The sequence below is a fragment of the Streptomyces sp. NPDC028907 genome (assembly GCF_055564995.1).
Window position 1 is genome coordinate 1 of sequence record NZ_JBVHVE010000015.1, and the last position, 56,848, is coordinate 56,848.

Below are 56,848 nucleotides of genomic sequence, written 5' to 3' on the forward strand. Positions count from 1 at the left end.
CCAGTCGGTGAAGGTGCGGGTGTCGTCGAGGAGGTCGGCCGGGTACTCCCCGCGGAGCATCGGCCCCGTGAAGACGCGGTTGGCCACGGCGTCGATACGACGCGCGGCTTCGGCGTCCTTTGGGGTCTCGGCTTCGATGCGGAGGATGTTCAGCACGACGGAAACCTGAGCATCGGGGTGCTTCACGGTGCGCCGCAGGGCTGCCACCGCGAGCCCGTGCGAGAGGTTGAGATGGTGTGCGGCCTTGAGCGCGTCCGCGTGGCTCTTCACACCGGGCGCGAACGCCCCGCTGCCGTACCCGGCGAACGAGTTGCTCCACGGCTCGTTGTGCGTCGACCACATGGCGACCCGGTCTCCGAGGGCGGCGCCCACGATCTCCGCGTACTTCTCGAAGGCGAAGGCGGTCTCGCGTCCCCGCCAGCCGCCGTAGCGGTCCTCCAGTGCCTGGGGGAGATCCCAGTGGTTGAGCGTCACGATCGGTGTGATGCCGCGGGTGAGCAGGCCGTCGACGAGCCGTGAGTAGAACGCCAGGCCCTCTGGATTGACTTCGCCTTCGCCTGTGGGCATCACACGCGGCCAGGAGATGGAGAACCGGTAGGCGCCCAGGCCGAGGGAGGCCATCAGGTCGAGATCGGTCTCGACCCGGTGGTAGTGGTCCGTGGCGACGTCACCGGTCGCGCCGTGGGCGGTCTTTCCCGGCGTGTGGCTGAAGGTGTCCCAGATGGACGGGCCCCGTCCACCCTCGCTCACGCCGCCCTCGATCTGATAGGCGGCGGTCGCGGCGCCAAGGATGAAGTCGGGCGGGAACGTCAGATGCCCGCGCGCGATCGAGTCGCTGTACATAAATCAGCCTCTCTGGTGACGTGGCCGAAAACCTAACACCTGAACTGTAATCAGCCCAGAGGCTGAACGAACTCTGGCGTCTCGTTTCCGGAGAGCCTTCGCGCCGAGGCCGGCATCCGGCGGCATCGCAGCTGGCCAGGGAAGCGTGAGGTCCCGATCGGAGGACATGGCCGAGCGCCGCGGACCCGTGAACGGCCTCTCCGTGAGGGGTGCTGCCCCACGCATGACCGCGGATGGGCAGGCTGCCCGGCCCCTCGCGGGGCCCCGGCACAGGTTGGCGCCCCCGCCCCCAGCTCTCTACGGCCGCGATCGTCGACCGGCTCGTCGGGGCACTGGAGGCGCAATGCGCGGCTTGCCACCGCCTGCCAGGCGGTGGCGGAGATGACCTGGTCACCCCTACCTGAGCCGACGCGGCTTCTGCCAGCCGCGGGGCGGCTCCCGACGGCGCCTACGCCGCGGGCCTCCGGCATTCAGTCGGAGTCGTCGCCGTCCTGCCGGTCGGAGTCTTCCGGCGTCGGGTGTTGTGACCAGTGCGCCCGGGCAGCTGCCACGAGGCGCCAGAAAGCGTCGACAGCCTCGACGACGTCGAGGTCGTCCCGGTAGCGCCGCTGGAGCTGCAGTCCGTCCTGCACGGCGATCCCCAGGGTGGCGATCACCTCCGCGCTGACCCCCATGGGGGCGCGCTCGGCAGCCTCGGGACCGGGATCGAGTGTCTGCGTCTGAGCCGCGCGGTAATGGTCGACGAAGTAGGTGTGCGCCGGGTGATCGCGATCGATCGCCTCGGCGGAGAGGATGATGAACAGGGACGTCAGCCCCTCGTGCTCCGCGGAATGACGCGCGACCTCCCGTGACTGCGTCGCGACATCGGTGGCGTGGACCTCCGACAGGTGGTCCGCGACTGACGCGTCGCGCAGACCGAGCACTTCTACGAGGAGTTCTTCCTTGTCGGCGAAGTGGTGGAGGACCCCTGTCTGCGTGAGGTTCATGCGCCTGGCGAGCTCGCGCATCGACGAGTGCTCGTATCCGGATTCCGCGAAGAGTTCAGCCGCAGCGGCGATGATCTCCCGGCGGCGCTGAAGCCCCTTGCGATAGGGCCCCCGAGGCCCGGTGCGTTCCGCCATGTCCTCAACATACAGCGAGCCGGTGTCGCGCTTGGCCCGAGTGTGGGCGTGACCATGAGAACCTCGCGAATACTTGTCACGTGAACTGCGTTGAGTGATACTGGCCGCCACCGCGACATCCGAGACGACACCTCAGCTGGGGACGCAGCGGCTTGTGCGACCTTCGGACGACAGGGTTCGCGCATGACGCGGGAGCGGGCAGCGGTCCGAGACGGCCGCCTTGTCGCCGCGGGATCTAGGCACACCGCCTGAGACAAAGGACTACACATGCGATCCACCCGAAGAGCCGTAGCTGTGCTTGCAGCGGCCTCGCTGACCGTCCTCGCCGCTGGCTGCGGATCCAATGACGAGGGCGATGCCGACGGCAAGATCACCCTCAAGGTGTCGACGTTCAGCGAGTGGGGCTACGGCGACCTGCTGAAGGAGTACCAGAAGCTTCACCCCGACATCACGATCAAGCACAACCGCTTCGCCACTAGCGATGCGGCCAAGGAACAGTTCCAGACCGCTCTCGGCGCGGGCTCGGGGCTCGCCGATGTGGTCGGCGTCGACAACAGCTGGCTCCCCCAGGTCCTGCAGCACCCGGACAACTTCAAGGACCTCTCCTCGTCGAAGGTCAAGGGCCGCTGGAAGGATTGGACCGCCAAGCTCGCGACCACCGACGACGGCAAGCTGCTCGGCTACGCGACGGACATCGGCCCGCAGTCCATCGCGTACCGCAGCGACCTGTTCAAGGCGGCCGGCCTGCCGACGGACCGTGAGGAGGTGGCCGAGCTGTTCGGGGGTGACAAGGCGACATGGGACGACTTCTTCGCCGTCGGCGAGAAGTTCAAGGCCGCCAAGACGGGCCCGGCGTTCTACGACGCGTCAGCCTCGGTCGCGACCAGTTGGGGCGACCAGTACGAGGTGCTCTGGGAGGACCCCAAGACGGGCGACATCATCGCAGGCCAGAACAAGGATCTTCGGAACATCTACGACACGGTGATGTCGCACGAGGACCTCTCGGCTCACCTGGCGCGGTGGAGCGAGGACTGGGTGAGCGCGTTCCAGAAGGACAAGTTCGCGGTCATGCTCGCACCGTCGTGGATGCTCGGCGTGATCAAGGGCAACGCGGCCGGAGTCAAGGGATGGGATGTCGCCGACGTCTTCCCCGGCGGCGGCGTCAACAGCGGCGGGTCGTACCTCACCGTGCCGACGCAGTCGAAGCACCCCAAGGAAGCGCAGGCGCTCGCGGAGTGGCTCACCGCCCCTGAGCAGCAGCTGAAGGCGTTCAAGGCGACGGGCAACTTCCCCAGCCAGGTCAAGGCCCAGAGCAGCGACCAGTTGCAGAAGATGACCGATCCTTTCTTCAGCGATGCGCCCGTGGGGAAGATCCTCACCGACCGCGCGTCGGCGATCACCGCGATTCCGTACAAGGGCGACAACTACTTCGCGATCACGGCGGCGTTCAACAACGCGATCAACCGTGTCTCGGTCGACAAGACCGACTCTCCGAAGAAGTCGTGGGACACGTTCGTCGACGAGTTGGACGCGCTGAAGTGATCGGTTCGTCCGCGCACTCGGGGAGGCCCGCCACGGCGGGCGTCCCCGAGTCACCACCGAAGGAAGAGCGCATGGTCCGTTCGGCAGCGAGCGCGTCAACCCGCACCGGCGCCTCCCCTCCACGACCGCCTGCCTCCTGGCGTCAGCGTCTCGGCCGCTGGGACATGAAGGCGTCGCCGTACGCCTACATCTCACCGTTCTTCATCCTGTTCGGGCTCGTCGGCCTGTTCCCGCTCCTGTACACCGCGTACGTCTCGCTCCACGACTGGGACCTCATCGGCGGCCAGGGCGACTTCGTCGGGCTCGACAACTTCGCCTTCGTCCTCGATCAGCCGGTCTTCTGGGACGCGCTGGGCAACACCGTCAGCATCTTCCTGCTGTCGACGGTCCCCCAGATCGCGATCGCGCTCGTACTCGCCAGTCTCCTGCAGGCGAACATCCGCGCGCGGACCTTCTGGCGGATGGGGGTGTTGCTGCCGTACGTCATCGCCCCGGTCGCCGTGTCGCTGATCTTCTCGCGCATGTTCGCCGACCAGTCCGGCCTGGTCAACGCACTGCTTGAGCAACTGGGAGTGGACCCGGTCGGCTGGCACCGGGACAGCACGGCGGCGCACGTCGTCATCGCCAACATGGTCAACTTCCGGTGGACCGGCTTCAACACGCTCGTGCTGCTGGCCGCCATGCAGGCGATCTCCCGGGACCTGTACGAAGCGGCGATCCTCGACGGCGCAGGCCGCATGCGGCAGTTCCTCTCCGTCACCGTGCCGTCCGTACGTCCGACGATCATCTTCGTCGTGATCACGTCCACGATCGGCGGCCTGCAGATCTTCGACGAGCCGCGGCTGTACGACACGCAGGGGCTCGGCGGCAGCTCGGGGCAGTGGAAGACGATCACTCTGTACCTGTACGAGCTCGGCTGGAATCAGCAGCGGCTGGGCCGCGCCGCAGCCGTCGCATGGCTGCTCTTCCTGCTGATCATCGTGTTCGCGCTGGTCAGCAACTGGCTGTCGCGCCGCATCGCCTCCGGCGACGATCCAGTCGCCGTCCCTCGAAAGGCGCGTCGCGCCGCCCGAAGAGAGGCGAGCGGGGCAGCGGCTGTCACGCCCGCCTCCTCCCTGTCGTCCGGTGACACTCCCGGGAGCAGCACGTGACCAGGCCCTCCATCCCGTACATCGAGCAGACATCCGGACGGGGTGCCGCCCGAGCGGCGGCACGCCGCCGTCGCGGGCGGGACCACGGTGCCGCCCGCCGCCCAAGATGGCTGACCTACGCCATCCTCACCGTGGTCGCGCTCATTTCGATCTTCCCGCTCTACTACACGCTCCTGCTCGCGTCGTCGACGTCGGCGGAGGTCGCACAGCACCCGATCCCCTCGCCGATCCCGGGCGGGCAGCTGGGTGACAACCTCGTACGCGTCTTCGAGTCCGACATCGATCTGCCGCGCGCGGTGTGGAATTCCGTCTTCGTCTCGGTGACGACGGCGCTCGCGGTCGTATTCCTGTCCACACTGGCGGGCTTCGCCTTCGCGAAACTCCGGTTCAAGGGGCGGGCCGGTCTGCTGGCGTTCGTCGTGGCCACCATGGCGGTCCCGACACAGCTCGGCGTGGTGCCGCTGTTCATCGTCATGCGCGAGCTGGGACTGACGGGAAGCCTGTGGGCAGTGATCATCCCTGGCGTCGCATCCGCCTTCGGGGTGTTCTGGATGACGCAGTACCTTCAGGCGGCCCTGCCCTATGAGCTCATCGAAGCCGCCCGTATCGACGGCGCATCGACCTTCCGGATCTTCCGATCCATCGTGCTCCCGGCCGCCAGACCCGCGTTGGCGATGCTCGGACTGTTCACCTTCATCGGGGCGTGGACCAACTTCTTCTGGCCGTCGATCGTGCTCGGAACCACCAACCCGACACTGCCCGTCGCGCTGCAGCTGCTGCAGACCGGGTTCTTCAAGGACATCCCCCTGATCATGACCGGCGTCCTCGTGTCGGTGGTGCCACTGCTGACGCTGTTCGTCGTCCTCGGCAGGCAGCTCGTCGCCGGTGTCATGCAGGGAGCCATCAAGGGGTGACGCTGACGGCCGCAGCGCCCGACCGGACCGGAGTGCGCCGCGGTGCAGTGCGCCGCCGCTGAGTCCGAGCCCCCGCCTCGCCGAGGCCGCCCCCAAGGCCCCGGAGACGATTTGAGAGGAACGACCCACCCCCCATGCACGACACGACCGCACCGGACCGCGTCGCATTCCGCGACCTCAACGGCAACGGCCGCATGGACCCCTACGAGGACCCGCGGCTCAGCGCCGAGGAACGCACCGAGGACCTGCTGTCCCGGCTCTCGCTCGAAGAGAAGGTCGGTCTCCTCTTCCACACGGTCATCGAGATCGGCCCGCAGGGTGCTGTCCTCGAAGAGCCCGGCGCGATCAGCAAGTCGCCCACCAGCGAGGTGATCCTCGACAGGGCGATGAACCACTTCAACGTGCACCGCATCGAAGACGCCCGGGCGGCCGCACGATGGAACAACGCGATCCAGCGGCTGGCCGAGAAGACGCCGCACGGCATCCCGGTGACGATATCCACCGACCCGCGCCACGGGTTCCTGGAGAATGTCGGGGCGTCGTTCACGTCGGGCCCGTTCTCGCAGTGGCCCGACGGGCTCGGCCTCGCGGCGCTTCGCGACCCGGATGTCGTGCGCGAGTTCGCGCGACGGGCGCGCGAGGAGTATCGCGCTGTGGGAATCCGCATGGCGCTGCATCCCCAGGTCGACCTTGCCAGCGAGCCCAGGTGGGCACGTCAGCTCCAGACCTTCGGCGCTGACACCGATCTCGTGGTGGCGTACACGAGTGCGTACCTCGAAGGCTTCCAGGGCGCCACTTTGGACTCGACGAGCGTAGCCTGCGTCACCAAGCACTTCCCCGGCGCCGGTCCGCAGCTGGACGGCGAGGACGCGCACTTCCCGTACGGCCGCGAACAGGTCTACCCGAGCGGGGCGTTCGACGAGCACCTGCGTCCGTTCACCGCCGCCGTCGAACACGACACCGCCGCGATCATGCCGTACTACGGGATGCCCGTCGGGCTCTCGATCGACGGCGTACCGATCGAGGAAGTCGGATTCGGGTACAACAAGCAGATCCTCACCGGACTCCTGCGCGAGAAGCTCGGCTACGACGGGCTGATCATCACGGACTGGGAGCTGGTGAACGACAACCCCGTCGGGGACCAGGTCCTGCCCGCCCGCGCGTGGGGTGTCGAGGAGCTCGACGCCCGCGAGCGCCTGGTCAAGATCCTTGACGCCGGCGCGGACCAGTTCGGCGGCGAGCAGTGCACGGACCTGCTGCTCGAGCTCGTGCGGGACGGCGTCGTCGCGGAGAGCAGAATCGACGAGTCGGCGCGCCGCGTCCTGCTCGTCAAGTTCCGGCTCGGCCTCTTCGACGACCCCTTCGTCGACGAGGAGGCAGCCGCGGCCGTCGTGGGCAACGCCGAGACCCGTCAGGCCGGCTTGGAGGCGCAGGCCCGATCGGTCACCGTCCTCAAGAACTCTGTCGTCCACGGTGCACCCCTGCTCCCCCTCTCCGGAAGCCCGAGAGTGTATGCGGAGGGCATCGCCCCGGAGGCCCTCGCACGGGCCGCCACTCCGGCGGCCACGCCACAGGAGGCGGACCTCGCCATCGTGCGCATCGACGCTCCCTTCGAGCCACGGGACGACCTGTTCCTGGAGTCGTACTTCCACCAGGGGTCCCTCGACCTGCCGCCCGGCCTCGTGCACCGACTGCGCATGATCGCCCAGCAGACCCCGCTTGTCGTGGACGTCGCCATGGACCGCCCCGCCATCCTCACGCCACTGATCGACGCGCTCGCCGGTCTCACGGTGACCTTCGGCGTCTCGGACGACGCCTTGCTCACCACCCTCACCGGCCGTATCGCCCCCCGGGGCAGGCTCCCCGTCGAGCTGCCACGATCGATGCGGGCCGTGCGAGAGTCCGCGCCCGACGGGCCGGCGAACACCCACGACCCGCTGTTTCCCCTGGGATCCGGGCTGGAGATCTGATGCCCCGTTCGTACAGAAGGAGCACGCCATGACCGACGCACGATCCCGCGCCGTCGAGTTGCTCGGTCGGATGACCCTGCACGAGAAGGTCGCCCAGCTGACATCCCTCATCCCGACGATGCTCTTCGACGCGAAGGGCATCCGCCCGGAGGTCGCCGCGGCCAAGCTCGCGAACGGCATCGGTTACGTCGAACCGCACATGGGCGGGTTCCCGGCGAATGCGGCCGAACTCGCCCGGCTGAACAACGCGCTGCAACGCCATCTCGTGCAGGAGACCCGTCTGGGCATTCCGGCGATCATGCATATCGAGGCGCTCAACGGCGTGAACGCGCCCACCTTCACCTCGTTTCCCACCGCGATCGCTCTCGCCGCCACCTGGGACACGGCCGGGATCGGAGAGATGGCCGCCCTGACGCGCCGCCAGATGCGGTCCGTGGGCCTGCACCACGCCCTGTCCCCGCTGCTCGACGTCGCCCGCGACGCGCGATGGGGCCGCGTGCACGAGACCTACGGTGAAGATCCGTACCTGGTCAGCGCGCTCGGTGTGTCCTTCGTACGCCAGCTGCAGGGCGAGTCGTTCCAGGACGGCGTCATCGCCACGGGCAAGCACTTCCTCGGGTACGCCATGAGCGAGGCCGGTCTCAACATGGCGACCGTGCCCGTGGGAGCGCGCGAGCTGCGGGAGGTGTACGCGCGGCCCTTCGCCGCCGCGATCCAGCTCGCCGGTCTCGGATCGATGATGAACTCGCTCGCCGACTGGGACGGAGTACCCGCGGCCGCCGACCCTCGCGTCTTCCGCGAGATGCTGCGCGACGAGCTCGGCTTCGACGGCACCGTCGTCTCGGACTGGTCCTCGATCGAGAACCTCGTGACCCATCACCGCGCCGCACGCGACGCACGCGAAGCAGGCGTACTCGGTCTACGGGCCGGCATCGACGTGGAACTGCCCGAGCCGTTCGGCTACGGCGACAGCCTCGTCGAAGCTGTCCGCGCCGGCGAGATCCCCGAAACGACCGTCGACGAGTCGGTGGTGCGCGTGCTGACGCACAAGTTCCAGCTGGGCCTGTTCGACAACCCGTACGTGGAGACCGACCCGGTCGAGATCATGTCCGTGGCGCGGGAAGGGCGCGACCTCTCCCTGCGACTCGCACGCGAGTCGGTCACCCTGCTCAAGAACGCCGACGGAGTGCTTCCGCTGAGCGGCGCTCCCCGTATCGCCCTCATCGGGCCGCACGCCGACCGGACCGGCGCGGCCTTCGCGCCGTACACCTTCCCCTCCTTCATCGCACTCACCCGGGCGATGCTGAAGGGCGCGACGAGCTCGATGGTCGGTGTCGACGACATCGACTCCTTCGGCCCTCACGACGCCTACGTGCACCAGGAGATCGGCGACCTTCTCGCGATGGACGAGGACGAGTTCGCCCGGACGCAATACGGAGCGGTCTCCCTCGCGGACGCGCTGCGCGCCGCGCTGCCCGACGCGGACATCGTCGTTTCCGCAGGATGCGGAATCACCGACGGCGCCGAGGAGATCGAGGCCGCCGTCGAGGCCGCCCGTGATGCCGACATCGTGGTCCTGGCGCTCGGCGGCCTGGCCCGGTGGTTCTTCAGCGAACGGACGGAGGGCGAAGGCGCGGACACCGCCGATGTGCGGCTGCCGGACGTGCAGCGCCGGCTCGTACACGCGATCGGCGCGCTCGGCCGGACGACCGTCGGCGTGATCTTCTCCGGCCGACCCGTCGCCCTCGGTGACGTAGAGCCGCAACTCGACGCGATCCTGCTCGGATACCACGGCTCGCAGTACGGCACACGTGCCGTCGCGGACATCCTGACCGGCGCGGCCGAGCCGCAAGGACGCCTGCCCTACACGATCCCCCGCTCCAGCGGACAGGTTCCCATCCACGCGGGCCAGAGGTTCGGCAGCGGATACCGCCGCCACGAAGGCGACCCGCACGGCGGATACGTGGACGAGACAGCGGCACCGCTCTACCCGTTCGGCCACGGCCTCACATACACACGCTTCGCCTACTCCGACCTCCATCTCAGCAGCACAACGGCCGCGCCCGACGGCACCGTCGACGTCACCGTCACCGTCGAGAACAGGGGCGACCGCCCAGGCGTGGAGCTCGTCCAGCTCTACGTCGAGGACGACGCCCCCGGCATCGCGCGACCGGCACTCCAACTCTCAGGGTTCCATCAGCTCGAACTGCAGCCGGGCGAGGCGGCAACGGTGACGTTCGCACTGGAGCTTCCTCTCCTGGCCTACCTGTCCCTGGACGACAGGTGGGTCGTTGACCCGGGCCCCATGTGGGTTTCCGTCGGCTCGTCGTCGAGCGACATCCCCCTGCGGAGCCGCTTGGACGTCATCGGTGACACCGCCGACGTCACCGGGCGGAGGGTCTACCTGACCCACTCCACCAGGACCGCGCGCTTCACGACCGGGACGTGACGCGCAAGACCGTCGCCCGAAGCACCGCCGCATAGTCGGCGCCTGAAGCAGCCCGTGGGGAGCGGCCCTGACACCGCTCCCCACGGGCCCTTGCGCACAGCGTGCGGAGGGGCTGCGGCAGCCACCACCAAGGACTTCCGGACCGACCGATGCCGGCCGACCACCGAGGCGCACGGTCAGCTTGCGCCGGTCGGCCGGCGCACGGCGGGTCAGGGCGATCCCGTCATCCTCGATGGCGCACTGCTCGAACAGCTCGGTCCAGGGCTGGCTGTTGTCGGGCTCCAGTACCAGCCGCTGCCGCTGCTGCTCGGGCGCTCGCAGCTGTGGGTCGGTGTATCACCGTCGCCCCCCAGACGAAGAGCGCCCGCCGGAGTCGACCAGCAAGGGCTCTTCGTCTCACACCCGTATCACAGCCCCTATGGGCGGGGTCCTGGCTGCACCTATCTGACCAGATGGAAGACCTCCCGGGCCGCGTCGAAGACGCCGAAGCCCACGAGCACATGGTGGAAGCGGAACTCGCCGAACTGCGCACTGGCGCATAGGTGAGGGCGGATACTGCAACCTCTGTGAGCGGGGCATCATCGGTTTTGTGATCCGGCCACCAACCTCTTACGGTTCGGACGCCCACGTTGGAGGGCCGTCCCGACGACGTGTCCCTCGCGGAGCCGGTCCATGCTCAACCTAGCCGTACTGCACGAAGACACCGCACGTGAACTGCCCGGCCGGGCTGCCGTGGTGCTCCGATGGGCTCAGAGGCAGCAGCCCCGCACGGCGCAGGTTGCCAGTTCGACCCAGACCGTCTTGCCACGCCCCATGGGTTGGACGCCCCATCCGCGGGCAAGCGTCTCGAGCAGACGCATACCGCGCCCCCTTTCACTGTCCGGCGACAGCGGACGGATCTGGGGGCCATTGTCACAGTGGTCGCTCACTGCGAAGCGGAGCGTGCCGTGCCGGCGCAGCAGATACAGCCTGATCGGTCCTTCGCCATGGGTCAGGGCGTTGGTGACGAGCTCGCTGACCAGGAGTTCCGCGATGTCGGAATGCTCGGAAAGCCCCAGGCTCGACAACAGCTGCCGCGTCATGCGCCGCGCCTGCCCCGCCGCCGTCGGATGCTGCGGCAAGGACCATGAGGTGACCCATGGGAACGCGACGGCTGGGAGACAGGGCGGGAGGGGCAGGCCGGTTCCTGGTCGCGGCGCGCCCTGGCGCACCTCGGATCGCGGGTACGGGTCTGCGCGGCGTGGCGTGCGGGTGCGGGTGCGGCTCATGACTTATCCCTGGGGGGAGGGGATGTGGCGCGCCGTGGTTACGGTGCTCTGCTCTTCGACTGTCTCGGTGCGCGACCCGTCATGCACGATGACTCACCCACACAAAGCCGATGATCGCCTTGTGGTCGCGTCACAAGACCTGGAGGTAGCGTGAGAGACGGTCGAGCCAGCCGCCCGCTCCTCGGCCCGGCAACACAACGGGAGCATGCTCATGGAAGCGGCGGACACGAACACGGACACGGAGGCGGTCGGACGCATTGTCCAGGCGATCGAGGCGTCTTTCGGCCACGTGGTCGCGACCGCGGTGGACGCCATCTGGGAGCAGGTGCCGGCGTACGCGGCCTGCACGGAGGAAGATCTTCGCCGCGACCTGACCGCCCACGTGGATGTGGTCTTCCGTGCCCTGCTGACCTGCCTGAAGGAGGGCAGGCCCGCGCGGCGGGAGGACTTCCCGATCACCGCAGCCCAGGCTGCACGCCGCGTTCACCAGGGCATTTCGCTGTCCGACTTCCTGCATGCCTTCCGGGTGGGGCAGCTCACCTTGTGGGAGGCCGTGCTCGATGTTGCGCGGGGGGACCCTCGGACCCATGAGGCGGCATTGTCGCTCGCCCGCGAGATCATGCATCTGATCGAGGTCGGAAGCTCCGTCGCCGCAGAGGCGTATCTGCACGCCCAGCAGCATCGGCTCGCCGAGAGTGACCGGGTCCGCCGAGACCTGCTGGAGGATCTGCTGGCCCGCCGCGACGTCGCGCCTGGCCCGAAGCAGGCGATGCTGCGAGGGTCAGGGCTCGAGCCGGGGGTGCGGCTGATCGTGGCCTCGGCCACGCCGGGGCCGCCTCTGGCAGACGAGCGGAGGCTGCGCGAAGCGGTGGCCGTACTGCGCCGGTTCGCGGCACAGGGTTTCACGGTCGCGCGGCAGGACGAGGTTGTCGCCATCGCACCCGTGCCGCCCGCAGGCTGGGCGGCGGCCGTGGAGAACCTCAGGCGTGTGCTCCCCGACCTGGAACGCGAGGGCTCGGGCTTGGCGCTCGGAATCAGCACGGTTCACACCGGGCTCACCGAGGTCCCCGCGGCCTACGCCGAAGCCTGCACCGCCCGGGACGGTCTCGGCGGGGCACCCGGGGTGGTCGCACTCCCGCTGTACTCCAGCCTCGACTACCTGGTCCTGTGCCACAACGAGACCGCGAAGCGGCTGATCCGACCCGAAGTACGCCGGTTCGTCGAGGAGAACACAGCACGCGGAGGCGACTTGATCGCCACCTTCCTCGAGTACACCGCCAGTGACCTCAACGCCAAGATCGCTGCTCATCGGCTGCACATGCACGCCAACACCGCCTACTACCGCCTGGAGCGGATCGCCGAACGCACCGGATGCGACCTGCGCCGCTTCTCCGACGTGATGGAACTATTGATCGCGGTACGGCTCCTGGACACCCACCCGGCGCGCCGAAGCTGAGGTAGAGCCGGCGGTGGACGCCGATGGAGTCATGCAGCACGACGGCTGACCGATCCAGGTCGCGGCGGCCCGCAGTCGCGGTTGCACAGCCTGCCGGACCTCGTCGCAGCGCCCTCAACGCCGTGGTTGTGCGCCCGCAGAGTCGGGTGCTCGCGTGTCGTGGGCGCCCGTGAGCATGCGGAACCTGGAAGCGGAACAAGCGGAATAGCGAGGCCCGTCCCGGCCCAGAACCGAGCCGAGCCAGCCGAGCAGGAAAACCAAGGGGAACGGAGACAATTCTCGGGTACTGCAAGGGGAAGACAGAGAAGTCCGCGTCGGGAAACAGAGCGTTCGGACTTCCGGACACGGCAGGGGACAGTACGGTCGAGGGCCACCGAGGACAGCAGGCAGAGTGTGCCTGCGGCCGCACGGCGCCCTGCTCCGCTACTCGGTCTTGATGGCGGTGAGCAGGTTGAGCCGGGCCGCGCTGCGGGCGGGCCACAGGGCGGCCAGGAGACCGACCAGCGCCGCCAGCAGCAGGAAGAGGAGGAACCGGCCCCACGGCAGCACCAGTGCGTAGCCGGGGATGTCCGCCTTCGTGATCTCGCAGATGGCCCAGCCCAGGAAGGAGCCGAGGCCGATGCCGATCACCGCGCCGTAGAGGGAGATGACCACGGCTTCCAGCTGGATCATTCGTGTCACGCCTTGCCGGTCGAGCCCGACGGCTCGCAGCATGCCGACCTCCCGCTGTCGTTCGAAGACCGACATCGCGAGGGTGTTCACCACTCCCAGCACTGCGATGACCAAGGAGATGGCGAGCAGCCCGTACAGGACGTTCAGCACGGTGCCGAAGGCTCCGCCGAGTTCGCTGCGGATGTCCTGCCGGTCGGCGATCGTGATCCCGGGACGGCCGGGGAGGGCGTCGGCGAGTGCCTTCTCGGTCGTGCTGCCGTCCGTTGTGACGTAGATCTTCGAGAAGGTCGTCGCGGTGGCGTTCGCTTCGATCACGTCTGCGGAGATGACGACCGGCAGGACGACCTCGTTGTACTCGAAGACGGCCCCGACGGTCAGCCTGCGGCTCTTGCCGGAGTCCCCGTACACCGCCGGCAGGCTGTCACCGACCTTCCAGCCGTGCGACCGCGCGAGCTTCTCGTCGACGGCTCCGGGGATGACGCCCGGTAGAAACCACCTGGGAAGTGTCGGCGCCGGGAAGTGAGGCTGCCGCAGCGGCCGCCATCCCCACAGGCATGCTCCTGAACCGCCGGTGCGACCTCACGATCCACGGGGACCCCTGCGCGGGCAAGGCGGTGAGCAGGCAGGCGCAAGGCGACCGTCCCATGTGTCTCCGCGAGGGGCATGCTCCTGATCTGCGGTGGCGGATCAGCGCCAACCCAGCCCACCGCGGTGCTCGACGCCGGCCTGCGCGGCAAGGTCGACGGTCGGTTCGGTGACGGGGACGTCGGTGAGTGCCTCGTCGATCGCGGTCAGCATCTTCACCAGTCGCGGGCCGTTCAACAAGCGCGCGTTGCCGTTCGTGCAGGGCAGATCACCAACACCAACATCAGCCCACACCGCGTCAGCACGCCCTGCGCAGAGCCGAAGGATTGACTGCGGGCAGTGGGAGTTCCCTGGGACTTTTCTGGGACTTCCGGCTGCATCAACGGGTACGAGCGTGAAACATCCGATAGGCCATTCATGCAGTTCAGCGACCTACTACCGCACGACGTCGCAGGTCACCGCCTTCACTGGTCTCTTCCGGGACATCTGACCGGAAGCACTCAGCAGGTCCGCCGTCAGCGCCGCTTGCCCCAGACGTCCGTTCGTCGCTCGCCCGTTCAACAGGATCTGATTTGCCCGAAAGCACACCTGACACCCCATCAGAACGAGCGTCAAATGAGCGTCACGAGCGTCATTTCAGCGTCAAGATATCGCCCGTAACGCCCACACCGCACATAATGCGCACGCGCAAAACCGCAGGTCAGGAGCCCTTTGCGGCCGGTTCGAGGATGGCGACGCACTCCACATGGTGCGTCATCGGGAAGACGTTATCCCCGGTCTCCGGCTAAGCGTTGTCCCGTAAATGAGCATGGCGTGGTGTACGCCGCCTCCCGAGCGGGCGGAGGGAGCAAAGCAGGGCTCCCGGTAACGGTGTGTGCGGGCTCTGATTACGCCCCAGGTGCCTCTACCCCGTCAGCCTGCCTCAGCCGCGAGCCACGCTCTGGGGAGAATCTGGGGAGTACGAGCGTTTCTGGGGAGCGCGTGCGTGGGGAGAACCGCAGATCAGAGCCATCAGGTAGACAACTTCAAGAAGATCTCTCCGCCTCTGCCTGCGCGAATCTCGATCGGCCTGTTAATGCCATCCGCCCGAACGAGTCGCCCTTCGACCAAGATCCGGACCATACGCGGGCCAGAGTTCAGTACTTGCCCTTCCTGGCACGTATGCGCACTGGTCAGAGCCCTATCAACTGTGGACCACCAGCAGACGAAGAATCTGCTGAGGCGACTCTCACTACAGCCCAGCGCCGTCCCAGACGGGCCGAGTCAGACCAGGGCGGCGGCCAGCCCAATCACTGGCCGCCGAACGGCTCTCACCGATCAACCACCAAATGTCCGAGTTCAACGGAGCGTAGTCAGCACCAAACCAGCACGGGAGTCAGCACGGCACCGTCAAATCACCCCAATAAGACATCGCAGACACAGTCCGTTCCTGCGCCATTCCAGTCGCTGAACCACCCCCTGGCGAGTGGGCATGGGGGCCGCACGCATACCTCGTCCGAGAACTATGTTGTCCGGCCACATGTGCGCCTGACCTGCGTGTTTCTACGGTATGTCGACACGTACCCGTCCCCACCGCACACGAGGAAGTGGCGCACATGGCCTCCGCAACCACCGCTCCCCCACCACCCGGGAACCTCAAACGCATCGTCGCCGCCAGCCTCATCGGCACCACCATCGAGTGGTACGACTTCTTCCTCTACGGCTCCGCCGCCGCCCTCGTCTTCAACAAGCTGTTCTTCCCCGATTCCGACCCGCTCGTCGGCACGCTCCTGTCGTTCTTGACGTACGCCGTCGGATTCGCGGCGCGTCCGCTGGGCGCGCTGGTCTTCGGACATTACGGTGACCGGCTGGGTCGCAAGAAGCTGCTGGTGCTGAGCCTGCTGCTGATGGGTGGGGCGACCTTCGCGATCGGGCTGCTGCCGACGCACGCGACCATCGGGTCCGCGGCGCCCGTGCTGCTGACCGTGCTGCGCCTGGTGCAGGGCTTCGCGCTCGGTGGTGAGTGGGGCGGGGCTGTGCTGTTGGTGTCCGAGCATGGGGACGCGCGACGGCGTGGCTTCTGGGCCTCGTGGCCGCAGACCGGCGCACCCGCGGGGCAGTTGCTGGCGACGGGAGTGCTGTCCCTGCTGACGGCCGTGCTGTCGGACAGCGCCTTCGGCACCTGGGGTTGGCGCATTCCCTTCCTGCTCTCCGGCGTGCTCGTGATCGTCGGTTTGTGGATTCGTCTGTCAGTCGATGAATCGCCTGTCTTCAAGCAAGCGTTGGCGCAGGCGGAGGCACGCAAGGTCACGAGGACGGCCGACGCGGAGAAGCTGCCGCTGGTGTCCGTGCTGCGGCACCACTGGCGTGATGTGCTGGTGGCGATGGGCGCGCGGATGGCGGAGAACATCAGCTACTACGTCATCACCGCGTTCATTCTCGTCTACGCGACCACATCGGCCGGAGTCTCCAAGCAGACCGCTCTCAATGCCGTGCTCATCGCCTCCGCCGTGCACTTCGCGGTCATTCCGGCCTGGGGTGCGCTGTCGGACCGGATCGGCCGCCGTCCCGTCTATCTGCTGGGCGCCGCAGGCGTCGGGCTGTGGATGTTCCCGTTCTTCTCACTCATCGACACCGGTGGCTTCGGCAACCTGATCCTCGCCGTGACGGTGGGGCTCGTCCTGCACGGCGCCATGTACGCACCCCAGGCGGCCTTCTTCTCCGAGATGTTCGCGACCCGGATGCGCTACTCCGGTGCGTCGATCGGTGCCCAGTTCGCCTCCGTCGTGGCAGGCGCGCCGGCGCCGCTGATCGCGACCGCGCTGCTGGCCGACTACGACAGCTCCACCCCGATCGCCCTCTACGTCATCGCCGCGGCCGTCCTGACGGTGATCGCGGTCGGCGTGGCCAAGGAGACCCGTCACCGGGACCTGGCCAACATCGACTCCCCGACCGACGCGGAGCCCGCGGCTGCCCGGGCTGCGGACGCACGCATCGGCTGATCCACCCGGCGTTCACCGCCCCAGCAGTGACCCCCGTGCGCCCGTGCGTGCGGGGGTCAGCGCTGTGTCGGTGCCGTCAACCGGTGCAGCCGCAGGGCCAGTTGGATCTCCAGGGCGCGGGCGGGGCTCTGCCAGTCGTCGCCGAGGAGGCGACCGACGCGCTCCAGGCGCTGGGCGACGGTGTTCACATGGACGTGCAGTTCGTCCTTGGTGCGGGCTGGGCTCATCCCGCTGGCGAAGTACGCGTCGACGGTGCGCAGCAGGTCGGTGCCGCGGCGTTCGTCGTATGCGACGACCTGGCCGATCGTGCGGTCGACGAAGCCCGCGATGTCCCGGTCCCCGGCCAGCAGCAGCCCAACGAACCCGAAGTCCTCGGCGGCGGCGCCGTCGCCGGAGCGGCCGAGCAGTCGCAAGGCGTCGAGGCAGCGCCGGCCTTCCTCGTAGGCGGCGGCCACGGCGTCCGGGTGGGCGGCCAGGGCCTCGACCGGGGCGGAGGCGCCGACGGTGACCGCCTCGTGGACGGCCGTGCCGAGGTGCCGGGCGGTGCTGCGGGCCAGAGTGGTGGCGGTGTCTCCCGCGGTGAGGGGCAGGAGCAGGACCGTGCCGCCTTCACGCGCTGCCGCCAGGCCGTGTCTGGTCGCGGCGAGGTGGGACGCGGCGGACCACAGGCGTCTGCGGGCGGCCGCCTCCTGGTCGGCGTCAGCGGATGTGGCGTCGAGGCGCGCGGCGAGGACGACATGGGTGGCGTCGAGGTCGGCGTCCAGCCGCGCCGCGCGCTCGCGCAGCAGACGCGGGTCGCGGTCGCGGGCGTCGAGCAGGTCGTCCAGCAGCTCGCCGCGGACCCGTTGTTCGGCCTCGGCGGCGGAGCGGCGGGCGAGCAGCAGGAGGGAGGTGACCATCGCGGCCCGCTCCAGGGTGCGCTGGTCGACGGGGTCGAGGCCTGGGTGGCCGCGCAGGACCAGCGCGCCCAGCAGTTCACCGCCCGCGGCCACGGCGGCGATCCAGTCGTCGTCGTGCCGTACCGCGTGGCCTTCGACGCGGGAGATCTCCAGGGCGTCGGCCGGTGTGGCGGTGGCCTCCGCGAACTCGACCGTTCCGTCAAGGACTTCGGAGACCGCGGCGGCCACGTCGTGCACCCCTCCGCCGCGCAGCACGAGTTCGGCGAGCCGGTCGTGTACGTCGGAGGCCCGTTCGATGACTGCGCTGCGGTCCTGGATGATCTCGTTGGCCCGCTCCAGGTCGGCGAGGGCCGAGCGGGTCTCGGTGAGCAGGTTCGCGGTGTCGATGGCGGCCGCTGCGAGGGCGGCGAAGGAGCCGAGCAGCGCGATCTGCTCCCGCTCGAAGACCCGGGCCCGTCGGTCGGCGGCGAACAGGACGCCGATGACATGGTGTCCCAGCATCAAGGGCACCCCGAGGATGGCGACCAGCCCTTCGTCGCGCACGCCGGAATCGATGGTGAGGGTGTGCTGGAAGCGGTCGTCCTTGAAGTAGTCGTCGGTGACATAGGGGCGGGCGGTCTGCGCGACGAGACCACCCAGGCCCTCCCCCATGCCGAGCCGCAGCTGCTGGAAGCGGGCGGCGACGGATCCCTCGGTCACCCGCATATAGGTGTCGCCCCTGGCCGGGTCGTTCAGGCTGAGATAGGCGACGTCCGTGCCGAGCAGCGACCGGGCGCGCTGCACGATCGCCTGGAGCACGGCGTCGAGGTCCCGCAGGCCGGCCAGGTCGTGGGCCGTCTCGAAGAGGGCCGACAGTTCGGCCTCGCGCCTGCGCCGTCCCTCCAGATCGGAGCGCACGCGCAGCGCGAGCAGCCTGGCCTGTTCGAGAGCGACGATCCGCTCGGTGGATCTGCCCTCGGCGCGGGCGAGCAGCACCGGCTGCTCATAGGCGTCGGCGGACGCGCCCCGGGCCAGCAGCTCGAGGAACGGCGTCTCCGCGCTGCTCAGGGGCGCTCCGGCAGGGGCTGCGGAGCGCTCGGCGGGGTGCACGTGATCGCGAGACATGCCGACAGGATTGCTCATCGCGCCGCCGCTCCGTCAGCCCTGTGGACAACTCGGGACTCCGCCTTGCCCTCCACCGGCCCCCGGCCGGTCAGTGCGCGGTCCAGCCACCGTCGAGGACCAGGGACGTGCCGGTCACGAAGGACGCCTGCGGGCCGCACAGATAGGCCACGGCCTCGGCGACCTCCTCCGGTTCGATGAGCCGTTTGACCGCGCTGTCCTGGAGCAGCACCTCGGACAGCACCCGCTCCTCGGGAATGCCGTGGGCCCGCGCCTGATCGGTGAGCTGTTTCTCGACCAGTGGTGTGCGCACATAGGCGGGGTTCACACAGTTCGAGGTGACGCCATGGGGTGCGCCCTCCAGGGCAGCGGTCTTGGAGAGTCCTTCCAGACCATGTTTGGCCGCCACATAGGCCGACTTGAAGGCAGAGGCGCGCAGTCCATGTACGGAGGACACATTCACGATTCGGCCCCAGCCCTGCCCGTACATATGGGGCAGGGCCCCCCGGATGAGCCGGAACGGCGCCTCCAGCATCACGGTGAGCACCGTGTGGAAGACGTCGGGCGGGAACTCCTCGAGGGGACGCACCAGTTGCAGCCCGGCGTTGTTCACGAGGACATCGGTGCCGGCGGCGGCGTGTTCGGCGGCGTCCAGGTCGGTGAGGTCGAGGACGTGCGGTTCGACGGCGCCCGCGAGGCCCCCGGCCGCTTCGGCGAGTTCCTCCAGACCTGCGGCGTCCCGGTCGACCGCTCTCACCTTGGCCCCTGCCGCCGCGAGCCGTAGCGCGCAGGCACGGCCGATACCGCCGGCGGCACCGGTGACGAGGGCGGTTCGGCCGCCGAGGTCGAGCGTGACGGGCAAGGACAAGCCTTGGGCCGGGAGGATGCTGGGCGGGGTCATGGCTCGACCCTAGGCAGCACCCTCGCCAGGCCACATATGGTCACAGCCCATACTTCAGTCCGAGCTCATGGGCTCGAACCACGTGGGTTCATCGCACTGGGCCTGCTTGATCCGGAACAGCTGACGCTCGCCCATCGGGGGCAGCGCGTCGACCTCGAACCAGCCCACCTGAAGGGATTCGTCGTCGTTCACGCGGGCCTCACCGCCCACGGCCCGGCAGCGGAAGGTGATGTCCATGAACTGGCACGTGTCGCCGTTGGGATAGGTGACCTCACTGCCCGACCTGACCAGGACGACCCGCTCGGCGACACAGCGGACGCCCGTCTCCTCGTACACCTCCCGCACGGCGGCGACCGCGGGCTGCTCGCCCGGGTCCGGGATGCCGCTGACCACCGTCCACTTGCCGTTGTCCGCGCGCTGCCCCAGCAGGACCCGCCCTTCGTCGTCGAAGACGACGGCGCTGACACCGGGGAGCCACAGCAGTTGTTGACCAGCGGCGGCCCGGATCGTACGAATGAAGTCAGGAGTAGCCATGACCACGACCCTAACGGGCCGATGACGGCGCTTTCGGCGACTTCCGGGGCGTGCGACCGGCGTACGGCTACACGTCACCGACGCGCCGTGCCCGCAGCCCGGCGCCGATCGCCCAGCCGAGACCGCCCGCGGCGACCAGCAGCAGGGCGATCTCCGGCAGGATGCCGAGCCGTGTCGCAGGCGTCTCCGAGGAGCGCAGCGGCACCTTCTGGACGAGTGAGTCGGCGACGAACATGCCCGTCCTCTGCGTGATCGTCCCGTCCGGCATGATGATCGCGCTGACGCCGCTGGTCACCGGAACGGTGACGGTCCGGCTGTGCTCGACGGCGCGGACGCGGGACATCGCGAGCTGCTGGTAGGTCATCTCGCTGCGGTCGAAGGTCGCGTTGTTGCTCGGCACGGAGATCATCTGGGCGCCGTCGGTGACCTCGGAGCGCACGGCCCAGTCGAAGGCCGCCTCGTAGCAGGTGACGAGGCCGACCTTGGCTCCGTCCATGGTGAACACACCCGGTTCGGTGCCCCGGCTGAAGTCCTGGCGGACCATCGAGGTCCAGTTCTCGTTGATCGCCCCGACGATCGAGCGCAACGGCAGGTACTCGCCGAACGGCTGGATCTGTCGCTTGTCGTAGGTGTCGACGGGGCCCTTTGCCGGGTCCCACAGGATCTGCTCGTTGAACAGCTTGCCGTCGCGTTCCACCACGCCGCCGACGGAGATGGGCACGCCGATGGCCTTGGCGGCGGTGTCGATTACCGCTCGCGCGTCGGGGTTGGCGAACGGGTCGATGTCGGAGGAGTTCTCGGGCCACAGCACGAAGTCGGGCTGTTCGACCTTGCCCGCCTTGACCTGGGCGGCGAGGCGCTCGGTCTCCCGCGCGTGGTAGTCCAGCACGGCTCGCCGCTGGGCGTTGAAGTCCAGTCCGGCGCGCGGGACGTTGCCCTGGACGACCGCGACGGTCGCGGTGCCGTTCTCCGCCTTGTCGCTGACCAGCGGCCGTGCCGCCACGGCGCCCGCCACCGGTACGGCCACACTCAGCAGGGCCATCGCGGCCGCGGACCGCTGTACGGTCCGGGTGCGGCGCCGCTCCAGGAGCAGGCGGACGATTTCGTACAGGCCGAAGCCGCACAGGACGACCGCGAAGCCGAGCACGGGTGTGCCGCCCACCGCGGCGAGCGGCAGGAAGACGCCGTCGGCCTGGCCGAAGGCGATCTTGCCCCAGGGGAATCCGTTGAAGGGCGCACGCGCGCGTGCCGCTTCTCCGGCGGTCCACAGCGCCGCCGCCCACAGGGGCGAGCCCGGCAGCTTCGACACCGCGGCGACTCCCGCGCCCACCAGCGCGACGAAGACCGCCTCGATCGCGGCCAGCGCGAGCCAGGGGCCGGGCCCGACCTCCACTCCGGTCCACACCAGCAGGGGCAGCAGGAAGCCGAGGCCGAAGAGATAGCCGAGGCCGAGGCCCGCCTTCCAGCTGCGGCCGCGCAGCACCCAGCCGAAGACGGCGAAGGCGGGCAGGGCCAGCCACCACAGGGTTCGCGGCGGGAAGCTGACGTAGAGAAGGACTCCGGAGAGCGCGGCTGCGAGGGCGGGAACCAGGCGCACGAGCCGTGCCGCGCGCGAGGCGGGCGCTGTCTGCGACGGCAGCTGGTCCGACTCGCCCACGGAAGTTGCGGTGACGGTCACTCCGGGAGTGTACGGCGGCTGACCTCGGCACGGACAGCGCGGTCCGTGGTGGCAGGGGACCGGGGCCCTGCCCCCTGGGCTGCGTGGACTGTCGTTCCTGCACGACACGTCCACAAATCGACCATCAGCCGTTACGGTAGGCCGGAGCCTCAGTCGTACCGGCCGGTCAGGTCCGGGCGACCGGGGCCCGTCACAGGTCGGGGGACCGGGTTCGGGGGGCGGGGTGGATGTCACGGGGATGACGTCTGCGGCAGGTCCGGATGAGGACAGCGACAGACGAAACGTTTCTGATGCGGCCGGCGTAGTGGTGCTGGGGGCTTGCGCCGCTTGGTCGCTGATCTCGTCCGCCGTGCACGACGGACGACCGGAAGGGGTCCTGCTCGCGATCCTCGCGGTGGCCGCCGGCTATGCCGCCGGGCGGATCAGCGGGGCGTTGCTCCCGGTCGCCGCGCCATGCGCCGGGGCCCTATCCGGAGTGGGCCTGACGTTGGGCGTTCCGCACCTGACGCCCGGCCCGCAGATCGTCGCCCCGCTGGGTCACGCGGGAGCCACCGCCGCCGTACTGACCCTTTCGGCGGGCGCCGCGTGCTGTGCCGCCTGGGTCACGCCGGTGCCGGCCCTGCGCCTGGGCCTGCGCTTGCTGGCCGCCGGGACAGCGGTGACCGCGGCGGTGCTGGGCTCGACCACCGGTTTCGTGGCCTGTTCCGCAGTCCTGCTGTGCTCGCTCGCCGCGGGACACCTCCGCCGTCGTGGTGTGGGCATCGCGGGACTGGCCCTGGCCGCTGCCTCGGTCACCGGGCTGACCTGGACGGTCGCCGCGAACGCCGTGCCCGACGGACTCGCCGCCTGGCTGGACGCTCAGTTCACACGCCACCGGGTCGAGCTCTGGCACGACGCCCTGGACCTGGCGGGCCGGGAGCCCGTCCTGGGCGTGGGCCCGGGGCGCTTCGGGGAGCTGAGTGCGACGGCAAGCGCGACGCTGCCGTCCGACGGCAAGCCACACTCGGCGCCCTTGCAGCAGGCCGCCGAACAAGGTGTCGTCGGCGTACTGCTGCTCGCGGCGGCCTTCGGCTGGATGCTGTTCGCGCTGTGGCGCACGGCGCGCCCCACGCCTGTCGCGCTCACCGCGGGCGCGGCCCTGACGGCGTCGGCGGCCATCGCCGCGGTCGGCAACGCGCTCAGCTTCACCATGGTCTCGGTGGGCGCGGGCCTGCTGGCGGGACTTGCCACGGCACGTCCGATCGCCTACGGGTCGGCGCAGCGGGAGATCGACGTACGCGCGCGTGGCGAGACTTCGGCCCCTGACGCGTAGCGCTCAGAGCGCCGTACCGGCGGTCCGGGTGCGCAACCGGTCCCTGATGACCGTCACTGCGGCCTCGGCGTCGTCCACGGTCACCGTGAACGTGTGGCCGTCCCCCAGCTGCAGGACCAAGCCCTCACCGCGTCGAACGACGACCGCGGTGCCCTTCTCGGGCCGCCACCGGTAGCCCCAGCCACCCCAGTGACGCGGAGTGACGTGTGGGACGAAGTCGGCTCCCACGACTTCGGACAGCGGGATTCGGCGGCGCGGCACACCGAGGTGGCCGCAGCGCACCTCGAGGCACTCGTGGTCGACCCGCAAAGCGACATGCACGAACGCCAGGGTGCCGAAGAGGACCAGCAACCCGGCCGCGATGCAGCCGACGACGGCCATCACGAGCGCGGCGTTGCCGCCGGTCCACGGAGAGTCGATGGCCAGCTCGATCCCGAGCGCCATACAGGCGGCGCCGAAGAGCGCCAGCAGCCACTGGACCCGGTTGGTCGCCCGCCCGGTCCAGACATCGGGGTGCGGCTTCCTGCCGTGGGGGTGGTCCCTCATGCCTATGAGGTTACTCAGGTTTCGCTGCGCTGGTACTGCGCTGCACAGGGTGACTGCGCCGACCGGGCCAGCACGGACCAAGGGCGTCCGCTTCGTGCCCGCCGGTCAGCGTGCGGGGCTGATCGCCTGGAGGAGACGGCCCTCTTCGTAGGAGAGGGCGGGCTCGGGAAGCGTGCCCTCGCGGCCGCTCAGGAGCACGGTCAAGGTCCCGGCCGCCGCGGTGGCGGGAGCGGGCCGCTCGCCCAGTCGACGCAGGGCCTGCGCGGCGACCGCTCCGGCGGAGCCGTGCAGGACGAGCGGAGGGAAGCCGGGGCGCTGGACGGCGGCGCGGATGCGTTCGGCCACGAGTTCGTAGTGCGTGCAGCCCAGGACCACGGTCGTCACGTCGTCGGGGGTCAGCGCGGCGGCCGCGGCGACGGCCGCCTCGATCGCCGTCTCGTCCGCGTGTTCCACGGCCTCGGCCAACCCGAAGCACGGGACTTCGGTGACGGTGACACCGTCGGCGAAGTCCTCGATGAGTCCGCGCTGGTAGGGGCTGCCGGTGGTGGCGGGTGTGGCCCAGATGGCGAACGGGCCGCCGCCCGCCGCGGCCGGCTTGATCGCCGGCACCGTGCCGATGACCGGTATGCCGGGTTCGAGGCGGGCCCGCAGGGCGGGCAGCGCGTGCACGGTGGCGGTGTTGCAGCCGATGATCAGTGCGTCGGGCCGGTGCGCGGCGGCGGCGTCGGCGACGGCCACGGCGCGCTGTGTGAGGTCTTCAGGCGTCCTGGGGCCCCAGGGCATGCCGTCGGGGTCGAGTGAGAGCACGAGATCTGCGTCGGGTCGCAGCCGCCTTACGGCGGCGGTGGCCGCGAGCAAGCCGATTCCGGAGTCCATCAGCGCGATCTTCACCCGGCCACGATAGACGATGGGCCCTTGCGAGCCCTCCGCGTGGGGCAGACTGCGCGCGTGAGCGCCATCGCGTGGACCGCCGCCGGATCACTCGCCGCCTGGCTGTGGCTGCTGCTCTGCCAGGGCTTCTTCTGGCGCACGGACGTCAGACTCCCCCGGCGGACGGAACCGGACGACTGGCCGTCGGTCTGCGTCGTGGTCCCGGCACGTGACGAGGCCGCGGTACTCCCGGCGAGCCTGCCGTCGCTGCTCGGGCAGGACTATCCGGGGCGGGCGGAGGTCTTCCTGATCGACGACGGCAGTTCGGACGGCACCGGAGAGCTGGCGCGCGAGCTGGCACGGCGGTACGGCGGGCTGCCGTTGACCGTGGACTCCCCCGGCGAACCACCGGCCGGCTGGACCGGCAAGCTGTGGGCGGTGCGCCATGGCATCGGGTTGGCACGCGCGCGTGGCCCCGAGTACTTGCTGATGACGGACGCCGACATCGCGCACGCGCCCGACAGTCTGCGGCAGTTGGTCGCGGCGGCACGCACCGGCGGCTTCGACGCGGTCTCGCAGATGGCCCGGCTACGGGTGGAGAGCGCGTGGGAACGCCTGGTCGTGCCGGCCTTCGTCTACTTCTTCGCGCAGCTGTACCCCTTCCGCCGGATCGGCAGGAAGGGGGCGCGTACGGCGGCCGCGGCGGGCGGCTGCGTCCTGCTGCGCGCCGAGGCCGCGGAGCGGGCACGGATTCCGGACTCGATCCGGCACGCCGTCATCGACGACGTGGCACTCGCGCGGGCCGTCAAGCGCGGTGGCGGCCACATCTGGCTGGGGCTGGCCGAGCGGGTGGACAGCGTGCGCCCCTACCCCCGGCTGCACGACCTGTGGCGGATGGTGTCGCGCAGCGCGTACGCACAGCTGCGGCACAACCCTCTGCTGCTGGCCGGAACGGTCGCCGGGCTCGCTCTGGTCTATCTGGTGCCGCCCGTGGCCCTGATCGCCGGTCCGGCCGTCGGGGACACGGCGGCGGCGGTCATCGGCGGGCTCGCCTGGCTGGTGATGACGGGGACGTACGTCCCGATGCTCCGCTACTACCGGCAGCAGCTGTGGCTCGCTCCGCTGCTGCCGTTCACCGCGTTCCTCTATCTTCTGATGACGGTCGACTCCGCGGTGCAGCACTACCGGGGGCGCGGCGCGGCCTGGAAGGGCCGCACCTACACCCGTCCGGACGCGGTGCCCGACGAGGGCTGACTACTTGCGGCCGGGCGTCCAGTTCATGCCCCACGCGTACGCGTGGTCCACCGTGCGCTGCGGGCTCACCCCCCGCTCGGGCACCAGGTAGCGAACCTCGCGCTGGACGACCAGATCGCTGCCGGTGTTGGTGATCAGGGCGAGGGCGCAGACCGTCGAAGGGACCGTGCACTCGTCGAGCGAGAAGTCGACCGGTGCGCCGTGCTGCGGTGTGAGCGTGACCGTGGCGTGCAGGTCGGCGAACGAGCGTGCTCCTTCGTAGATGGTCACGAAGATCAGGATGCGCCGGAAGTCCCGCTGGTGGTCGAGGTTGACGGTGAGGTTCTCGCCGCTCGCCACGGCGCCGGTGCGGTCGTCGCCGTCGAGGTGGATGTACGGGGGTTGGTGCAGGGCGCCGTAGGCGTTGCCGAGGGACTGGATGACGCCCTTGCGTCCGTCGGTGAGTTCGTACAGGGCGCACAGGTCGAGGTCCAGATCGTTGTGCATGGCGACCGGGCGGCCCAGCTTGCCGGCCCAGCCCGAGAACTGCTTGCGGACCTGCCAGTTGAGGTTCACGCGCATGACGCCGGAAGTGCCGCCCTGCTTGGTCAGCGAGACCGAGGGCGCCGCCTTGGTGAGCGTCACCTTGCTGAGGCTGACCGGCGCCTGGGGTGCGGAGGGCGGGACCGGGGGCATGGCGGGCGGCCGCACGGGGGCCGGAGGCGCCACGGGCGGGGGTGGGGTCACGGGGTTCGTGACCGGCGGGGCGGGCGTCGCCTGCTGGGGTTCGTCGACCGTGATGCCGTAGTCGGTGGCGAGGCCTTCGAGGCCGCTGCCGTAACCCTGGCCGACGGCGCGGAACTTCCAGGCGCCCTGCCGACGATAGAACTCACCGAGAACGAAAGCGGTTTCCACGGTGGCGCCCGTACTGTCGAAACGAGCGACGACGGTGCCTTGAGCGCCGTCCTTCACCTCGATATAGAGCTCCGGAATCCGGCCGAACGACCCGCCGTCGGACGAGGCGGCGAGGATGACGGTCTCGATCGCGGGCTCCACGCGCGCGAGGTCGACGAGCAGACTGTCGGTCACGCGGCCGCCGGCGTCGCGCTTGCCCTCGTGGCGGACGGCACCGGAGGAGTGTGCGGGCTGGTTGTAGAAGACGAAGTCCCCGTCGGAACGGACCTTTCCGCCGACCAGCAGCAGCGCCGAGGCGTCCGCGTCGGGCACGCCCGGCCCGGAGCGCCAGCCCAATTCGACCCTCAGTGCCGTGGTCGGCACCGGAACGTTCGATCCTTTCGGCATTGACATGTCCGCCCCCATCACGGGTCACCGCGCCAGGGTTGTCCCGGCAGCTCATCGGGTTTCTACAGGGTCAACCTATTCCCCGCACCGGGGAACTCCCATGAGGGGCGTGGGAACCCCGAGGGCCAACCCCCGGTAACCCGCCCGGAACTCGGCATTTACACGATCCGAGCGCGGATTGGCGTCCCTTTTTGCCAAGTTCGCTCGCATTGGGGATCCGGCGTCACTGCGGACACATAAAACAACCCTCTTATCGGTCTCCCCAACCAGCACATCGTGGGCTTAACGTATGCGCCATGACCTCCCCCCGCTCCACCTATGGCGGCGGCTACTACTCCGCCTCCTTCCCGGACACTCCGATCTACGACTCGCTCGTGGCCGAGCGGGGCACCCCGCAGATCGCCCCGATCCGGGTCCCCGCCGCGTACGACATGCCGGGCGGCAATCTGCCCGCGCTGCCGTCGGCACTGCCCGCCCTCCCGGCGGGCCCGTCCCAGCCCTCCTACGGTTATCCGCAGGCGCAGCAGCCCGCTCCGCTGCAACAGGCGCCCGCGGCGTACATCCCTCAGCAGGCGGCCGCGCCGCGCGGCTATCCGGGTCCGCAGGCGCAGCAACCTCGCCCGGTGGCGCCCGGCGGCATGGGCTACGAGGCGATGCGCCCCGCGGCTCCCCGCCCCGCCGCGGCTCCCTACCAGGACCCGTACAACAACCAGCAGTACCGCGGCTACTGACCGTTCCCCCGGACTGTCGGCGCCACCTGGCACGATGGGCCCATGGGGCACGCACAGTTGCAGTCGATACACGTTCATCCGGTCAAGGCGTTCCGGGGCACCGCGCCCCGGGAGGCCGTCGTGGAGCCCTGGGGGCTGGCCGGAGACCGACGCTGGGCGCTGATAGACGACGGGGGAAAGGTCGTTACACAGCGCCAGCAGCCGCGCCTCGCGCTGGCCGCCGCCGAGTTGTTGCCCGGCGGCGGCGTCGAGCTGTCCGCACCCGGCATGGATCCGCTGCCCGTGCCCGTGCCGACCGCGTCCGGCACCGTGCCGATGCAGATCTTCCGGGACAAGGTCGAAGCGGTTCTCGCCGAGGGCGACGCCGCGCACACCTGGTGCACCGCCTTCCTCGGCGTCGACACGCGCCTCGTGCACATGGACGCCCCCGGCACACGCCGCCCCGTCGACCCGGAGTACGCGCTGCCGGGCGAGACGGTCGGCTTCGCCGACGGCTTCCCGCTGCTGGTCACCACCACGGCCTCCCTGGACGCGCTCAACTCCCTCATCGCGCAGGGTGATCACCCGGACGAGGGCCCACTGCCCATGAACCGCTTCCGCCCGAACGTGGTCGTGTCGGGCACCGCCGCCTGGGCTGAGGACGACTGGTCGCGCATCGCCATCGGCGAGGTCACCTTCCGTGTCCCCAAGAAGTGCGGGCGCTGCGTGGTGACCACGACCGACCAGGCCACCGCCGAGCGCGGCCGGGAGCCCCTGCACACCCTGGGCCGACACCGCAGGCAGGAGGGCAAGCTGATCTTCGGCCAGAACATGGTGCCCCTCTCCCGCGGCACGATCCGGGTGGGCGACCCGGTCACGATCCTCGACTGAGAATTCACCCCCGCGGGCGGCAGCGTGCGGGAACCGCGCCCGGGGGCCCGCGCGTTGGGCCATTCGTGAGAAGTTCATGAGAGACCCGGCGGCGGTGATTTCGCTCTCTCTTCACCGGGCTCGCGAGTGAGCTGCTCTGCACGGGGTTATCACGGAGCGGGAAGGGGGTGGCCGGACGATGCGGGCGATCAGCGGACTCTGGCGCTGGCGGGACAATCCGCTGCGCCGTGCGACCGATCTGGCCGAAGCCTGGCTCGCCCTCGCGGCCCTGCTGTTGATCCTCGTCGTCGTGCCCGTGGCCGGCTCGCTGATCGGCGGCCTGGCCCAGGACGCCTTGCAGGAGTCCGTGCGTGAACAGCGGGCGTCCCGGCACCTGGTGACGGCGAGCGTGGTCCGCAAACTGGAGGGCTCCCCGCTGGACGCCGACCCCGAGGCCGCCACCGGGCGGACCATGCGCACCCGCGTCGTGGCCGACTGGACCGCGCCGGACGGCACCGTGCACCAGGGCTCGGTCATGACGAGCCTCGACACCCCGCAGCCCGGCGACCGGTTCAGGATATGGACGGATGCACAGGGCCGCGCCGTGGCCCGCCCGCTGGACTCCGCGACCGCGGCAACGCATGCCGTGCTCGCCGGCTTCGGCGCGGCCCTGCTGGCCGTCGGCCTGATCGAGGGCGGCAGACGGCTGATCGTCTGGCGCATGGTCCGTCGCCGGTACGCCCGTTGGGACCAGGCATGGGACAAGGCGGGTCCGGACTGGGGCCGGACCGGCACCGGTAGCTGACGGCCTTACGGCTCTGGTCAACCCACCGCCCGCGCGCACGCTACGGTGGACCGGCCGAACTCTTCGGCAGCAAAACCCGCGTACTACGAGGTGGGGGCACATCAACGCCATGGCACAGGGCACGGTCCAGGTGACGCACACCGGCACATCGCGGTGGCGGCGCCGCACGGGTGAGTACGCGTCGCTCGCCGCCGCCCTGGAGGCCGCGGCCGACGGTGACGTCCTCACCGTCGCGCCCGGCACCTACCGGGAGAACCTCGTCGTCCAGCGAGCGGTGACCCTGCGCGGCCCGGAGGGCTCTCCGGGCTCGGTGCGGATCGCGCCGCTCGACGGTGTGCCGCTGACAGTGCGTGCCTCGGCCGTGGTGCAGGACCTGCATGTCGAGGGCCAGGACGCGGCGGCACCCGCACTGCTCGTGGAGGAGGGCACCCCGGAGCTCTCGGACGTGCGGATCGTCACGCGGTCCGCGGCCGGGATCGAGGTACGGGGCGGCGCGCGGCCGACGGTGCGGCGCTGCACCGTGGACAATCCCGCGGGCATCGGCATCGCCGTACTCGACGGCGGGGGCGGGGTGTTCGAGGAGTGCGAGGTCGTCGCGGCCGGTCAGGCGGGAATCGCCGTACGCGGGGGCGCGCATCCGCGTCTGGAGCGCTGCCGGGTCCACCACGCGTCGGGTTCGGGGCTGACGGCGACCGGGGAGAACTCCGCGCTGGAAGCAGTGGGTTGCGAGGTCTACGAGGTCCGGGGCTCCGGCGTCCAGATCACCGGCCGGGCCACCGCCCACCTCACGGACTGCGATGTGCACCGCACCACCGCCGACGGGGTCACGCTCGACACGGACGCCGTGCTGACCCTGGCCGACTGCCGTATCCACGACATCCCGGAGAACGCGGTCGACCTGCGTTCCCGCTCGGTGCTGACGCTGACCCGTACGACGGTGCGTCAGTTCGGACGCAACGGCCTTTCGGTGTGGGATCCGGGCACACGCGTGGACGCCAACCAGTGCGAGATCTTCGACAGCACCGGCGACTACCCGGCGGTGTGGGTCAGTGACGGCGCCACGGCGGTGCTGGACTCCTGCCGGGTGCACGACGTGCCGGACGCCCTGTTCGTCCTCGACCGCGGTTCCCGCGCGGACGTCGTCGACAGCGACCTGTCCCAGGTGCGCAACACGGCCGTGTCGGTGAGCGACGGCGCCACGGCCCAGCTCGACGACTGCCGGATCCGGGACGCTGCGACGGGCGCCTGGTTCCGGGACCACGGCAGTGGCGGAACCCTCAACAACTGCACCCTGGACGGCAACCAGACCGGCGTGATCGTCACCAAGGGCGCCGACCCCACCATCGAGCGCTGCACGGTCGACTCGCCCGCGGAGGCCGGGTTCTATGTCTCGGCGGGCGGTCGCGGCACCTTCCTGAACTGCCGGGTGCGGGGCAGCGCCGGATACGGCTTCCATGTGATCGACGGTTGCCGTACGACGCTGAGGAAGTGCCGGACGGAGCGGTGCGCGCGCGGCGGGTACGAGTTCGCGGACGGCGGGCCGGACGCGGCGTCCGGGGTCGGCCCCGACGTGGAGGACTGCACCAGCGACGAGAGCGCGGGCCTCAGGCCGCCGGCCCCGGCGACCGAGCCCGCCGTACAGACCGCGCACCAGTCCCCCGGCCTCCTCGGCGCGATCCCCGGCCAGCGCAGCACCGAGCAGGAGCCGCTGATCGCTGCAGCGGAGCCCGCGCAGCCGACGCGGACCTCCAAGGCGGTCCTCGGTGAACTGGACGCGCTGGTGGGCCTGGAGAGCGTCAAGCGCGAGGTGCGCGCCCTCACTGACATGATCGAGGTGGGGCGGCGCCGCCAGCAGGCGGGGCTGAAGGCGGCGTCGGTCAAGCGCCACCTGGTCTTCACCGGCTCCCCCGGTACCGGCAAGACGACGGTCGCCCGGCTCTACGGCGAGATCCTCGCCTCCCTCGGTGTGCTGGAGAAGGGTCACCTGGTCGAGGTGTCCCGGGTCGACCTGGTCGGCGAGCACATCGGCTCCACCGCGATCCGCACGCAGGAGGCCTTCGACAAGGCGCGCGGCGGTGTGCTGTTCATCGACGAGGCGTACGCGCTGTCGCCGGAGGACTCGGGCCGGGACTTCGGCAAGGAGGCCATCGACACGCTGGTGAAGCTGATGGAGGACCACCGGGACGCGGTCGTGGTGATCGTGGCGGGTTACACGGCCGAGATGGAGCGGTTCCTGTCGGTCAACCCCGGTGTGGCGTCCCGTTTCTCGCGGACCATCACCTTCAGCGACTACGGACCCGACGAGCTGCTGCGGATCGTGGAGCAGCAGGCCGAGGAGCACGAGTACCGGCTCGGTCCGGGCCTGGCCGAGGCTCTTCAGAAGTACTTCACGGCGATTCCCAAGGGCCCGGCGTTCGGCAACGGCCGTACGGCACGTCAGACCTTCGAGGCGATGGTGGAGCGGCACGCGGGCCGGGTCGCCCAGCTCGACGAGCCGAGCACGGACGACCTGACCCTGCTGTACGAGGAGGACCTGCCGGAGCTGCCCTGAGGCGGCCCGGCAGGCCCGGGATCAGCTCTGCACGTCGGACTCGGGCCGCTGTGCCGGCACTTCGGGCCGCAGCCGTCTCAGCAGCCGCTGCCGCTCCCGCGCGAACGCCGGGTCGGCCTGGTAGTCGCCGTGACCCAGGATCGGGGCGGGCAGGGGGTGTGCGGGGGTACGGCCGTAGGCCAGCGGGTCCTTGAGAGCCTCGCGGTCCACCGCGGGGGTGCAGCTGCCGGGCAGCCGGACCGGGCCGCCGATGGGGTCGGTGACGCGGTACAGGTTGCGCCAGCAGTCGACCTCGGCGTGCAGGGAGGCGAGCGCTGCCGGGCCGAAGTGGGCCGGGAACCAGCGGCCGTAGAGGCGTTCCAGGGGTGAGCCGTAGGTGAGGAGCGCGACCCGCTTGCGGTCGGCGGGGGTCAGCTGCCAGGCCGCCGCGGCGGCGAGCACGCTGCCCTGGGAATGCCCCGAGATGACGAGGCGGCGGTCGTCCTCGGCGCGGGTCCAGGTCGCCATGCGCCAGGTCAGGTCGGGTACCGCGCGCTCGGCGTAGCAGGGCGGGGCGAAGGGGTGGGCGGCGCGTGGCCAGAAGGTGCCGACGTCCCAGAGGATGCCGATGGTGCGCCGTGCGGAGGCGTCCTTGTAGGCGCGTCTGCCCCCGGTGACGAAGAGTATGAAGCCGAAGCCGATCAGCCAGGAGCCCAGCGCCTGCGCGGTCTCGGCCGCGCCGTGCACGACGGCGTACGTTCCGTCGGCGGCCTCGCTCGGGGTCTGGTCGGTCAGGGCTCCGACGAGGGCGCCGGCGCCCAGGAGCAGGGTCGCGGTGGAGGTGACGGCGACGAAGAGGGGGGCGCGGTCGGTGAGCGTCGCCATCGCGCGTGTGCTAGCGATACGGCGGGTGCGGGCCGTGTCCCGGGGCTCGCCGGCGTAGTCGAGCTCCACCCTGCCCAGCTCGGTGCGGCGCAGCAGCCAGGCCCGCCATGCCAGCCAGCCGCAGAGCGACAGCAGCAGCACCAGCAGCGGGGGGATCACGGAGGCCTGCCAGGTCAGCAGGACCGGCGGGCCGGCGATGGACGCGCCCGTGCCGTCCAGCCAGTCGGCGACCCGCTGGGCGACCCCGCCGGACATCACCCCGCCGAGGGCGCAGGCCAGCATCACCACGGCCGGTCCGCCCAGGCCCCGCATGGCGGCGCGCGGGTCGGGTCGGGTCCGGTGCAGGAGGTGGGCGACGACGGCGAGGACGATGACGAGCAGGCCCTGGAAGAAGGCGATGGCCCCGAAGGTGGGGTCGCCGGGGAGGCGGCCGGTGGAATGCCAGCCGGGGCGGTCCCACCCGGCGTAGACCAGGGCGAGCGCCAGCAGGACGAGGGCGGCGAGCGGCAGGCGTCGTACGAGGTGCTCGTCGAGTTCCTGGTCGAGGCGGTTCTCGCTGCGGCCCCGGCGGCAGACCACCCACACGACGACGGCGGCGCAGGCGACCAGTGCCGCGTCCAGGAGCCAACCCAGCGTGTCGAGGAGCGCGGGGCCACCGGGCCCGCGGTCGAAGCGCGCCGCCGCCGAGCCGACCGCCGCGGCCACCGTCAGCAGGCCCGCTGCGGTGTGGGCGGCGCGCAGCCGGGCGACCAGGCGGCGGCCGTACCAGAAGCCGGGGCGGCCCAGGGAGGTGCCGCCGGACTCCGCGTCGGGCTCGGCGTCGCGGGACATCGGCTGCTGGGACTCGTAGGCGCTCCAGGTGCGGCGGGACAGGTACCAGAGCAGGCCGGTGAGTGCGGCGGGCACCAGTGCCGCGAGGGCGAGTCTGCGGCCGGGGTGGCTCCACCAGCCGCCGTTCGAGACCGTGGGCGAGAGGAAGCCCAGCCAGCTGTTGCGTTCGGCGCACGCGGGGGTGCCCGCGCACTGCCAGGCCGCGAGGTCCAGGGCGACCTCGCAGGCGGCGGCGACGAGCAGCACGGTCAGGGTCAGACCCGCGAGCCGCACGAGCAGGCCGTAGAGACGTACGGTCCGTGCGCGGTCACGCGTGGTGGGGCGCATCCAGTGGGCGAGGTTGACCACCATGAACGGCAGTAACAGCAGCCACAGGGCGCGGGCGCTGTTTCCCGAGGTGAGGTTGCACCAGACGTAGGCCTCGGGCACCGGTCTGCCCCGGTAGTCGTCCGGTCGGTCCTCGGCGTCGACGTCGTCGGCCCGCCGGAACACGGCGGCCGTGTCGTCGCCGGTGATCCGTACGGTCCGCGGATCGTCGAGCATCTCCTGTGGTGTGGTGCCGCCGACGCCGTGAACCAGGAGTTCCAGGGCGATTCCGGCGTTTTCCTGTCTCTGTGCACGTTCCACTCTTCGCACTTCCCCCGTGACGAGCCGTTGGCTTCTGTCCGTGCGGGCACAAGGATCTCCGCAAAGGGGGTCCCGTACACCTCTCGTCACGCAATCTCCCCGATCCGCGTGAAGAACAGGGGAACAGGCGTTGCGGTCGTGACATGCGCGCGTCGGGACAGCCAGTGGCGCGAGGGGTACCGACCCGTGCGAGTATGGGACCTCCCGCGCGCCGGGAGGGGTGAGAATGTCCTCATCAGAGCAGGTGCGCGGGTGTGGCGGACAGCTTGAGGCGAAAGGACCGGAGCGTACGTGAGTGAGAATCAGAACCTCCTCGCGGAGCAGCGGCGCGCCCTGATCCTTGACGAGGTTCGGCGCCGGGGCGGGGTACGCGTCAACGAGCTGACCCGCAAGCTCGGCGTGTCGGACATGACGGTGCGGCGCGATCTCGACGCGCTCGCCCGGCAGGGCGTCCTGGAGAAGGTGCACGGTGGCGCGGTCCCGGTGGTGGAGGCCAGCACGCACGAACCGGGCTTCGAGGCCAAGTCGGGCCTGGAGCTGACGGCCAAGGAGGACATCGCGCGGGCGGCGGCCGAGCTGGTCGCGCCGGGCAGCGCGATCGCGCTGTCGGGCGGCACGACGACGTACGCGCTGGCGCACCAGCTGGTCGAGGTGCCCGACCTCACGGTGGTCACGAACTCGGTGCGGGTGGCCGACGTCTTTCACGCCGCGCAGCGCACGTCGGGCCCCCGGCAGGGCGCGGCCACGGTCGTGCTGACCGGCGGGGTGCGCACGCCGTCCGACTCGCTGGTGGGTCCGGTGGCCGACCAGGCGATCGCGGCGCTCCACTTCGACGTGCTGTTCCTCGGGGTGCACGGCATATCGGTGGAGGCCGGCCTGTCCACGCCGAACCTCGCGGAGGCCGAGACGAACCGGCGTCTCGTGCAGTCGGCGCGGCGGGTCGTGGTGGTCGCCGACCACACCAAGTGGGGTGTGGTGGGGCTGAGTTCGTTCGCGGCGCTGGAGCAGGTCGACACGCTGGTGACGGACGCCGGTCTCGACAGCGAGGCGCGCTCGGAGATCTCCGAGCAGCTGCGTCGGCTGGTGGTGGCGGGCGAGCCCGATGAGGGTGCAGACATCTGACGGGGCGCCAGCTATGGTGACGCTGCCCGGAGCGGCGTCGGCATAGGGGGTTTCGTCCATGGCTCACCTGCTGCGTGAGGTGCAGCTCGACTTCGTCGGGACCGCGCCCGTACGGCACGTCTTCGCGCGCGAGATCTCCGCTCCCCCGGAGACGGTGCACCGCGCGCTGGCCGAGGACGTGCCGGGCTGGACGGAGTGGTTCTCGGCGGTGACGCTGGCCCGTCCGCTGGACGGCGGAGCCCGGCGGGAGATCCGGCTCAAGGGCGGTACGCGCTTCGAGGAGACGATCCTCGCGGCGAAGAGCCCGGAGGTGTACGCCTACCGGATCGACGTCACCAACGCGCCGGGAGCGCGCGCCATGGTCGAGGAGTGGAGGCTCGCCCCGGCTGGGGCGGGCACCCGGGTGCAGTGGACGTTCGCGGTGGACGGCACGGCGCCCTTCCGGTTCGCCTTCGGCATCGCCCGGCCCGGTCTGGGCCGGGCGTTCCGGGACGCGGTGACCGCGCTGGACCGGCGGCTCGCGGCAGCGGCGCGCTAGGGGAGTTTCGAAAGTCCCGTCGTCAAATTCCCGTCGTCCGCCCGAAGGGCGGGCCCGCCCGGTGCGCGCCCTCGGCCGCTGAGGCATCACGAGCACGAGGGGGATCCTTCCCCGCGTTCGTGCCCGGTCACGTGGTGTAGTCCGCGTTGACGCGGACGTATCCGGCGGACAGGTCGCAGCCGTAGACCGTGGCTTCGGCCGCCCCGAGGCCGAGCGTGATGACGATGTCGACCTCGTCCTGGCGCATGAGGGCGACGAGTCGGTCGAGGGTGTCGGCCTCGGGTTCCGAGGGATACACCTCGATGTCGCCGAAGCTCACGGTGACCTTGCCGGGCACGATGGCGGTGTCGTCGGTGTTCTTGCCGATGGCCATCAGCACTCGGCCCCAGTTGGGGTCGGCGCCGTGGACCGCGGTCTTGACCAGCGGGGAGTTCACCACGCTCTTGGCGACGCGCTTGGCCTGTGCGGGGTCGCCGGCCTGGCCGACCGTGACGCGCAGGAGCTTCGTGGCGCCTTCGCCGTCACTGGCCAGTTGCCGGGTGAGGTCCAGGCACAGGTCGGCGAGGGCTTCGGAGAACCGAGCGGGATCGACCGGCCCCGCGGCGCCGTTGGCGATGACCGCCACGGTGTCGGAGGTGGAGGTGTCGGTGTCGACACTCAGGCAGTTGAAGGTGCGATTCACCGCAGTGCGCAGGGCGCTGTCCAGGTCGGCCGGGGACATCTCCGCGTCCGTGAACACATAGGCCAGCATCGTGGCCATGTTGGGCTCCAGCATGCCGACGCCCTTGGCCACGCCCACGATGCGGGCCTGTCCGACGGTCCGCGTCGCGGTCTTCGGCCGGGTGTCGGTGGTCATCATCGCGCGGGCCACGTCCAGGGGCGCGGCCCGGAACGCCGCGAGGCCGTGCCGGGCAGTCTCGTCGAAGTGCGCTCGGATGGCATCCATCGGCAGGGGGCGTCCGATGACGCCCGTGGAGCCGATCAGCACCTCGTCCTGCGGAACGCCCAGAATCCCGGCGACACGGCGGACGACCTCGGCGGCGTTCTCCTCGCCCTGACGCCCGGTGGCGACGTTCGCGTTGTTCGCCAGCGTCGTCACGGCACGCAGCTTCTGTCCCGCGGCGTGTACCCGGCTGAGGACCACGGCCGGGCCCGCGAAGAGGCTCTGGGTGAACATCGCGGCGCTGATGGCCGGCCGGTCCGACGCGACCACGGAGATGTCGTCGCCGTGCGCACGCAGCCCGCCGTGCCCCGCGTAGGCCCGGAAGCCGGTCGGCCACGCCAAGGGGTCCGAGCCGTGAGTCGATGAATGATCATGCATCATGAGGCATATATTTACATGACGAGTGTGGGCTGTCCACGCACTTTCAAATGCCTCTCACAGGAACGCCGTTCAGGCGGGCTTGGGACGTTGGCAGCCTTCGGGGCATACGGCGCGCAGGCTGCTCCACAAGGGACGATCCGCCACCCCGGCCCCGACACGCCGGTCACTCGGGCCAGACCCCCGTGTCCAGCAGGTGCTCGATGGCCCTCGCGTACGGCGCGATGTCCAGGCCCTGCTCCGCCAACCAGGTGTCCGAGTAGTACTTGTCGAGATACCGGTCCCCCGGGTCGCACAGCAGCGTCACCACGCTGCCCTGACGCCCCTCGGCGACCATCTCGGCGACGATCTTCAGCGCGCTCCACAGACCGGTGCCGGTGGAACCGCCCGCCTTGCGGCCGATGGCCCGCTCCAGGGCCCGTACGGCGGCGACGCTCGCCGCGTCCGGCACCTTCATCATCCGGTCGATGGCACCCGGCACGAAGCTCGGCTCCATGCGCGGTCGGCCAATGCCCTCGATGCGCGAGCCGCAGTCACAGGTGACGTCCGGATCGCCGGTGGTCCAGCCCTCGAAGAAGCACGAGTTCTCCGGATCGGCGACACAGATGCGGGTGTCGTACTGCATGTAGTGGACGTACCGGGCGATGGTCGCCGAGGTGCCGCCCGTGCCGGCCGTGGCGACGATCCACGTGGGCTCCGGGAACCGCTCCAACTCCAGCTGGCGGAAGACGGATTCGGCGATGTTGTTGTTGCCGCGCCAGTCCGTGGCCCGTTCGGCGTAGGTGAACTGGTCCATGTAGTGGCCGCCGGTCTCCACCGCGAGACGGGCCGACTCCTCATACATTTTCCGCGAGTCGTCCACGAAGTGACACTGCCCCCCGTGGAACTCGATCAGACGGATCTTCTCGGCGCTCGTCGTGCGCGGCATGACCGCGATGAAGGGCACGCCGATCAGCTTCGCGAAGTACGCCTCGGAGACGGCCGTGGAACCGCTGGACGCCTCGATCACCGGGCGGGCCGGCCGGATCCAGCCATTGCACAGGCCGTAGAGGAAGAGGGAGCGGGCGAGCCGGTGCTTGAGACTGCCGGTCGGATGGGTCGACTCGTCCTTCAGATACAGGTCGATGCCCCACCGCTCCGGCAACGGGAAACGCAGCAGATGAGTGTCGGCCGAACGGTTGGCGTCCGCCTGGACCTTGCGTACGGCCTCTTTCAGCCAGGCGCGATATGTGGCGTCGCTGTGGTCTACGTCGAGGCTCACGCCGGACGGGGTCTGCTGGACGGTGCTCACGGCGCTGCTCCTCATGCTGTGCGACGACGGCGGCCCACGCGGCCGTCGCTTCGAGCATAAACACCTTTCGCACGCTTCTCACCTGCATAAACACACCTTTGAGAGCCTCAAAGGCACCACTGGGGCGACCGTCTCACCGGTCCTTGGGGGCGCATTCGCGCGAGTGCTCCGAACAGCCCGCCCAGCGGTGACTTGCGCACTGGTGCTCGACGCGGGACGCGGGCAGACTGCACCGGACGGGACGCGATCCCGAACGGGGTGCACACTGGATCACGACCAGAGCCGGCACCCGCACAGGACGAGCCGGCACACCGACGCGCACAAGGGGGCGGGGCATGGCGGAGCCGGAGTTCAGGGCCACTGGCGTGCGGATCGGGAAGCGGCTGCGTTCGCTGACCCGGGCCGGACAGGTGCGCATCAGCGACGGCAGGGTGCAGCTCCTCACCAGCTACGGCAGTGAGATCGACAGCGCGCCGGTGCAGGCCGTCCGGGCGTCCAAGCCCTGGTTCTCGGACGACCGGGCGCTGGCTGACCTCAACGGCAAGCGCTACTCCCTTACCCTCGGCGACCATGACCCCGCACCGGGCGAGCCGGGGCCGCCTGCGGCGCGCCGGTTCATAGAGGCCGTACGGAAGGCCGCGGGGCGTAAGGGCTGAGTCACCGCGAGTTGCGGTACCGCACCCCCTGCGTCACGCTGGTCTCACGTCACTCTGGGTTTACCGGCGATAACGCTGCGAACCAGCCCGCCGGCCACGACAGCAGGCGGCCGTTTTCCTCAAGCACCCTGCTGGATCCGTACTCCGTGTTCTTCCGGACCTCTTCAGTCGGGGAGTCGCAGCCGTGATCAGTTACCCAAGCAGGCACTGCACGGTGGAGCTCCAAGCCCTGCCGTCGCGGATCGGCCAGGTCCGCAGAATCGTCTCTGCGCAGTTGCGCTACTGGCATCTGGATCCCTTGATAGACCGCGCCGCGCTCGGTGTGACCGAGCTGCTGACCAACGTCCACCAGCACGCCCAGCCGGACAAGACGTGCACCGTCGAGATCGAGCTGCTGCTCGACCGGCTCATGGTCTCGGTGCGCGACCACGACCCGAGGTTGCCGGTCGTGGCGGACATCGACGCCGTCGACGCGAAGGACGCCGACACGCTCGCCACCTGCGGGCGCGGGCTGGCGATGGTGGCCGCCGTCAGCGAGAGCTGGGGCGTGCGGCCGGACGGCGAGTCCGGCAAGGTCGTGTGGTTCGCGCTGCCCACACCTGTGCCGGCGCGGGGCGCGCGGACGCGGGCTCCGCAGCGGACGGCGACCGTGGCCGTGGCGGTGGAGGAGCCCGCGCGGCGGTTCGCGGAGGTCGGGGCACGGGTTGACCTGCGCCGGCCCGAGCATGCTCCCGCCCGGTCGGCCGTTGTCGGTTGACCGGGCGGTGAGGGGTTGTCGGTCGTCCTGGCGTGTTCTGACGACCAGGTGGTGAGCGGGCTTGGCCCTTGTGGTGCGGGCGGGTCACTCGGTGGCTATGGCGCGCAGGACGTCCAGGCGTGCGGCGCGACGCGCCGGGCGTAGGCCTGCGAGGGCTCCTGCGGTAACGCCGACCAGGGCTACCACCAGGAGTTGCAGGGGTGGCATCGCGAAGGCGAAGGCGCTGTCGCTCGCGCCGTCGGACGCCTTGACCAGCACCCAGCCGAGGAAGGCGCCGAGGGCGAGGCCGCCGACCGTGCCGAAGGCCGCTACGAGGACCGACTCCCAGCGGACCATCGCGCGCAGTTGGGGGCGGGTCTGGCCCACGGCCCGCAGGAGGCCGAGTTCGCGCGTGCGTTCGTGGACGGCGAGGGTGAGGGTGTTGGCGATGCCGAGGAGGGCGATGAGCACCGCGAGGGCCAGCAGTGCGTAGACGAGGGTGAGCATCATGTCGATGCCGCCGGCCGAGGACTGCGCGTACTCGTCCCGAGTCTGGACCTCTGGGTTGCCGTACTGGGCCGCGACCTCGTCCACCGCCGTCTTGCCCGTGTCCGTGCTCACGCCGTCCTTGAAGGAGACGGCGAGCAGGGTGTCGGCGTCCTGGGTGCGGTGCGGGGCCCAGGCGTCGCGGGTGATGACGTAGTCGCCGGCGAGTTCGGACTGGCCGTAGACCGCGCGGACCGTGAAGGTCTCGGTACGGCCGTCGGTGAAGGTCAGGCGGGCCTTGTCGCCGGTCGTCAGGTGCTGTGCGTCGGCCTCCTTCTGGGTGATGGCGATGCCGTGGGTGCCGAGGTCGTCGAGGGAGCCGCGGACGGCGCCGAGGTCGAAGGTGCGTTCCAGGGCGACCGGGTCCGTGACCGTCAACGCCCTTCCCTTGCCGTCCACTTCGGCGACTCCTCGGCCGAGTCCGACGGCCGTGTCCACCTCGGGCAGCCGCTGGACGGCGTCGGCGAGGTGCGGGCTCAGGCCGCTGCCGCCCGCGCCGAACGACGGGGTGCTGACCGCCACGTCGCCCGCGAAGGACCTGGACACCGTCTGGTCCATCGTCGCCTTCAGCGAGGCTCCGAAGACCGTGAAGAGGGAGACGACGGCTACGCCGATCATCAGGGCGCTCGCGGTCGCGGCCGTGCGCTTGGGGCTGCGCAGGGCGTTGCGCCGGGCGAGGCCGCCGGTGACGCCGCGCAGCCGGTCGAGGGGGCCGCCGAGGATCCGTACGGCCGTGGTGGAGGCGACCGGGCCGAGGACCACGAAGGCGGCCAGAGCGAGGACCGCGCCGGTGCCCGCCAGCCAGAGGGACGGGGTCAGCAGGACTCCGCTGAGCGTCACGCCGATCGCCAGGGCGACCAGACCCACGCCGGTGACGGCTCGGGTCCGGGACGCGCCGGATGTGTCGACGGCCGTCTCGCGCAGGGCGGCCAGGGGTGCGGTGCGGCCGGCCCGGCGGGCGGGGAGCAGGGCGGAACCGAGGCAGACCACGACGCCGACCGCGAGCGGCAGGGTCATGGAGAGGGGCTTCAGCACCAGGTCACCCTCGGGGAAGGGGAATCCGATCGCCGGGAACAGGGCCTGGAGGCCGGCCGCGATGCCGATGCCGCCCGCCAGACCGGCCACCGACGCGGCGACGGCGACGGCGGTCGCCTCGACGAGGGTCGACGCGGTGACCTGGCGACGGGAGGCGCCGAGGGCACGCAGCAGGGCGTTCTCACGGGTGCGTTGGGCCACGACGATCGCGAAGGTGTTGTGGATGGAGAAGGTCGCCACCAGGAGAGCCACACCGGAGAAGACCAGGAGGAAGGTTGTGAACAGGGTCAGGAACTGACTGGAGATCATGTCGGTGTTCTCGGCGGCCGACTCCTGCCCGGTGATGGCCTCGACGCCGCCCGGCAGCACGGTCGTCAGTTCGTCGACGAGTTCCTGCTGGCTGGTGCCGGGGGCGGCCCGCACCTGGATGCTCGCGGCCTCGCCGGGCCGTGCCGTGAGGTACTTCTCGGCGTCGGCCTGGGTCATGCCGGTGAAGGTCACCTGGGCCATGCCGTCCTCGCCGCCGAAGGTCGCGAGGCCGACGATCGTCACCTTGACCGGTTCGGGTGTGCGCAGGGTCGTGGTGTCGCCGATCCTCAGGTCGCCGCGTTCGGCGGTCCCCCTGTTCACGACGACCTCGCCGGACTTCTGCGGGGCGCGGCCCTCGGCGAGACGGTACGGGTTGAGCTTCGGGTCGGTGATCCAGTTGCCGGCGAGGGTGGGCGGGCCCTGGCCGCCGATGGGGTCGCCGTTGCTGCCGACGAGCTGGCCGGCGCCCTGGATGTTGGGCACGGCTGCGGCGACGCCGGGTGCCCGCTCGATCGTGGTGACGAGGTCGGTGCGGACCGGTTCGCGTACGCCCTCGCTCTCGCCGGGCGTGGTGATGGCGTCGGCGCTGCGGACGACGGCGTCGGTGCCGCTGGTGGCGTTGCCGAACATGGTGTCGAAGCCGGCGCGCAGGGTGTCGCCCATGACGAGGGTTCCGGCGAGGAAGGCCACGCCGAGGAAGACGGCGAGGAACGTACCGGCGAAGCGGCGCTTGTGAGCGCGCAGGGAGGACACGCTCAGGCGGACGGAGGCGTTCATGCCGTTCATCGCGTTCCCGGCGTTCATGAGGGCACCTCGAAGGCTTTCATGCGGTCCAGGACCTTGTCGGCGGTCGGGGATTCCATGCGGTCGACCAGGCGTCCGTCGGCGAGGAAGACGACCTCGTCGGCGTGGGCGGCGGCCACCGGGTCGTGGGTGACCATGACGACCGTGCGGGACGTCTGGCGCACCGTGCGGCCGAGCAGGCCCAGGACCTCCTCGCCGGAGCGGGAGTCGAGGTTGCCGGTGGGCTCGTCCGCGAAGACGACGTCCGGCTGTCCGGCGAAGGCCCGGGCCACGGCGACGCGCTGCTGCTGGCCGCCGGACAGCTCGGAGGGGCGGTGGTGGAGCCGGGCGCGCAGCCCGACCACGTCAATCAGCGCGTCGATCCACTCCCGGTCGCCCCTGCCGCCCGCGAGGTCCAGCGGCAGGGTGATGTTCTCCGCGACGGTCAGCGTCGGCACCAGGTTGAAGGCCTGGAAGACGAAGCCGACGCGGTCGCGGCGCAGGAGGGTGAGGCGACGGTCGTCGAGGCTGCTCAGCTCGGTGTCGCCGATGTGGGCGGTGCCCGAGGTGAGCGTGTCGAGGCCGGCCGCGCAGTGCATCAGCGTGGACTTGCCGGAGCCCGAGGGCCCCATGATCGCGGTGAAGCGGCCGACCGGGAAGTCGACGCTCACCCCGTCCAGGGCCCGCACGCTGGTGTCGCCGGTGCCGTACACCTTCACGGCGTCGACGACGCGGGCGGCCGTCGGCACGGTCGTCGTGAGGGTCGTGGTCGTCATGCCGCACCGCCCTTGCCGGTGCGGCCGAACTGCTCGTCCAGGACGGACAGCCGGCGCCAGTACTCGTCCTCGTCGATCTCGCCGGAGGCGAAGCGGTGGCCGAGCACGGTGATGGGTGAGTTGTCGTCGGCGGCCGGCCGCCAGGGGCCGCGGCGTCCGCGCCACACGGTGCGGCGCAGCAGGGTGATGCCGCCGATCACGACGGCCGCCCAGATCAGCGGGAAGAGGAGGATCCAGGGGCCGGGGCCGCCGTCGGCGAAGTGAGCCAGGGTCTGCATCTCGAGTCATCTCCCGAGTCGGTTCGGATGGGTCGTTCGGTGATGCTTCGAGGCTCGCGCCGCAGGGGGGTCCGGGTCGTCGTACGGCCAGCGGCAGTGTGCGTACCCCGCGGGGAGTAGGCGGGGCGGGCTGCTCTGCTTCCGCGGGGCTCGACTTCTGTAACTACTAGTATGTACAGTGAGGGCATGAGCACCTCGGACACCCCGGACCGGCTGATCGAGTCCACTCGCGAACTGCTGTGGGAGCGCGGCTATGTGGGCACCAGCCCCAAGGCGATCCTGGAGCGTTCGGGTGCCGGGCAGGGCAGCATGTACCACCACTTCAAGGGGAAGCCGGATCTCGCGCTGGCCGCGATCCGCCGTACCGCCGAGGAGATGCGGGCTACCGCGGCGGGAGTACTCGACGGGCCGGGGACGCCGTACGAGCGCATCGAGGCGTATCTGCGTCGCGAGCGTGATGTGTTGCGCGGCTGTCCGGTCGGGCGGCTGACGATGGATCCGGACGTGATCGCCAGCGACGAACTGCGGGCCCCGGTCGACGAGACGCTCGACTGGCTGCGCGAACGGCTCGCCGGGATCGTCGAGGAGGGCAAGGAGCGGGGGCAGTTCGGGTCCGGGCTCGACGCCGAGGCGATCGCGGCGACGATCGTCGCGACCGTCCAGGGCGGCTATGTCCTCGCCCGGGCGTCCGGTTCGCCCGCCGCGTTCGACGTGGGTGTCCGGGGCCTGCTGTCCCTCCTCGCACCGCGCCAGGACCAAGACCAGGACCACTAGGAAGGCGGCCGATGCACGCGATGCGGTACGGGCTCACCCTGCCCGCCGACTACGACATGGGAATCATCCGCCGTCGCGTCGCGAGCCGGGGGCATCTGCTCGACGACTGGCCGGGCTTGGGCCTCAAGGCGTACCTGATGCGCGAGCGCGGTGTGCACGGATCGCCGGTCAACCAGTACGCGCCGTTCTATCTGTGGGACACGGTCGCGGGCATGAACACCTTCCTCTGGGGCGGCCCCTTCCAGGGCATCGTCGACGACTTCGGGCGGCCGTCCGTGCGGCAGTGGCCCGGACTGGCGTACGAGGAGGGCGGCGCCGTCGGCTCCCCCGCGCGGGTCGCGGTGCTGCGGCGCCAACAGGTGCCGGACGAACGGCAGTTGAGCGACGTCATGGCGGAGGCGGCGCGGGAGACCGAGCGGATCGCCCGCGAGGGCGGCTCGGTGCTCTCGGCGGCTGCCGTGGACGCGAGCCGTTGGGAACTGATCCACTTCTCCCTCTGGGAGAACGACACGCCCAAGACCGCCGGCGACATGTACGAGGTGCTGCACATCTCCGCGCCCGGGCTGGAACGGCTGCGGGGCTGACAAGGAAGTTCACAGCGAGGAGACCCAGACATGCCCTTCGTTCGCATCGACGCCCTGGGAGCCGGTCCCGAGCGGCTGGACGCGCTCGGCCGTGCCGTGCACGACGCCCTGGTGGAGGCCGTCGGGATCCCGTCCGACGACCGGTTCCAGGTACTGGTCGGCCACGACGGCACCCGCAGCACGCTCCGCTACGACCCCGACTACCTGGGCATCCACCGGGACGACGGCCTCGTGTACGTCACGATCACCCTGCGCTCCGGGCGAACCCCGGCGCAGAAGCAGGCCCTGTACCGAAGGATCGCCGAACTCGCCCACGGCTACGCCGGTACCGAGCCACGAAACGTGTTCGTCAACCTGATCGAGAACGAGCCGATCAACTGGTCGTTCGGCGACGGGGTGGCGCAGTACGCCGACTCCCCCGCCCCAGTCGACTCTCCCGCCCCCGTCGACGTCACGGCTCCCTGAGGTCCAGGCGTCCGATCCGGGCCACGTTCTCCCGGTCCTCCGCGTCACCGCTCGCCGCGCCGGCGAACCAGGCGTCGAGGATCTCCTTGAGCAGGGGCTCGGACGTCAGGCGCAGGCTGAGGGCGAGCACATTGGCGTCGTTCCATCGGCGGGCGCCGTCCGCCGTGTAGGCGTCCGTGCACAGGGCCGCCCGTACGCCCGGCACCTTGTTCGCGGCGATCGACGCACCCGTGCCGGTCCAGCAGCACACGACCGCCTGGTCCGCGGTCCCGTCGGCGACCTCTCGGGCGGCGGCCTCGGAGCAGGCGGCCCACTGGGGGTCGTCGCCGGGGCTGAGGGCGCCGTGGGTCACCACGTCGTGGCCGCGGTCGCGCAGCTCGGTGACGAGGAGGCGGGCGAGAGGTTCGTCCATGTCCGAGGAGACCGAGATCCGCATGTGCCGAGCCTACCGCTGGGCGTGCGCCCGCCCGACGCGCGGCCGAGCATGGGAGGTGAGCGGTGGGAACGGCCGAGGAGGAGCCATGCCGACCCTGCACATCGAGCATCCGATCACGGACTTCGCCAAGTGGAAGACGGCCTTCGACCGCTTCGCCCCGGCACGCGCGGACGCGGGTGTACGCCACTACCGCGTCCAGCAGCCCGTCGACGATCCGGCCTACGTCGTCGTGGACCTCGACTTCGAGGACGTGGCCGAGGCCGAGCGGTTCCTGGGGTTCCTGAGGTCGAGGGTGTGGTCGTCGTCCGAGAACGCGCCCGCGCTGGCCGGGACGCCCCGGACGCGGATCCTGGAGACCGCCGACGAGCGGTGACCTACGGCGCCAGCGCCCCGAGCGGATCGTCCAGCACCGGTTGCCACGCCAACTCGGCCGCGCCGACCAGGCTGTTGTGGTCGAGGGTGCAGGCGAGGATCGGGACGCCGCCGCTCTGGCCCCACAGGCTGCGGTCGGCGACGACGGCGCGCAGGCGGTCGGGGTCGGTGTCGAGGAGGGTGCGGTGTAGGCCGCCGAGGATGATGCGGTCCGGGTTGAGGATGTTGACCAGGCCGGCCAGGCCCAGGCCGAGCCGGTCGATGAGGGCCTCGGTGGCCGTGCGGACCGCGGGGTCGTCGTACTGGGTGCGGATCAGGTCCTTGGCCTGCTGGAGCAGGGAGCCCTCGGGGCCGGGCTCGCGGCCGGCCGCCGTGAGGAATGCCAGCGGGTCGGTCTCGACGTCCAGGCAGCCGCGGCTGCCGCAGTGACAGGGTCTGCCCTCGGGGTGCACGGTGAGGTGGCCGACCTCCAGGGCCAGGCCCGAACTGCCGGTGTGCAGGCGGCCGTCCAGCACGAGCGCGCCGCCGACACCCCGGTGCCCGGTGGCCACGCACAGCAGGTCGCGGGAGCCGCGCCCGGCGCCGTGCCGGTGCTCGGCGAGGGCGGCGAGGTTGACGTCGTTGGCGGCGAAGGCCGGTCCGGTGATGCCGGACGCGCGTACGCACTCCGTGAAGATACGCCGCACCGGCGCCCCGACGGGCCAGGCCAGGTGCAGGGGGTTCAGTGCCAGGCCGTCCGGTTCCGCGACCGCGGAGGGGACGGCGAGACCGGCGCCCACGCAGCGGCGGCCCGTCGCGCGCAGCAGGTCGGCGCCGGCCTCGACCACCGAGCCGAGGACCTTCGCCGGATCGGCGTCGACCGTCTCGCAGCCGGGCGCGGTGGCGACGATACGGCCGCCCAGGCCGACCAGCGCCGCCCGGAACCCGTCGGCGTGCACCTGTGCGGCGAGGACGACCGGGCCGTCCTCGGCGACCGCCAGCCGGTGCGAGGGCCGCCCCTGGGAACCGGCCGCCGCGCCGGGCCGGGCGTCGACCCGGATCAGCCCGAGGGCCTCCAGCTCGGCGGCGACCGCGCCGGCGGTGGCCCGGGTCACGCCGAGTTCGGCGGTGAGGACGGCGCGTGTGGGGGCGCGTCCGGTGTGCACGAGCTCCAACGCGGGTCCGAGCGCACCGCGCCCCCGGTCCAACCGCGTCCTCGAGGTGGTCCCTTCCCCCGCCGTCCGGGGGTCCGCCTTGCCGCTCATGAGGGCGAGTCTCCCATGATCCGCAGGTACGGGGGCCTACCGGCCGCTCACTCTGAGCGTGATGTTCAGCCGGCCGGTCAGCCCCAACTCCGGCGGTGCGGTGCCCGGCTGCACCTTCGGCACACCGTGGTGGGCGAGCCTCGCCGGACCGCCGAACACGAACAGGTCGCCGCTGCGCAGCTCGACGTCCGTGTACGGCCGGGTCCGGGTCTCGGGGTTGCCGAAGCGGAAGACACAGGTGTCGCCGAGGCTCAGCGACACCACCGGGGCGTCCGAGTGCTCGTCGCCGTCGCGGTGCATGCCCATGCGGGCGTCGGCGTCGTAGAAGTTGATCAGGGCGATGTCGTACGCGGCCTCCGTGTCCGCGGCCCGCGGCTCGCCCAGGGCGTCCCGCACCGCGCGTTTGCCCAGCTCGCCCAGCCACTCGGGGAACGGTTTCACCGGGGCGCCGTCGCCGTCGACGACGGTGCGGGCGTAGCCGTACGGGTACCAGTGCCAGCCGAGGCACACCTGGCGGGCGGTCATGGTGCCGCCGCCGGGGGTGCGCACCGTGCGCAGGCCGGCCGGTGGGCGGGCCCATGTGCGGCAGGCCTCCAGCAGCTCGCGCTGCAGGCCCGGATCCAGCCAGTCGGGCACGTGGACCGCGCCCGGCGCGATCTGCGTGCGCTCCCGGGGGAACAGCTCGGCGTCCATGCCTCCCATCCTCCCCCACCGGCGTTGAGCTGCGGCTCGGTAGCCGCGCCGGGGAGGAGCGGCGGCGCGGGGGCGTGCCTGCCCTTCCCCGGGGTCGCTTAGCCTTGACGCACGATGAACGACCGTATGACGACGCCCTGGGGCGAGCTCGCGCTGACCCGTTTCCCCGAGGACCCCCGTGAGAGGCTGCGCGCGTGGGACGCCTCCGACGAGTACCTCCTGAGGCATCTCGCGGGGCAGGAGACCCCGCCGGCCGGTACGGTCGTGGTCGTCGGTGACCGTTGGGGCGCCCTGGTCACGGCGCTCGCGACGCACGGCCCGGTGCAGATCACCGACTCCTACCTCGCCCAGGAGGCGACCCGGGCCAACCTCGCCCGGCACGGTGTCGAGCCCGGCACCGTCCAGCTCCGCACCACGCAGGACCCGCCGCCGGAGCGGGTCGACGTGCTGCTCGTGCGGGTGCCGAAGAGCCTGGCGCTGCTGGAGGACCAGCTGCTGCGGCTGGCGCCCGCGGTGCACGAGGGCACGGTGGTGGTCGGCACCGGGATGGTGAAGGAGATCCACACCTCGACGCTCCAGCTGTTCGAGCGGATCCTCGGCCCGACCCGCACCTCGCTCGCCGAGCGGAAGGCCCGGCTGATCTTCTGCACGCCCGAGCCGTCCGTGGAGCGGCCCGCCAACCCGTGGCCGCATGTCTATGACCTCCCGAACGGGATCGGCCCGGTCTCGGGGCGCACGGTCGTCAATCACGCGGGCGTCTTCTGTGCCGACCGGCTCGACATCGGTACGCGGTTCTTCCTGGGGCATCTGCCGAGCGGCGAGGGCGCCCGGCGGGTGGTGGACCTGGGGTGCGGCAACGGCGTCGTCGGTACGGCGATGGCGCTGGCGGACCCGGACGCCGAGGTGCTGTTCGTGGACGAGTCGTTCCAGGCGGTGGCCTCGGCGGAGGCGACGTACCGGGCGAACGGGGTGCCGGGGCACGCCGAGTTCCGGGTCGGGGACGGGCTGGCGGGGGTGCCGGCCGGGAGTGTGGACCTCGTGCTGAACAATCCGCCGTTCCACTCCCACCAGGCCACGACCGACGCGACAGCGTGGCGGATGTTCACGGGGGCCCGGCGTGCGCTGCGGCCGGGCGGCGAGCTGTGGGTGGTCGGCAACCGGCATCTCGGTTACCACGTGAAGCTGCGGCGGCTGTTCGGCAACAGTCAACTCATCGCCGGAGACCCGAAGTTCGTGGTGCTGAGGGCCGTCAAGAGGTAGCCGTCACGTCGCGGGACAGTACCCGGATGATGTCGGCCACCGCCCGCACCATCGCCTCCCGGCCGACGCTCAGGTACTTGCGTGAGTCGACGGCCTCGGGGTGGGCGGCGAGGAAGTCCCGGATCGCTCCCGTCATGGCGATGTTGAGGGCCGTGCCGACGTTGACCTTGGCGATGCCGCCCGCGACGGCCGCGGTCAGTTCGCCGTCGGGGACGCCGGAGGAGCCGTGCAGGACGAGGGGGACGTCGAGGGCGCCGGCCAGGCGCTTGAGGAGGTGGTGGTCGAGGGTGGCGGTGCGGGTGGTCATGGCGTGCGAGCTGCCGATGGCCACGGCGAGGGCGTCGACGCCTGAGTCGGCGACGAAGGCGTGGGCCTCGGCCGGGTCGGTGCGGGCACCCGGGGTGTGGGCGTCGAGGGGCGGCTCACCGTTCTTGCCGCCCAGCCGCCCCAACTCGGCCTCGATCCAAAGGCCTTGGGCGTGTGCCCAGTCGACGGCGGCCTTCGTGGCGGCGAGGTTGTCGGCGTACGGCAGCCTCGCCGCGTCGTACATCACGGAGCTGAACCCGGCGTCCGGCGCCTGGCGCAGCAGGTCGTCGCTCTGGATGTGGTCGAGGTGCAACGCGACGGGTACGGCGGCGCGTTCGGCGGCCGCGACGGCGGCGCGGGCGAGCGGGAGCAGGCGTCCGTAGCGGAACTTGACGGCATTCTCGCTGACTTGGAGTACGACGGGTGAACGCACCGACTCCGCGCCGGCGATGACGGCCTCGACGTGCTCAAGGGTGATGACGTTGAAGGCGGCGACGGCGGAGCGGGCTGCGGCGGCGCGGGTGATGAGCTCGCCGGTGGTCACGAGGGGCACGGCCTGTCCTTTCTCGGCGTGTGAGGTGTGGCAGGCGTGTGTCAGGGTGCGAGGATCACCGAGCGGGTGAGGTGGCGCGGCCGGTCCGGATCGAGGCCTCGGGCCGCGGCGACGGCGACCGCGAGGCGCTGGGCGCGGACCAGTTCGGCGAGCGGGTCGAGACGGCCCTCGATCCACAGTCCGCCGGTGGAGCGCACCTGTTCGGCCAGCCCCTCGGGCGCCTCACCGAACATCCAGGTCGCGGTGCCGCTCGTGGTGATGCTGATCGGGCCGTGCCGGTACTCCATGGCCGGGTACGCCTCGGTCCAGGCGAGGGACGCCTCGCGCATCTTCAGCCCGGCCTCGTTGGCGAGCCCGACGGTCCAGCCCCGGCCGAGGAAGGTGAACTGCCCGCACTCCACAAGCCCTTCGGGCAGGTCGCAGGCGAGGGCGGTGCGCGCGTCGGCCACGACCATGTCGGTGTGCAGGCCGAGGTGGGCGCGGAGCAGGGTGAGGGCGGTGGTCGCGAACCGGGTCTGCACGACGGACCGTTCGTCGGCGTAGTCGAGGACGACGACCTCGTCGGCGGCCGTCATGACAGGCGTGTCCGGGTCGGCGGTGAGTGCCGTGGTCGGCGTACCGCCCTTCAACTTGCCCAGCAGGTCGAGCACTTCGGTCGTGGTACCGGAGCGGCTGAGGGCAAGGACTCGGTCGTACGCGCGTCCGTGCGGGAACTCCGAGGCGGCGAAGGCGTCCGTCTCGCCCCGGCCCGATCCCTCGCGCAGCGCGGCGAAGGCCTGAGCCATGAAGTACGACGTTCCGCAGCCGACGACCGCGACCCGCTCCCCCGGTTCCGGCAGGACCGTGCCGTGGCCGGTCGCCTCTGCCGCCGCGCGGGTCCAGCACTCGGGCTGGCTGTTGAGCTCGTCCTCGACATGCGTCATGCCGCCGTCCCTCACGCTCTCGTTGAACATCACGGTGCTTGTGATTGTTCATGCAAGATAACGCGAGCTTTCGAGCAGAATCAAGCATTGGGCTGGAGGGGGGTGCGCTAAGGTCGCCGGAGATCGGGGAATGATCGAGGAATGGAGGGCGGATGTCGCGCGACGCCCGCTGGAAGGCGCTGCTGGAGCTGCTCGTGGAGCGGGGCCGGCTGGACGTCGAGGAGGCGGCCGCCGAGCTGGCGGTCTCCGCCGCGACGATCCGCCGTGACTTCGATCAGCTCGCCGAGCAGCAGATGCTCGTCCGCACGCGGGGCGGCGCGGTCGTGCACGGAGTGTCGTACGAACTGCCGCTGCGCTACAAGACCGCCCGGCACGCCTCCGAGAAGCAGCGCATCGCCAAGGCGGTGGCCGACCTCGTCGCGCCCGGCGAGGCGGTGGGGCTGACCGGCGGAACGACGACCACCGAGGTGGCGCGCGCCCTGGCCGTGCGCAGCGACCTGGTGTCCGGCACGCCCGCGCTGACCGTCGTCACCAACGCGCTGAACATCGGCAACGAGCTGGCCGTCCGCCCCCAGTTCAAGATCGTGCTCACCGGCGGGGTCGCGCGCCCGCAGTCGTACGAGCTCATCGGACCGCTCGCGGACGGTGTGCTGTCCCAGATCACCCTCGACGTGGCGGTCCTCGGCGTCGTCGGCTTCGACGCCACGCACGGCGCCGCCGCGCACGACGAGGCGGAGGCGGCGATCAACCGGCTGCTGTGCGAGCGCGCCGAGCGGGTGGTCGTGGCCGCCGACTCCAGCAAGCTGGGCCAGCGGGCGTTCGCCCGGATCTGCGCGGCCGACGCGGTGGACACGCTGGTCACGGACACGGCGGCCGAGCCCGACACCGTACGGCGCTTCGAGGAGGCGGGCCTGCGGGTCATCGCGGTCTGAGCCCAGGCGGTCCCGGCCCCCGATCCCGGCACCCACCCGTTCGATTCCACCTACGCTGGGAGCGAGGCGCACTGCGGGCCAGGGTGTCGGCGGGCCAGGGAGGCTGCGATGAGCACAACCCGGATCGGGACGGACCCACCCACGGCGGCGCGCTATCTGCCGATCGCCGAGCACGGGCTGATCGGCGATCTGCGCAGTGTGGCCCTGGTGGGGACGGACGGCACGATCGACTGGTACTGCTGCCCGGCCTTCGACGCCCCGAGCGTCTTCGCGGCGATCCTGGACGCGGATCGGGGCGGCTGCTTCGAGCTGGCGGCGGCGGTGCCGGCCAGGACCAAGCAGTTCTACTTCCCCGACACCAACGTCCTGATCACCAGGTTCTTCACCGAGGACGGCGTCGGCGAGGTGCAGGACTTCATGCCGGTGGACGGCGGCTCGGTCGAGTCCGAACGGCACCGGCTGATCCGGCGGGTGGTGTGCGTGCGCGGGTCGATCCCGTTCCGTACGCGGGTCGCGCCGCGCTTCGAGTACGGCACTCAGCCGCACACCGTCCGCATGGTGGGCGAGGTCGTGGTGTTCGAGTCCGAGAAGCTGTCGCTCGGGCTGACCTCGACCATGCCGCTCGACGTCGAAGGACCGGACGTACGCGCCGAGTTCAAGCTCGCGCAGGGCGAGTCGGCGGTCTTCGCGCTGGACCAGCTCGGCGCCGAGGTGACGCTGCGCCGGTGCGCGCGGACCGAGGCCGAGGAGCAGTTCAACAGCACGGTGGCGTACTGGCGGAAGTGGCTGTCCGCCTCCCAGTACCGGGGCCGCTGGCGGGAGATGGTGCACCGCTCGGCGCTCACCCTGAAGCTGCTCACCTACGCGCCGACCGGCGCGATCGTGGCCGCTCCGACGACGAGCCTGCCCGAGCAGCGCGGCGGGGAACGCAACTGGGACTACCGGTACGTGTGGGTGCGCGACGCCGCCTTCTGTGTGTACGCGATGCTGCGCCTGGGCTTCACCGAGGAGGCCGAGGCGTTCATGAACTTCCTGACCGAGCACGTCAGCCGGGGGGACGGCTGTCAGAGCGGCCCGTTGCAGATCATGTACGGCATCGACGGCCGCGCCGAGCTGCCCGAGCGCGAACTCGGCCATCTGGAGGGGCATATGGGCTCCGCGCCGGTGCGCATCGGCAACGCCGCCGCCGGCCAGCTCCAGCTCGACATCTACGGGGCGCTGATCGACTCGATCTACCTCTACGACAAGTGGGCCAAGCCGATCTCCAGCGACCAGTGGGACGACGTGTGCGCGCTGGTGGACTGGGTGTGCGACAACTGGGACCAGCCGGACGAGGGCGTCTGGGAGACCCGCGGTGGCCGCAAGAACTTCCTGTACTCGCGGCTGATGTGCTGGGTGGCGATCGAGCGGGCCATCCGGATGGCCACCCGGCGCGGTCTGCCGGCGGATCTGCCGCGCTGGGGCGGGTGCCGGGACACGATCTACCGGCGGATCATGCAGCGGGGCTGGTCCGAGGCCCGGCAGGCCTTCGTCCAGCACGAGGACGACGATGTGCTGGACGCCGCGGTGCTGATGATGCCGCTGGCGAAGTTCATCGCGCCGACCGACCCCAAGTGGCTGTCCACACTGGACGCCCTCACCGAGGACCTGGTGTCCGACTCGCTGGTCTACCGCTACGACCCGCAGGCGAGCCCCGACGGGTTGCGCGGCGACGAGGGCACGTTCTCCATCTGCTCGTTCTGGTACGTCGAGGCCATGGTCCGGGCCGGCCGGGTCGACGAGGCGCGCCTCGCCTTCGAGAAGATGCTGACGTACGCCAACCATCTGGGGCTGTACGCCGAGGAGATCAGCCACACGGGTGAGCAACAGGGCAACTTCCCCCAGGCGTTCACGCATCTCGCCCTGATCAGCGCGGCCTTCAATCTGGACCGCGCCCTGGGATGAGGGCCGTTCACAGGACCCAACGACAAGACATCCAACTTAGGCGAGGCTAACCTAAGTAGGGTTTCCCCGACTCACCGAAGGGCAACCCGAGATGACGCCTGGCTCGATCTTCCCGTACGTCATGCCGACCGCCGCGATGCTGCCCGACGACACCACAGGGTGGACGCTGGACCCCGGCCGGGCCGCTGTCGTGGTGCTCAACTTACAGAGGCGCTTCGTGCGCGTACTGGAGCAGGAGGGCGCCCCGGTCACCGAACTCCTCGCGAACACGGGCCGGTTGGTGCGTGCCGCCCATGCCGCGGGCGTGCCCGTCATCCACTCCGTGCCCGCCGGGGAGCGCGGACCGGCGGTGTACGTACGCCGCTCCGGTGCGCCGGCCGACCGGGACGGCGAGGCCTTCGCCCGCCAGGTCGAGCCGCGCACCGGGGACACCGTGCTCACCGCCCGCAAGCACAGCGCGTTCGCGCGGACCCGGCTGGACAGCCGGCTGCGTGACCTGAAGCGGGACCAGGTGGTGATAGCGGGCCTGTTCGCCCGGGTCGGTGTGCTGATGACCGCGGCCGACGCCTGGGTGCAGGACCTGGAGCCCTTCGTCGTCGCGGACGCGGTCGCCGACGCGTCGGCCGGGAGCCATGGGTTCGCGCTGGAGTGGATCGCGGACACGTGCGGGGCGGTGACGTCCACCGACGGCGTGCTGGCGGTGTTCGACCCCGCCGTGCCCGCGGCGGAAGCGGTCTGACCCGGCTCAGACGGACGCCGTGCGGCGGGCCAGCAGGGAGCGGTGGATCTCCCCGGCGCGGATCGCGGTGGTGGACAGCAGGGTCGAGGTGAGTCCGTGGGTGTGCTCGGTGCCGCCCTGGAGGTAGATCCCCGCCGTGACGTCGTTCGCGGTCTCCACACGGTGGTCACGGGCGACCCGGATCGCGTCGCCGTCGTCCCGCAGACAGACCTTCGCCGCCTCGCCGAGCAGGGCGGTGAGGTCACGGGGCCGGTAGCCGGTGGCGTGCACGAGCAGGTCTGCCCGGAGGGTCTGCTGCTCCCCGGTCGGCAGGAACTCCACCGCCACGTCGATCGCGCCGTCGCCGCGTTCTCGCACGTCGCGGATGCGGGAGACGTTGAGGAAGCGCAGCCGCTCCCGGCCGGTGACCTTCTCCTGGTACGCCTGGGCGTACAGGGCCTCGATCAACTCCATGTCGACCACGGAGTAGTTGGTCGAGCGGTGGTAGTCGAACAGGGACTGTTTGACCTCGGAGGGGGCGGCGAAGTAGACGTCCACCGCCTCCGGGTCGAAGATGCGGTTGGCGAAGGGGCTGTCGTCGGCGGGGGTGTAGCCGTACTTGGCGAACACCGCGCAGACCTCGGCCTCGGGGAAGGAGCGGTGCAGATAGTCGACGGTCTCGGCGGCACTCTGCCCGGCCCCGAGGACGACCGCGCGGCGCACCGGCTCACCGGCGGCGGCGAGTTCGGTCACCCGGGGCAGTAACTGGCTGTTGTGCCAGACGCGTTCGGACAGTTCGACGCCGGGCGGCACATGGGGTTCCAGGCCGACCGCGACGCTGATGTCACGGGCCCGGCGGGTGATGGTCCGGCCGGGGCGCTCCGGGTCACGACAGACCACGTCGAAGTGCGTCACCGTGCCCGTGTCGTCGCGCACGGGGTCGATGGCGGTCACCACATGGCCGTACGCCACCAGGTGCCGCACCCGCTCGGCGGCCCACTCGAAGTATTCGTGGAACTCCACGCGGAGCGGGAAGAGCGTCTTCTGGTTCAGGAAGTCGATCAGCCGGCCGCGCTCACGCAGGAAGCACAGGAAGCTGAAGTCGCTGGCCGGATCGCGCAGCGTGACCAGGTCCTTGAGAAACGACACCTGCATGGTGGCGTCGTCGATGAGCATGCCCCGGTGCCAGCCGAAACCCGACTGCCGTTCCAGGAACAGGGCGTTGATCCGACGGTCCGCCGGAAGGTTCGCGTTGTGTTCGTCAATCGCTATGGCCAGGGCGAGATTTGACGGCCCGAAGCCGATTCCGAGGACGTCGTAGGTGGTGTCCGATCCCGTGAGCGGTGACTTCACCGTGGCATCGCCTCCCTCAGGCAGCCACATGTTAGATAAGGTTAGCCTTACCTTGCAATGGAGCCCGCCGAAGGGGAGAACCGCATGCGCGTCGCCATGTTCGGCTACCAGACCTGGGGCCACCGCACACTCCAGGCCCTGCTGGACTCCGATCACGAGGTCGTCCTCGTGGTCACCCACCCCAGGAGCGACCACGCCTACGAGAGGATCTGGGGCGACTCCGTCGCCGAGCTGGCCGAGAAGCACGACGTCCCCCTCCTCCTGCGCAACCGACCCGACGACCCCGAACTCCTCACCGCGCTGCGCGAGGCCAG

At 70.6% G+C, this 56,848-nt stretch carries 48 protein-coding genes and 1 pseudogene (1 of these 49 cut by a window edge); 26 read left to right on the forward strand and 23 right to left on the reverse strand.

What is annotated here, in order from left to right:
* The coding region (locus tag ACZ4UU_RS35705; RefSeq protein WP_471907549.1) for a glycoside hydrolase family 1 protein at positions 1-843 on the reverse strand (843 nt) is incomplete at its 3' end.
* A 470-nt stretch (positions 844-1,313) separates the two neighbouring features.
* Positions 1,314-2,075 carry a TetR/AcrR family transcriptional regulator gene (locus ACZ4UU_RS35710; protein WP_471907550.1) on the reverse strand — a complete coding sequence of 254 codons (762 nt, stop codon included), beginning with the start codon at positions 2,073-2,075 and terminating at the stop codon, positions 1,314-1,316.
* Positions 2,076-2,231: 156 nt separating this feature from the next.
* On the opposite strand from ACZ4UU_RS35710, the gene ACZ4UU_RS35715 reads away from it, so the two are divergent.
* The 5 genes from ACZ4UU_RS35715 (at position 2,232) to ACZ4UU_RS35735 (ending at position 9,990) form a co-directional block, all read left to right on the forward strand.
* Positions 2,232-3,506 carry an ABC transporter substrate-binding protein gene (locus ACZ4UU_RS35715; RefSeq protein WP_471907551.1) on the forward strand — a complete coding sequence of 425 codons (1,275 nt, stop codon included), beginning with the start codon at positions 2,232-2,234 and terminating at the stop codon, positions 3,504-3,506.
* Positions 3,507-3,577: 71 nt separating this feature from the next.
* Positions 3,578-4,657, forward strand: coding sequence for a carbohydrate ABC transporter permease (locus tag ACZ4UU_RS35720; RefSeq protein WP_471907552.1), 1,080 nt, complete (start codon positions 3,578-3,580; stop codon positions 4,655-4,657).
* Positions 4,654-5,571: a carbohydrate ABC transporter permease gene (locus ACZ4UU_RS35725; protein ID WP_471907553.1), complete on the forward strand. Its 918-nt coding sequence runs from the start codon at positions 4,654-4,656 to the stop codon at positions 5,569-5,571. The genes ACZ4UU_RS35720 and ACZ4UU_RS35725 overlap by 4 nt, the downstream gene beginning before the upstream one ends.
* A gap of 134 nt (positions 5,572-5,705) precedes the next feature.
* Positions 5,706-7,541, forward strand: coding sequence for a glycoside hydrolase family 3 protein (locus ACZ4UU_RS35730; RefSeq protein ID WP_471907554.1), 1,836 nt, complete (start codon positions 5,706-5,708; stop codon positions 7,539-7,541).
* A 28-nt stretch (positions 7,542-7,569) separates the two neighbouring features.
* Positions 7,570-9,990 carry a glycoside hydrolase family 3 N-terminal domain-containing protein gene (locus ACZ4UU_RS35735; protein ID WP_471907555.1) on the forward strand — a complete coding sequence of 807 codons (2,421 nt, stop codon included), beginning with the start codon at positions 7,570-7,572 and terminating at the stop codon, positions 9,988-9,990.
* 749 nt (positions 9,991-10,739) lie between these two features.
* Here the strand turns inward: ACZ4UU_RS35735 and ACZ4UU_RS35740 are convergent.
* Positions 10,740-11,111 (reverse strand): ATP-binding protein, encoded by a 372-nt coding sequence (locus tag ACZ4UU_RS35740; protein ID WP_471907556.1) that lies wholly within the window; start codon positions 11,109-11,111, stop codon positions 10,740-10,742.
* 358 nt (positions 11,112-11,469) lie between these two features.
* Between ACZ4UU_RS35740 and ACZ4UU_RS35745 the strand changes: the two genes are divergently transcribed.
* On the forward strand, positions 11,470-12,714 hold the full coding sequence (locus ACZ4UU_RS35745) for a PucR family transcriptional regulator (protein ID WP_471907557.1): 1,245 nt from the start codon (positions 11,470-11,472) through the stop codon (positions 12,712-12,714).
* 423 nt (positions 12,715-13,137) lie between these two features.
* On the opposite strand, the pseudogene ACZ4UU_RS35750 reads toward ACZ4UU_RS35745, so the two are convergent.
* Positions 13,138-13,854 (reverse strand): annotated as a pseudogene (locus tag ACZ4UU_RS35750) (ABC transporter permease); the annotation flags it as partial.
* A gap of 1,712 nt (positions 13,855-15,566) precedes the next feature.
* Here ACZ4UU_RS35750 and ACZ4UU_RS35755 point away from each other — a divergent pair.
* Positions 15,567-16,952 carry an MFS transporter gene (locus ACZ4UU_RS35755; RefSeq protein WP_471907558.1) on the forward strand — a complete coding sequence of 462 codons (1,386 nt, stop codon included), beginning with the start codon at positions 15,567-15,569 and terminating at the stop codon, positions 16,950-16,952.
* Between the two features lie 56 nt (positions 16,953-17,008).
* Here ACZ4UU_RS35755 and ACZ4UU_RS35760 read toward each other — a convergent pair whose 3' ends face one another.
* The 4 genes from ACZ4UU_RS35760 to lnt form a co-directional block, all read right to left on the reverse strand.
* Complete coding sequence (locus tag ACZ4UU_RS35760; RefSeq protein ID WP_471907559.1) at positions 17,009-18,955, reverse strand: helix-turn-helix domain-containing protein; 1,947 nt, start codon at positions 18,953-18,955, stop codon at positions 17,009-17,011.
* An 88-nt stretch (positions 18,956-19,043) separates the two neighbouring features.
* Complete coding sequence (locus ACZ4UU_RS35765; protein WP_471907560.1) at positions 19,044-19,853, reverse strand: 3-hydroxybutyrate dehydrogenase; 810 nt, start codon at positions 19,851-19,853, stop codon at positions 19,044-19,046.
* 54 nt (positions 19,854-19,907) lie between these two features.
* Positions 19,908-20,387, reverse strand: a complete 480-nt coding sequence (locus tag ACZ4UU_RS35770; RefSeq protein ID WP_471907561.1) for an NUDIX hydrolase — start codon at positions 20,385-20,387, stop codon at positions 19,908-19,910.
* Between the two features lie 67 nt (positions 20,388-20,454).
* The gene (lnt, locus tag ACZ4UU_RS35775) at positions 20,455-22,065 is read right to left on the reverse strand and encodes an apolipoprotein N-acyltransferase (RefSeq protein ID WP_471907562.1); all 1,611 of its coding nucleotides are present in this window, start codon (positions 22,063-22,065) and stop codon (positions 20,455-20,457) included.
* Positions 22,066-22,303: 238 nt separating this feature from the next.
* Here lnt and ACZ4UU_RS35780 point away from each other — a divergent pair, with 238 nt between their 5' ends.
* Positions 22,304-23,377: an O-antigen ligase family protein gene (locus ACZ4UU_RS35780; protein WP_471907563.1), complete on the forward strand. Its 1,074-nt coding sequence runs from the start codon at positions 22,304-22,306 to the stop codon at positions 23,375-23,377.
* Positions 23,378-23,380: 3 nt separating this feature from the next.
* On the opposite strand, the gene ACZ4UU_RS35785 is transcribed toward ACZ4UU_RS35780, so the two are convergent.
* Both ACZ4UU_RS35785 and ACZ4UU_RS35790 read right to left on the reverse strand, forming a co-directional pair.
* Positions 23,381-23,923: a hypothetical protein gene (locus ACZ4UU_RS35785; protein WP_471907564.1), complete on the reverse strand. Its 543-nt coding sequence runs from the start codon at positions 23,921-23,923 to the stop codon at positions 23,381-23,383.
* A 105-nt stretch (positions 23,924-24,028) separates the two neighbouring features.
* The gene (locus ACZ4UU_RS35790) at positions 24,029-24,814 is read right to left on the reverse strand and encodes a glutamate racemase (RefSeq protein WP_471907565.1); all 786 of its coding nucleotides are present in this window, start codon (positions 24,812-24,814) and stop codon (positions 24,029-24,031) included.
* 39 nt (positions 24,815-24,853) lie between these two features.
* Between ACZ4UU_RS35790 and ACZ4UU_RS35795 the strand changes: the two genes are divergently transcribed.
* Complete coding sequence (locus ACZ4UU_RS35795) at positions 24,854-26,047, forward strand: glycosyltransferase (RefSeq protein ID WP_471907743.1); 1,194 nt, start codon at positions 24,854-24,856, stop codon at positions 26,045-26,047.
* On the opposite strand, the gene ACZ4UU_RS35800 is transcribed toward ACZ4UU_RS35795, so the two are convergent.
* Positions 26,048-27,328, reverse strand: a complete 1,281-nt coding sequence (locus ACZ4UU_RS35800; protein ID WP_471907744.1) for a TerD family protein — start codon at positions 27,326-27,328, stop codon at positions 26,048-26,050. It abuts the gene before it with no gap.
* A gap of 296 nt (positions 27,329-27,624) precedes the next feature.
* On the opposite strand from ACZ4UU_RS35800, the gene ACZ4UU_RS35805 reads away from it, so the two are divergent.
* From ACZ4UU_RS35805 to ACZ4UU_RS35820, 4 genes are all read left to right on the forward strand, one after another.
* The gene (locus ACZ4UU_RS35805; RefSeq protein ID WP_471907566.1) at positions 27,625-28,059 is read left to right on the forward strand and encodes a DUF6643 family protein; all 435 of its coding nucleotides are present in this window, start codon (positions 27,625-27,627) and stop codon (positions 28,057-28,059) included.
* A 42-nt stretch (positions 28,060-28,101) separates the two neighbouring features.
* Positions 28,102-28,929, forward strand: coding sequence for an MOSC domain-containing protein (locus tag ACZ4UU_RS35810; protein WP_471907567.1), 828 nt, complete (start codon positions 28,102-28,104; stop codon positions 28,927-28,929).
* A 178-nt stretch (positions 28,930-29,107) separates the two neighbouring features.
* Positions 29,108-29,713 (forward strand): Rv1733c family protein, encoded by a 606-nt coding sequence (locus ACZ4UU_RS35815; RefSeq protein WP_471907568.1) that lies wholly within the window; start codon positions 29,108-29,110, stop codon positions 29,711-29,713.
* Positions 29,714-29,822: 109 nt separating this feature from the next.
* Positions 29,823-32,264, forward strand: a complete 2,442-nt coding sequence (locus tag ACZ4UU_RS35820; protein ID WP_471907569.1) for a right-handed parallel beta-helix repeat-containing protein — start codon at positions 29,823-29,825, stop codon at positions 32,262-32,264.
* 21 nt (positions 32,265-32,285) lie between these two features.
* On the opposite strand, the gene ACZ4UU_RS35825 is transcribed toward ACZ4UU_RS35820, so the two are convergent.
* On the reverse strand, positions 32,286-34,586 hold the full coding sequence (locus ACZ4UU_RS35825) for a hypothetical protein (RefSeq protein ID WP_471907570.1): 2,301 nt from the start codon (positions 34,584-34,586) through the stop codon (positions 32,286-32,288).
* Between the two features lie 291 nt (positions 34,587-34,877).
* On the opposite strand from ACZ4UU_RS35825, the gene ACZ4UU_RS35830 reads away from it, so the two are divergent.
* Both ACZ4UU_RS35830 and ACZ4UU_RS35835 read left to right on the forward strand, forming a co-directional pair.
* Positions 34,878-35,708 (forward strand): DeoR/GlpR family DNA-binding transcription regulator, encoded by an 831-nt coding sequence (locus ACZ4UU_RS35830; RefSeq protein WP_234761214.1) that lies wholly within the window; start codon positions 34,878-34,880, stop codon positions 35,706-35,708.
* Between the two features lie 58 nt (positions 35,709-35,766).
* Positions 35,767-36,246 (forward strand): SRPBCC family protein, encoded by a 480-nt coding sequence (locus ACZ4UU_RS35835; RefSeq protein ID WP_471907571.1) that lies wholly within the window; start codon positions 35,767-35,769, stop codon positions 36,244-36,246.
* Positions 36,247-36,373: 127 nt separating this feature from the next.
* Here the strand turns inward: ACZ4UU_RS35835 and argJ are convergent, their stop codons facing one another.
* Together argJ and cds1 are read right to left on the reverse strand one after the other, a co-directional pair.
* Entirely contained in the window at positions 36,374-37,570 is a 1,197-nt protein-coding gene (gene argJ, locus ACZ4UU_RS35840; protein WP_471907572.1) for a bifunctional glutamate N-acetyltransferase/amino-acid acetyltransferase ArgJ, read from the reverse strand.
* A 163-nt stretch (positions 37,571-37,733) separates the two neighbouring features.
* Positions 37,734-38,858, reverse strand: coding sequence for an L-cysteine desulfhydrase Cds1 (cds1, locus tag ACZ4UU_RS35845; protein ID WP_471907573.1), 1,125 nt, complete (start codon positions 38,856-38,858; stop codon positions 37,734-37,736).
* Positions 38,859-39,193: 335 nt separating this feature from the next.
* On the opposite strand from cds1, the gene ACZ4UU_RS35850 reads away from it, so the two are divergent.
* Positions 39,194-39,514 carry a hypothetical protein gene (locus ACZ4UU_RS35850; protein ID WP_062717296.1) on the forward strand — a complete coding sequence of 107 codons (321 nt, stop codon included), beginning with the start codon at positions 39,194-39,196 and terminating at the stop codon, positions 39,512-39,514.
* Between the two features lie 184 nt (positions 39,515-39,698).
* The gene (locus ACZ4UU_RS35855) at positions 39,699-40,271 is read left to right on the forward strand and encodes an ATP-binding protein (protein WP_471907574.1); all 573 of its coding nucleotides are present in this window, start codon (positions 39,699-39,701) and stop codon (positions 40,269-40,271) included.
* An 84-nt stretch (positions 40,272-40,355) separates the two neighbouring features.
* Here ACZ4UU_RS35855 and ACZ4UU_RS35860 read toward each other — a convergent pair whose 3' ends face one another.
* Genes ACZ4UU_RS35860 through ACZ4UU_RS35870 form a run of 3 tightly spaced genes read right to left on the reverse strand, consistent with a single transcriptional unit; the run spans position 40,356 to position 43,977 of the window.
* Positions 40,356-42,917, reverse strand: coding sequence for an ABC transporter permease (locus ACZ4UU_RS35860; protein WP_471907745.1), 2,562 nt, complete (start codon positions 42,915-42,917; stop codon positions 40,356-40,358).
* A gap of 23 nt (positions 42,918-42,940) precedes the next feature.
* A complete protein-coding gene (locus ACZ4UU_RS35865) occupies positions 42,941-43,699 on the reverse strand; it encodes an ABC transporter ATP-binding protein (protein WP_471907575.1) in 759 nt (252 codons plus the stop codon).
* Positions 43,696-43,977: an SHOCT domain-containing protein gene (locus tag ACZ4UU_RS35870; RefSeq protein ID WP_471907576.1), complete on the reverse strand. Its 282-nt coding sequence runs from the start codon at positions 43,975-43,977 to the stop codon at positions 43,696-43,698. Before ACZ4UU_RS35870 ends, ACZ4UU_RS35865 begins: the two co-directional genes overlap by 4 nt.
* A 171-nt stretch (positions 43,978-44,148) precedes the next feature.
* On the opposite strand from ACZ4UU_RS35870, the gene ACZ4UU_RS35875 reads away from it, so the two are divergent.
* Genes ACZ4UU_RS35875 through ACZ4UU_RS35885 form a run of 3 tightly spaced genes read left to right on the forward strand, consistent with a single transcriptional unit; the run spans position 44,149 to position 45,800 of the window.
* Entirely contained in the window at positions 44,149-44,751 is a 603-nt protein-coding gene (locus ACZ4UU_RS35875; RefSeq protein ID WP_471907577.1) for a TetR/AcrR family transcriptional regulator, read from the forward strand.
* A gap of 11 nt (positions 44,752-44,762) precedes the next feature.
* A complete protein-coding gene (locus tag ACZ4UU_RS35880; RefSeq protein WP_471907578.1) occupies positions 44,763-45,335 on the forward strand; it encodes a DUF4865 family protein in 573 nt (190 codons plus the stop codon).
* A gap of 30 nt (positions 45,336-45,365) precedes the next feature.
* Positions 45,366-45,800 carry a tautomerase family protein gene (locus ACZ4UU_RS35885; RefSeq protein WP_471907579.1) on the forward strand — a complete coding sequence of 145 codons (435 nt, stop codon included), beginning with the start codon at positions 45,366-45,368 and terminating at the stop codon, positions 45,798-45,800.
* Here ACZ4UU_RS35885 and ACZ4UU_RS35890 read toward each other — a convergent pair.
* Complete coding sequence (locus ACZ4UU_RS35890) at positions 45,787-46,236, reverse strand: RpiB/LacA/LacB family sugar-phosphate isomerase (RefSeq protein ID WP_471907580.1); 450 nt, start codon at positions 46,234-46,236, stop codon at positions 45,787-45,789. The genes ACZ4UU_RS35885 and ACZ4UU_RS35890 overlap by 14 nt on opposite strands.
* Positions 46,237-46,321: 85 nt before the next feature.
* Between ACZ4UU_RS35890 and ACZ4UU_RS35895 the strand changes: the two genes are divergently transcribed.
* A complete protein-coding gene (locus ACZ4UU_RS35895) occupies positions 46,322-46,609 on the forward strand; it encodes a hypothetical protein (RefSeq protein WP_471907581.1) in 288 nt (95 codons plus the stop codon).
* A 1-nt stretch (position 46,610) separates the two neighbouring features.
* Here ACZ4UU_RS35895 and ACZ4UU_RS35900 read toward each other — a convergent pair whose 3' ends face one another.
* Together ACZ4UU_RS35900 and ACZ4UU_RS35905 are read right to left on the reverse strand one after the other, a co-directional pair.
* Positions 46,611-47,852: an ROK family protein gene (locus tag ACZ4UU_RS35900; protein ID WP_471907582.1), complete on the reverse strand. Its 1,242-nt coding sequence runs from the start codon at positions 47,850-47,852 to the stop codon at positions 46,611-46,613.
* Between the two features lie 36 nt (positions 47,853-47,888).
* Positions 47,889-48,545, reverse strand: a complete 657-nt coding sequence (locus ACZ4UU_RS35905) for an alpha-ketoglutarate-dependent dioxygenase AlkB family protein (protein WP_471907583.1) — start codon at positions 48,543-48,545, stop codon at positions 47,889-47,891.
* Between the two features lie 126 nt (positions 48,546-48,671).
* On the opposite strand from ACZ4UU_RS35905, the gene ACZ4UU_RS35910 reads away from it, so the two are divergent.
* The gene (locus ACZ4UU_RS35910; protein WP_471907746.1) at positions 48,672-49,805 is read left to right on the forward strand and encodes a methyltransferase; all 1,134 of its coding nucleotides are present in this window, start codon (positions 48,672-48,674) and stop codon (positions 49,803-49,805) included.
* Here ACZ4UU_RS35910 and ACZ4UU_RS35915 read toward each other — a convergent pair.
* The gene (locus tag ACZ4UU_RS35915) at positions 49,795-50,664 is read right to left on the reverse strand and encodes a class II fructose-bisphosphate aldolase (protein WP_471907584.1); all 870 of its coding nucleotides are present in this window, start codon (positions 50,662-50,664) and stop codon (positions 49,795-49,797) included. The genes ACZ4UU_RS35910 and ACZ4UU_RS35915 overlap by 11 nt on opposite strands.
* 41 nt (positions 50,665-50,705) lie before the next feature.
* On the reverse strand, positions 50,706-51,587 hold the full coding sequence (locus ACZ4UU_RS35920; protein ID WP_471907585.1) for an SIS domain-containing protein: 882 nt from the start codon (positions 51,585-51,587) through the stop codon (positions 50,706-50,708).
* 152 nt (positions 51,588-51,739) lie between these two features.
* On the opposite strand from ACZ4UU_RS35920, the gene ACZ4UU_RS35925 reads away from it, so the two are divergent.
* From ACZ4UU_RS35925 to ACZ4UU_RS35935, 3 genes are all read left to right on the forward strand, one after another.
* A complete protein-coding gene (locus tag ACZ4UU_RS35925) occupies positions 51,740-52,519 on the forward strand; it encodes a DeoR/GlpR family DNA-binding transcription regulator (protein WP_471907586.1) in 780 nt (259 codons plus the stop codon).
* A gap of 108 nt (positions 52,520-52,627) precedes the next feature.
* A complete protein-coding gene (locus ACZ4UU_RS35930) occupies positions 52,628-54,463 on the forward strand; it encodes a glycoside hydrolase family 15 protein (protein ID WP_471907587.1) in 1,836 nt (611 codons plus the stop codon).
* Between the two features lie 91 nt (positions 54,464-54,554).
* Positions 54,555-55,202, forward strand: coding sequence for an isochorismatase family protein (locus ACZ4UU_RS35935; protein WP_471907588.1), 648 nt, complete (start codon positions 54,555-54,557; stop codon positions 55,200-55,202).
* Between the two features lie 6 nt (positions 55,203-55,208).
* On the opposite strand, the gene ACZ4UU_RS35940 is transcribed toward ACZ4UU_RS35935, so the two are convergent.
* Positions 55,209-56,534: a lysine N(6)-hydroxylase/L-ornithine N(5)-oxygenase family protein gene (locus ACZ4UU_RS35940; RefSeq protein ID WP_471907589.1), complete on the reverse strand. Its 1,326-nt coding sequence runs from the start codon at positions 56,532-56,534 to the stop codon at positions 55,209-55,211.
* A gap of 84 nt (positions 56,535-56,618) precedes the next feature.
* Here ACZ4UU_RS35940 and ACZ4UU_RS35945 point away from each other — a divergent pair, with 84 nt between their 5' ends.
* Positions 56,619-56,848 carry the start of a methionyl-tRNA formyltransferase gene (locus ACZ4UU_RS35945; protein ID WP_471907590.1) on the forward strand. It continues 724 nt past the right edge of the window, so only the first 230 of its 954 coding nucleotides appear in the window; the start codon lies at positions 56,619-56,621; the stop codon falls past the right edge of the window.

Coding starts and splice junctions, on each gene's coding strand:
- ACZ4UU_RS35860 (WP_471907745.1), bottom strand. CDS start 42,917: ATGAACGCCTCCGTCCGCCTGAGCGTGTCCTCCCTGCGCGCTCACAAG.
- ACZ4UU_RS35835 (WP_471907571.1), top strand. CDS start 35,767: ATGGCTCACCTGCTGCGTGAGGTGCAGCTCGACTTCGTCGGGACCGCG.
- ACZ4UU_RS35910 (WP_471907746.1), top strand. CDS start 48,672: ATGACGACGCCCTGGGGCGAGCTCGCGCTGACCCGTTTCCCCGAGGAC.
- ACZ4UU_RS35935 (WP_471907588.1), top strand. CDS start 54,555: ATGACGCCTGGCTCGATCTTCCCGTACGTCATGCCGACCGCCGCGATG.
- ACZ4UU_RS35900 (WP_471907582.1), bottom strand. CDS start 47,852: ATGAGCGGCAAGGCGGACCCCCGGACGGCGGGGGAAGGGACCACCTCG.
- ACZ4UU_RS35745 (WP_471907557.1), top strand. CDS start 11,470: ATGGAAGCGGCGGACACGAACACGGACACGGAGGCGGTCGGACGCATT.
- ACZ4UU_RS35865 (WP_471907575.1), bottom strand. CDS start 43,699: ATGACGACCACGACCCTCACGACGACCGTGCCGACGGCCGCCCGCGTC.
- ACZ4UU_RS35765 (WP_471907560.1), bottom strand. CDS start 19,853: ATGACCCCGCCCAGCATCCTCCCGGCCCAAGGCTTGTCCTTGCCCGTC.
- ACZ4UU_RS35755 (WP_471907558.1), top strand. CDS start 15,567: ATGGCCTCCGCAACCACCGCTCCCCCACCACCCGGGAACCTCAAACGC.
- ACZ4UU_RS35735 (WP_471907555.1), top strand. CDS start 7,570: ATGACCGACGCACGATCCCGCGCCGTCGAGTTGCTCGGTCGGATGACC.
- ACZ4UU_RS35810 (WP_471907567.1), top strand. CDS start 28,102: ATGGGGCACGCACAGTTGCAGTCGATACACGTTCATCCGGTCAAGGCG.
- ACZ4UU_RS35905 (WP_471907583.1), bottom strand. CDS start 48,545: ATGGACGCCGAGCTGTTCCCCCGGGAGCGCACGCAGATCGCGCCGGGC.
- ACZ4UU_RS35880 (WP_471907578.1), top strand. CDS start 44,763: ATGCACGCGATGCGGTACGGGCTCACCCTGCCCGCCGACTACGACATG.
- ACZ4UU_RS35925 (WP_471907586.1), top strand. CDS start 51,740: ATGTCGCGCGACGCCCGCTGGAAGGCGCTGCTGGAGCTGCTCGTGGAG.
- ACZ4UU_RS35870 (WP_471907576.1), bottom strand. CDS start 43,977: ATGCAGACCCTGGCTCACTTCGCCGACGGCGGCCCCGGCCCCTGGATC.
- ACZ4UU_RS35890 (WP_471907580.1), bottom strand. CDS start 46,236: ATGCGGATCTCGGTCTCCTCGGACATGGACGAACCTCTCGCCCGCCTC.
- ACZ4UU_RS35785 (WP_471907564.1), bottom strand. CDS start 23,923: ATGAGGGACCACCCCCACGGCAGGAAGCCGCACCCCGATGTCTGGACC.
- ACZ4UU_RS35820 (WP_471907569.1), top strand. CDS start 29,823: ATGGCACAGGGCACGGTCCAGGTGACGCACACCGGCACATCGCGGTGG.
- ACZ4UU_RS35780 (WP_471907563.1), top strand. CDS start 22,304: ATGACGTCTGCGGCAGGTCCGGATGAGGACAGCGACAGACGAAACGTT.
- ACZ4UU_RS35885 (WP_471907579.1), top strand. CDS start 45,366: ATGCCCTTCGTTCGCATCGACGCCCTGGGAGCCGGTCCCGAGCGGCTG.
- ACZ4UU_RS35805 (WP_471907566.1), top strand. CDS start 27,625: ATGACCTCCCCCCGCTCCACCTATGGCGGCGGCTACTACTCCGCCTCC.
- ACZ4UU_RS35730 (WP_471907554.1), top strand. CDS start 5,706: ATGCACGACACGACCGCACCGGACCGCGTCGCATTCCGCGACCTCAAC.
- ACZ4UU_RS35815 (WP_471907568.1), top strand. CDS start 29,108: ATGCGGGCGATCAGCGGACTCTGGCGCTGGCGGGACAATCCGCTGCGC.
- argJ (WP_471907572.1), bottom strand. CDS start 37,570: ATGATGCATGATCATTCATCGACTCACGGCTCGGACCCCTTGGCGTGG.
- ACZ4UU_RS35930 (WP_471907587.1), top strand. CDS start 52,628: ATGAGCACAACCCGGATCGGGACGGACCCACCCACGGCGGCGCGCTAT.
- ACZ4UU_RS35800 (WP_471907744.1), bottom strand. CDS start 27,328: ATGCCGAAAGGATCGAACGTTCCGGTGCCGACCACGGCACTGAGGGTC.
- ACZ4UU_RS35720 (WP_471907552.1), top strand. CDS start 3,578: ATGGTCCGTTCGGCAGCGAGCGCGTCAACCCGCACCGGCGCCTCCCCT.
- ACZ4UU_RS35760 (WP_471907559.1), bottom strand. CDS start 18,955: ATGTCTCGCGATCACGTGCACCCCGCCGAGCGCTCCGCAGCCCCTGCC.
- ACZ4UU_RS35850 (WP_062717296.1), top strand. CDS start 39,194: ATGGCGGAGCCGGAGTTCAGGGCCACTGGCGTGCGGATCGGGAAGCGG.
- ACZ4UU_RS35875 (WP_471907577.1), top strand. CDS start 44,149: ATGTACAGTGAGGGCATGAGCACCTCGGACACCCCGGACCGGCTGATC.
- ACZ4UU_RS35895 (WP_471907581.1), top strand. CDS start 46,322: ATGCCGACCCTGCACATCGAGCATCCGATCACGGACTTCGCCAAGTGG.
- ACZ4UU_RS35715 (WP_471907551.1), top strand. CDS start 2,232: ATGCGATCCACCCGAAGAGCCGTAGCTGTGCTTGCAGCGGCCTCGCTG.
- ACZ4UU_RS35770 (WP_471907561.1), bottom strand. CDS start 20,387: ATGGCTACTCCTGACTTCATTCGTACGATCCGGGCCGCCGCTGGTCAA.
- ACZ4UU_RS35920 (WP_471907585.1), bottom strand. CDS start 51,587: ATGACGCATGTCGAGGACGAGCTCAACAGCCAGCCCGAGTGCTGGACC.